42 protein-coding genes and 2 riboswitches (1 of these 44 only partly in view) are annotated in these 56,825 nt (G+C 38.8%); of the genes, 36 read left to right on the top strand and 6 right to left on the bottom strand.

Annotated features, from left to right (window positions below; genetic code table 11):
- Positions 1–296 precede the first annotated feature (296 nt).
- The 3 genes from AB3M96_RS18225 (at position 297) to AB3M96_RS18215 (ending at position 5,811) form a co-directional block, all read left to right on the top strand.
- Entirely contained in the window at positions 297–2,165 is a 1,869-nt protein-coding gene (locus AB3M96_RS18225; protein WP_412969064.1) for a GAF domain-containing sensor histidine kinase, read from the top strand.
- Positions 2,140–2,805, top strand: coding sequence for a response regulator (locus tag AB3M96_RS18220; RefSeq protein WP_412969063.1), 666 nt, complete (start codon positions 2,140–2,142; stop codon positions 2,803–2,805). Before AB3M96_RS18225 ends, AB3M96_RS18220 begins: the two co-directional genes overlap by 26 nt.
- 534 nt (positions 2,806–3,339) lie before the next feature.
- Positions 3,340–5,811: a S8 family serine peptidase gene (locus AB3M96_RS18215; RefSeq protein WP_412969062.1), complete on the top strand. Its 2,472-nt coding sequence runs from the start codon at positions 3,340–3,342 to the stop codon at positions 5,809–5,811.
- 208 nt (positions 5,812–6,019) lie between these two features.
- Here AB3M96_RS18215 and AB3M96_RS18210 read toward each other — a convergent pair whose 3' ends face one another.
- A complete protein-coding gene (locus AB3M96_RS18210; protein WP_412969061.1) occupies positions 6,020–6,493 on the bottom strand; it encodes a hypothetical protein in 474 nt (157 codons plus the stop codon).
- 392 nt (positions 6,494–6,885) lie between these two features.
- A riboswitch (cyclic di-GMP riboswitch) is annotated at positions 6,886–6,969 on the bottom strand.
- 505 nt (positions 6,970–7,474) lie between these two features.
- On the opposite strand from AB3M96_RS18210, the gene AB3M96_RS18205 reads away from it, so the two are divergent.
- Both AB3M96_RS18205 and AB3M96_RS18200 read left to right on the top strand, forming a co-directional pair.
- Positions 7,475–7,624 (top strand): hypothetical protein, encoded by a 150-nt coding sequence (locus AB3M96_RS18205; protein ID WP_412969060.1) that lies wholly within the window; start codon positions 7,475–7,477, stop codon positions 7,622–7,624.
- 41 nt (positions 7,625–7,665) lie between these two features.
- Positions 7,666–8,202: a glycerol-3-phosphate responsive antiterminator gene (locus AB3M96_RS18200; protein WP_412969059.1), complete on the top strand. Its 537-nt coding sequence runs from the start codon at positions 7,666–7,668 to the stop codon at positions 8,200–8,202.
- Positions 8,203–8,829: 627 nt separating this feature from the next.
- Here the strand turns inward: AB3M96_RS18200 and AB3M96_RS18195 are convergent.
- Entirely contained in the window at positions 8,830–11,586 is a 2,757-nt protein-coding gene (locus tag AB3M96_RS18195) for an EAL domain-containing protein (protein ID WP_412969058.1), read from the bottom strand.
- Between the two features lie 532 nt (positions 11,587–12,118).
- Here AB3M96_RS18195 and AB3M96_RS18190 point away from each other — a divergent pair.
- The 3 genes from AB3M96_RS18190 to AB3M96_RS18180 all read left to right on the top strand — a co-directional run bounded on the left by AB3M96_RS18190 (position 12,119) and on the right by AB3M96_RS18180 (position 12,939).
- Entirely contained in the window at positions 12,119–12,337 is a 219-nt protein-coding gene (locus AB3M96_RS18190; protein ID WP_412969057.1) for a DUF1659 domain-containing protein, read from the top strand.
- 36 nt (positions 12,338–12,373) lie between these two features.
- A complete protein-coding gene (locus tag AB3M96_RS18185) occupies positions 12,374–12,592 on the top strand; it encodes a DUF2922 domain-containing protein (protein ID WP_412969056.1) in 219 nt (72 codons plus the stop codon).
- Between the two features lie 179 nt (positions 12,593–12,771).
- Positions 12,772–12,939, top strand: coding sequence for a YvrJ family protein (locus AB3M96_RS18180; protein WP_412969055.1), 168 nt, complete (start codon positions 12,772–12,774; stop codon positions 12,937–12,939).
- A gap of 68 nt (positions 12,940–13,007) precedes the next feature.
- Here the strand turns inward: AB3M96_RS18180 and AB3M96_RS18175 are convergent, their stop codons facing one another.
- A complete protein-coding gene (locus tag AB3M96_RS18175) occupies positions 13,008–13,400 on the bottom strand; it encodes a VOC family protein (protein ID WP_412969054.1) in 393 nt (130 codons plus the stop codon).
- Positions 13,401–13,504: 104 nt separating this feature from the next.
- Here AB3M96_RS18175 and AB3M96_RS18170 point away from each other — a divergent pair, with 104 nt between their 5' ends.
- From AB3M96_RS18170 to AB3M96_RS18080, 19 genes are all read left to right on the top strand, one after another.
- On the top strand, positions 13,505–18,844 hold the full coding sequence (locus AB3M96_RS18170) for a LysM peptidoglycan-binding domain-containing protein (protein ID WP_412969053.1): 5,340 nt from the start codon (positions 13,505–13,507) through the stop codon (positions 18,842–18,844).
- A 660-nt stretch (positions 18,845–19,504) separates the two neighbouring features.
- Positions 19,505–21,241 carry a sensor histidine kinase gene (locus AB3M96_RS18165; protein ID WP_412969052.1) on the top strand — a complete coding sequence of 579 codons (1,737 nt, stop codon included), beginning with the start codon at positions 19,505–19,507 and terminating at the stop codon, positions 21,239–21,241.
- Complete coding sequence (locus AB3M96_RS18160) at positions 21,219–21,920, top strand: response regulator transcription factor (RefSeq protein WP_412969051.1); 702 nt, start codon at positions 21,219–21,221, stop codon at positions 21,918–21,920. Before AB3M96_RS18165 ends, AB3M96_RS18160 begins: the two co-directional genes overlap by 23 nt.
- 101 nt (positions 21,921–22,021) lie before the next feature.
- The gene (locus AB3M96_RS18155; RefSeq protein WP_412969050.1) at positions 22,022–23,305 is read left to right on the top strand and encodes an ABC transporter substrate-binding protein; all 1,284 of its coding nucleotides are present in this window, start codon (positions 22,022–22,024) and stop codon (positions 23,303–23,305) included.
- 64 nt (positions 23,306–23,369) lie between these two features.
- Positions 23,370–24,062, top strand: coding sequence for a beta/alpha barrel domain-containing protein (locus AB3M96_RS18150; RefSeq protein WP_412969049.1), 693 nt, complete (start codon positions 23,370–23,372; stop codon positions 24,060–24,062).
- 13 nt (positions 24,063–24,075) lie between these two features.
- A complete protein-coding gene (locus AB3M96_RS18145; protein ID WP_412969048.1) occupies positions 24,076–25,011 on the top strand; it encodes a carbohydrate ABC transporter permease in 936 nt (311 codons plus the stop codon).
- Positions 25,001–25,837, top strand: a complete 837-nt coding sequence (locus AB3M96_RS18140) for a carbohydrate ABC transporter permease (RefSeq protein WP_412969047.1) — start codon at positions 25,001–25,003, stop codon at positions 25,835–25,837. Before AB3M96_RS18145 ends, AB3M96_RS18140 begins: the two co-directional genes overlap by 11 nt.
- A gap of 93 nt (positions 25,838–25,930) precedes the next feature.
- Positions 25,931–27,271, top strand: coding sequence for an FAD-dependent oxidoreductase (locus tag AB3M96_RS18135; RefSeq protein WP_412969046.1), 1,341 nt, complete (start codon positions 25,931–25,933; stop codon positions 27,269–27,271).
- Positions 27,272–27,295: 24 nt separating this feature from the next.
- Entirely contained in the window at positions 27,296–28,945 is a 1,650-nt protein-coding gene (locus AB3M96_RS18130; protein ID WP_412969045.1) for a DUF4127 family protein, read from the top strand.
- A gap of 1,538 nt (positions 28,946–30,483) precedes the next feature.
- Positions 30,484–32,076 carry a spore germination protein gene (locus AB3M96_RS18125; protein WP_412969044.1) on the top strand — a complete coding sequence of 531 codons (1,593 nt, stop codon included), beginning with the start codon at positions 30,484–30,486 and terminating at the stop codon, positions 32,074–32,076.
- A complete protein-coding gene (locus tag AB3M96_RS18120; protein ID WP_412969043.1) occupies positions 32,063–33,166 on the top strand; it encodes a GerAB/ArcD/ProY family transporter in 1,104 nt (367 codons plus the stop codon). The genes AB3M96_RS18125 and AB3M96_RS18120 overlap by 14 nt, the downstream gene beginning before the upstream one ends.
- Positions 33,163–34,359 carry a Ger(x)C family spore germination protein gene (locus tag AB3M96_RS18115; RefSeq protein ID WP_412969042.1) on the top strand — a complete coding sequence of 399 codons (1,197 nt, stop codon included), beginning with the start codon at positions 33,163–33,165 and terminating at the stop codon, positions 34,357–34,359. Before AB3M96_RS18120 ends, AB3M96_RS18115 begins: the two co-directional genes overlap by 4 nt.
- 422 nt (positions 34,360–34,781) lie before the next feature.
- The gene (locus AB3M96_RS18110; RefSeq protein WP_412969041.1) at positions 34,782–35,879 is read left to right on the top strand and encodes an SEC-C metal-binding domain-containing protein; all 1,098 of its coding nucleotides are present in this window, start codon (positions 34,782–34,784) and stop codon (positions 35,877–35,879) included.
- A 151-nt stretch (positions 35,880–36,030) separates the two neighbouring features.
- On the top strand, positions 36,031–36,414 hold the full coding sequence (locus tag AB3M96_RS18105; RefSeq protein WP_412969040.1) for a hypothetical protein: 384 nt from the start codon (positions 36,031–36,033) through the stop codon (positions 36,412–36,414).
- Between the two features lie 152 nt (positions 36,415–36,566).
- Positions 36,567–36,695 (top strand): YwzD family small protein, encoded by a 129-nt coding sequence (locus AB3M96_RS18100; RefSeq protein ID WP_412969039.1) that lies wholly within the window; start codon positions 36,567–36,569, stop codon positions 36,693–36,695.
- 271 nt (positions 36,696–36,966) lie between these two features.
- The gene (locus tag AB3M96_RS18095) at positions 36,967–37,935 is read left to right on the top strand and encodes a Gfo/Idh/MocA family protein (protein WP_412969038.1); all 969 of its coding nucleotides are present in this window, start codon (positions 36,967–36,969) and stop codon (positions 37,933–37,935) included.
- Complete coding sequence (gene fosM, locus AB3M96_RS18090; RefSeq protein WP_412969037.1) at positions 37,932–38,345, top strand: FosM family fosfomycin resistance protein; 414 nt, start codon at positions 37,932–37,934, stop codon at positions 38,343–38,345. Before AB3M96_RS18095 ends, fosM begins: the two co-directional genes overlap by 4 nt.
- A 282-nt stretch (positions 38,346–38,627) precedes the next feature.
- Positions 38,628–38,715: riboswitch (cyclic di-GMP riboswitch) on the top strand.
- A gap of 89 nt (positions 38,716–38,804) precedes the next feature.
- Positions 38,805–40,484, top strand: a complete 1,680-nt coding sequence (locus AB3M96_RS18085) for a methyl-accepting chemotaxis protein (protein WP_412969036.1) — start codon at positions 38,805–38,807, stop codon at positions 40,482–40,484.
- Between the two features lie 47 nt (positions 40,485–40,531).
- Entirely contained in the window at positions 40,532–41,077 is a 546-nt protein-coding gene (locus AB3M96_RS18080; RefSeq protein WP_412969035.1) for a nucleotidyltransferase family protein, read from the top strand.
- 11 nt (positions 41,078–41,088) lie between these two features.
- Here AB3M96_RS18080 and AB3M96_RS18075 read toward each other — a convergent pair whose 3' ends face one another.
- The 3 genes from AB3M96_RS18075 to AB3M96_RS18065 form a co-directional block, all read right to left on the bottom strand.
- Positions 41,089–41,556 (bottom strand): hypothetical protein, encoded by a 468-nt coding sequence (locus AB3M96_RS18075; RefSeq protein ID WP_412969034.1) that lies wholly within the window; start codon positions 41,554–41,556, stop codon positions 41,089–41,091.
- A 255-nt stretch (positions 41,557–41,811) separates the two neighbouring features.
- The gene (locus tag AB3M96_RS18070) at positions 41,812–42,681 is read right to left on the bottom strand and encodes an NERD domain-containing protein (protein WP_412969033.1); all 870 of its coding nucleotides are present in this window, start codon (positions 42,679–42,681) and stop codon (positions 41,812–41,814) included.
- A 751-nt stretch (positions 42,682–43,432) separates the two neighbouring features.
- Entirely contained in the window at positions 43,433–44,389 is a 957-nt protein-coding gene (locus AB3M96_RS18065; RefSeq protein ID WP_412969032.1) for an LCP family glycopolymer transferase, read from the bottom strand.
- A 213-nt stretch (positions 44,390–44,602) separates the two neighbouring features.
- On the opposite strand from AB3M96_RS18065, the gene AB3M96_RS18060 reads away from it, so the two are divergent.
- From AB3M96_RS18060 to AB3M96_RS18020, 9 genes are all read left to right on the top strand, one after another.
- Positions 44,603–45,790, top strand: a complete 1,188-nt coding sequence (locus AB3M96_RS18060) for a CdaR family transcriptional regulator (RefSeq protein WP_412969031.1) — start codon at positions 44,603–44,605, stop codon at positions 45,788–45,790.
- 218 nt (positions 45,791–46,008) lie between these two features.
- Positions 46,009–47,715, top strand: coding sequence for a sugar phosphorylase (locus AB3M96_RS18055; protein WP_412969030.1), 1,707 nt, complete (start codon positions 46,009–46,011; stop codon positions 47,713–47,715).
- An 18-nt stretch (positions 47,716–47,733) separates the two neighbouring features.
- A complete protein-coding gene (locus AB3M96_RS18050) occupies positions 47,734–49,086 on the top strand; it encodes a glycosyltransferase (RefSeq protein WP_412969029.1) in 1,353 nt (450 codons plus the stop codon).
- Between the two features lie 402 nt (positions 49,087–49,488).
- Complete coding sequence (locus AB3M96_RS18045; protein WP_412969028.1) at positions 49,489–50,661, top strand: glycerate kinase family protein; 1,173 nt, start codon at positions 49,489–49,491, stop codon at positions 50,659–50,661.
- A 43-nt stretch (positions 50,662–50,704) separates the two neighbouring features.
- Positions 50,705–52,168: a sugar ABC transporter substrate-binding protein gene (locus AB3M96_RS18040; protein WP_412969027.1), complete on the top strand. Its 1,464-nt coding sequence runs from the start codon at positions 50,705–50,707 to the stop codon at positions 52,166–52,168.
- A 69-nt stretch (positions 52,169–52,237) separates the two neighbouring features.
- Positions 52,238–53,158 (top strand): carbohydrate ABC transporter permease, encoded by a 921-nt coding sequence (locus tag AB3M96_RS18035; RefSeq protein WP_412969026.1) that lies wholly within the window; start codon positions 52,238–52,240, stop codon positions 53,156–53,158.
- A gap of 12 nt (positions 53,159–53,170) precedes the next feature.
- Positions 53,171–54,022: a carbohydrate ABC transporter permease gene (locus AB3M96_RS18030; RefSeq protein ID WP_412969025.1), complete on the top strand. Its 852-nt coding sequence runs from the start codon at positions 53,171–53,173 to the stop codon at positions 54,020–54,022.
- A 21-nt stretch (positions 54,023–54,043) separates the two neighbouring features.
- Complete coding sequence (locus AB3M96_RS18025) at positions 54,044–55,153, top strand: ABC transporter ATP-binding protein (RefSeq protein WP_412969024.1); 1,110 nt, start codon at positions 54,044–54,046, stop codon at positions 55,151–55,153.
- 72 nt (positions 55,154–55,225) lie between these two features.
- A protein-coding gene (locus tag AB3M96_RS18020) for a glycoside hydrolase family 125 protein (protein WP_412969023.1) crosses the window boundary here: on the top strand, positions 55,226–56,825 show its 5' portion. The gene runs 323 nt beyond the window's last position; 1,600 of the gene's 1,923 nt are visible here — the first part of the coding sequence; its start codon is at positions 55,226–55,228; its stop codon lies beyond the right edge, outside the window.

Here is a 56,825-nt window from a genome sequence, read left to right as displayed (position 1 = left end):
TCTTCATGAATATAAAATACTGAGAAAAACGAAGAAAACAAGAGAAAAACGTTACTTTAATGAGGGAGTATAAAATTCTTTCCTATCTGCATAAGTGCAACTACGGCTCTGCTGACGCCTAACGGCTCGGCAATCGCCGAGTTTTCTAATCATCATCAGGTAAATACTAACAAGACTGTAAACGTGGGTATTTTATGTTTGTTATTTTTCCACCATACATATAATATTAAGTTAAAATAGGTAGGAAAATTAGAGATTACATATAAATTACTGACCGTAGGGTGAGGAGGGAGCTAGTGAAGCTTTCGACGGTGTCCTCCCAAAAGAGAGAGGACTTTGCAAAATTTTATATGGGCTTGATTGCGATACTTGGGTGGGCGATTGTTGCCAGTTCATTTATAGGGATAGAGCCGACAGATGAAATTGTTATTTTACTTATACTTACTGTCTTTTTAGCTTTATGTGAGCACTACCCGATTCCATTATTACGTGGGCACACAACGATCTCATTCCCGTTTCTATTTGTAATGTACGCGTTCTTTGGAACGGCGTATCCAATTATAATTTATGCAGCCATTGTCTTACTTTTCAACTTTCTTCATCATAGACCACTACGAACAGTATTATTTAATCCAGCCCAACTAGTTATAAGTTTCTTTTTTGCAGAACTAATTGTTAAACACTTTGATCTTGGTTATACCATATTTACTAACTCCGATATTCTTTCAGGAATTACTAATTATCTAGTATTCTTAAGCATTTTTTATATCTTAAACAATGTAATTGTGGATATCGTTTTGTTAATACGTCCACAGCCATATACAATGGATTTCTTTAAATCAAAGACCGTTACTGAGTTTGGAAGTGCCTTAGTTTCTACATTATATGGGGTGTTAATCTTTGTTCTTAAAGCGCAAACAGAGGGCAGAGTTAATGAATTTTCATTGTTCTTCTTCTTTTCACCATTAGTAGCAGTCGCTCTTTTGTATTCAGTTATTTCAAACTTAAATAATGAAAAAAGACGATTAAATGCACTTTTTTCAATTACAACAGGGGTTAATAAAAAAATTCATACAAATGATTGGATTGAAACCTTTAAAAGCTCATTTCCACAAATCGTTGATGTACAGGCAATTATCCTGTGGATTAAGGAGAATGGGCGCTGGAAAATTCTCTATTCAGATGGAAGGGTTACTCCTAGTGAGCAATTATCAGGTGAGGCTCTGGCAAGGTTTGATGGAAAAAAGCAACCGATCGTGTATCAAGATCGTGTTAAAAAAATTGGACCGATTGATGAGTTTTTTAAAAAAGATATGAAGGCTTTCATCTATTCTCCGATGGTAGTTGAGGATGAAACTATTGGAATGTTAGTTGTAGCAAAAAGCCGTGTTAAAAGCTTTGAGGATGACGAAATTCACTCTCTCGCAACGCTGTCTAACCAGCTGGCAGTTGCTGTAAAAACTAGACTTTTAATAGAGGAACAGGAAAAACGGATTATTTTAGAAGAACGAAACCGGATTGCAAGGGGCATTCATGACGGAATTGCGCAAACTTTGGCTGGAGCAGTTATGAAACTGGAAACCGCAAGACGGAAATTCGATCGCAATCCTGATGAAACAAGAAAGCTGATTCAAGAAAGTATGGATAAGCTCCGACTGAGTCTAAAAGAAGTCAGGGAATCCATTTACGAGCTTCGACCATATGTAACGGAGCGTGTCGGGCTAACAGCCGCCATTGAAAAACGAATCGAAGTGATTAAAAATGAATATAATACCATTTCGTTCTCCTTCGATATCCGTGGTAAAGAAGAACAACTGAGTTCAATGGTTGAAAAAGAATTGTTTGATATTTTTCAAGAAAGCTTGCAAAACACCATCAAGCACGCACAAGCATCAAAAATTGAAGTGCTGCTAAGTTATCAAAAGGAGCAGGTTATTTTAAAAATCAAGGACAACGGAGTGGGATTCTCGTTATTCCAAGCAATGGTCAAAGCACAAAATAGTCCTCATTTTGGTATCCTGAATATGAATGACGCAGCTGATAAAATTAATGCAACACTTCAAATTGATACAAAAGAAGGCGAAGGTACAGATATTACATTGACTGTTCCGCGAATGGGACTAGAGGGAGGTAATTCTTTTGATCAAGCTAATGTTAGTGGATGACCATGCTGTATTACGAGATGGACTTCGTAATATTTTAGAAATGGAAGATGATATACGAGTTGTGGGCGAGGCGGTGTCTGGTGACGATGCACTTGCTAAGGTTCCGGTTTGCCAACCGGATGTAGTGTTAATGGATATTAACATGCCGGAAAAAAACGGTGTCGAGGTAACTGGAATCCTGAAAAAACAGTTTCCTTCTATGAAAATTTTAGTATTAACGATGCACAGCCATGATGAATATTTTATGTCAGCCATCCGTGAGGGAGCAGACGGATACTTACTAAAGGACGCACCGTCAGAACAAGTGGTTGAGGCGATCCGTACAGTTGCACGCGGGGAATCAGTGATACACCCATCAATGACGAAAAAGCTATTAAATTTCCACCAGCAGCAACAAGAACAAACAAAGGACAATGCATTAACAGAGCGCGAATACGAAGTGCTTCAATGCTTGGTTGAAGGTTTAAGCAACAAAGAAATCGCAGACCGACTATTTATTAGTGATAAAACCGTTAAAATTCATGTGAGTAAAATCTTTAAGAAGTTTGATGTGAAAAGTAGATCGCAGGTTGTCATTTATGCGGTGCAAAACAAACTTGTTCCGATGCAGACGAATGGTAATGGAACGTTTGGTTTGTAGGTTATAGTTATAGTGTTGAAATCCGGTGCCACGGTTTGTGGGCCGGTTTTTTTTGTGAGTGCATGTGAGAGGCTGATTTTTGCTAAAAATCGTAAATCTCTGCTAAAAACCATAAATTGCTGTTAAAAACCGTAAATTCCGATTAAAAATCGTAAATGTTAAATAAAAACCATAAATCCAAAATAAAAATCGTAAACGGTTTTAGAGAGAAGAATTACTCACATAAATCCCACTCGTGTAGCAGTTTTTAAAAATTTTCTCTAAAACCATCCAAATCTACTACCAAAACCTCACCTTCTATTACTTCCGTATAACCCATAATACTCCCTGCAGTCTCTATTTTTACAACCTTTGCGTAATAGGAAAAGTGGAATAACCACGCAATAATGATAGTAAGTGAAAAAGCCCTAGGAAAAACGTTTTATACCTTACAGGATGGAGAAACCAGGAACTACCCACCTGTAAATTTCTATCTAGTAATCTTGCAGCTCTTTCCTAGGGGAAATAGATTCCAAACACGAAGGGAGTATGAAAATGAAACAATTATTTTATGTACTTATGGCCTTATCTTTAGTTCTACCTGCATTTTTTACAGGGAGTCAGTCAGCGCAGGCTGTTGAGGCTAATTCGGTGATTATTGACCCATTACTAGAAAAGGCATGGGACACGGTTGGTTCTTTACAGGCTATTGTCACATTTGATGGCGATGGTGCACCCAAGCAGAATCAACTAGATATCCTAAACGACCTCGGAATTGACATAGGTTTGGCAATGCAATCCCTACCGATTGCCGGGATTATTGCGACAAAGGACCAGTTGCAAAAGCTTGCAGAACTGGATGAGGTTCACTCAATCTATTTAAATAGCAAGCTAGAGTTCTATAACGAAACTGCTACAGATATAACTGGTGTGGATAAGGTTCGTACGGATGACGAAATGCGCAGAGCGAACGGCGGGTTGCCTGTTACAGGAAAAGGTGTTGGTGTGGTAGTCAACGATAGTGGTGTTGATGGCACTCATAAGGATCATGAGTTTGGTAAAAACCTTGTCCAAAACGTGCTTGCATCGACAAATCTAAGTGCATTAGCACCAGGGGTACTGCCAGTTACATACTTAGAAAATGTACCAAGCACAGATACCAGTTCAGGTCATGGTACGCACGTAGCAGGAACAGTTGGCGGGACTGGAGCAAAATCTGGAGGTAAATACGAAGGAGTAGCACCTGGAGCAGATTTAATCGGTTATGGATCAGGAGCAGCTCTATTCGTACTGGATGGAATTGGCGGCTTCGACTATGCAATTACACATCAGGAAGAGTACAACATTCGAGTGATCACAAACTCATGGGGGTCTTCAGGAGAATTCGATCCGAACCATCCTATTAATCTAGCAAGCAAAAAAGCCTATGACAGAGGAATCACCGTGCTTTTTGCAGCTGGTAATGAGGGGCCAGGTGAAAATACGCATAATCCATACGCAAAGGCACCATGGGTGATATCGGTTGCGGCGGGTGAAAAGGATGGTACGCTTGCAGACTTTTCTTCACGAGGAACGAAGGGTGTTGGCGGTACATTTACATTGGACGGTAAGGAGTGGACATGGGAAGACCGTCCGACAGTAACGGCACCAGGAGTGGATATTGTTTCGACTAGAGCGGTATCTCCACTACCATTGCTCGCGGCTCAACAGGATTTAGAAGTGTTAGAACCCGCGCATGTTCCTTTCTACACGGTAATGAGTGGGACATCAATGGCAACTCCACATGTAGCGGGGATCGCAGCACTTTTACTAGAGGCAGATCCGCTGCTCTCACCTGATGACATTAAACAAATCCTTCAGGAAACAGCAACAAATATGCCAGGCTATGGGCCTTGGGAGGTTGGTGCTGGATATGTGAATGCGTATGCGGCAGTTGATTCTGTATATAATGAAAAAAGCTATGGAGAAACAGTTAACCAAAATCAAGCATTCTCAAGCAGTGTAGAGAGTTCAACAACCCGCAGTGATTTTCAAGTAACTTACAATCCTCTAACATTTTTATCGAAAAATCAGTATGAATTTACGGTTGAAGATGGGGTCTCTAGCCTTACCGCAAAAATTAATACGTACGGGCTGCTAGGACAAACGGGAAATCCTCTTAATCTCGTATTAATTGCTCCAGATGGTACGGAGTACAGTTCAGGTGTGAGCTTGCTGTTCACACTTTACCCTGATCGAACAGTTACGGTAAGTTCACCTGTTGCAGGAGCGTGGAAAGCGGAGCTCCGTGGGTTGAAGGGGCATGAATTAAATCCAATTGGAATCGGCTTGCCTGAAACGGTTAATGGGTCATTGGCATTCACGCAGGTGAGCGGGTTCTTGGGGTTAAATGATATAGAAGGTCATCCTGCTGCAGGTGCAATTAAGCTCGGTGTAGAAGAACGCTTATTTGATGGATATGCAAATGGAACCTTTAAGCCGGATGCGGCGTTAACAAGGAAAGACCTTGCAAAATACTTAGTTATGGGCGGAGAGGTGCGACAAGCTTTGCCTACTTCAGCTACCTTTAGTGATGTATCTGCTGTTGACCTTGCTTTTGTGGAAGCAGTTGTAGCGAAAGGGGCTGCGTTTAGAGATGGGAAACAGGTCCAAAACGGCGTGATGCTACCTCGCTCAACCGGTAAGTTTGCACCAAAAGATGCTGTAACAAGGGCAGAACTAGCCTATTCTCTTGTTCAGACGCTTGGATTGGAAAACGAAGCGAAGGAACTCGGGACAGGGGAAATTACGGTCCAGTATAAAGATGAAAGAGTGAAAATTGATGATGCCGGTACTATACCAGCAGAGTTAAAGGGATATGTTCAGTTAGCATTGGACTTAAATATTCTAAACGCAAAGTTTTCTGTGTCGCAGGGGCCGTTTGACTTAAAACCAAAAGTAACGGCAACATTCAGCCCAACGGAAAAGGTAACCCGTGGTGAATTTGCAGTAGCTATGACACGTTTTTATAACGCGTATATGCAGTGAACAATTTCGTGAATAAAAAGAGCCTGGCCCCCGTATTTTAGTGGGGACCAGGCTCTTATGTTGAGTTGCAGCTTTGCGAACGCCTCATAGGTGAATAGAGGTTTTTTCACCACTGTCCGTCTGAGGTGGACAAATGACCCTGAGTGTATTTCTATGGTGCCTGACACCATTGTGGATAGTGTGGAAACTGTGTACAGAGACATGCCTATTATTGGTACGACCAGAGCACTGTCCATTCGTCTTTTTCTTGGGTGACGAAGATGTCCTGGTGGATGGTGAAGGTGCCATAGGTACTTTTATAGGTTTGGGTGATGGGTACTTTGTAGACATTTTTTAAGGTGATAGCATTTTTAGTCATTTTCCAAGAGTCTACCTCTTCAACTTCACCTACTGTATATTGGAAAGTATCTGTTCCAAAGTGGCCAACGAAAACGTGATTTCGTTGCTGGATATAGTCACTCTTCGTAAATTTCTCCTTCATCAGTGGATGAAACAATTCCCATGAACTCCCGAAATCAGCGTCTTGTTCATATTCATAAAACTCGGCCACCAGATCCTTTGCTTCGTCCTCTGGGGAAGATCGGAATAAAGATATTGCAAATATAAATAGTACAAGAACTCCTATAAAGAGCAATATTATTGGCAGTGGCAATGGCAATGGTAGACCTCGTCTTCGTCTCATAAGCAAACAAAGCCTCCTTAAGCTTGTTTACTAATATGGATATGCCCTTGGAGAGTTGTCCTATTCCTGATAACAAACAGGTTTTGACAGAATTAATGTAGAGGCAATGTTACATACATCTTTCCGCCTAGTCTGGCATTATCTTCGCGATATTTACCCATAAAAAAAGCTGAAGCATACGCTACAGACCAATTAATTAAATCTTGTTAAAATGGGACGACGAGGCCCGTTTCCATACTTTACGAACAAAATGCGATCTTCCATACGTCGGTAAAAACGGACGCCTACTAATTTCAAAGGTGTCCAAATTTCTTTAAAGGTATAATATGGCATAAATCTAATCCCTCCATAAAAGTACTCGCAAACCTCTAGTATCAAGGTGTGGTTTTTCTGAAGGTAGCTGGCTGACATATCGTAATGACGTAGTCCCTATAGCTTTGCGTCACCTATTTTCATAGACTTTGCCTTTTCTAATATTTATAAGTGCAATAACGTAATAATGATAGGATAGCATGTCCGAAACGCAGAATATGGGGAAATTTGGTAGAAATGTAAGGGTTTTAATTGACAAATTCCGACAAAAAACCAGATGGAAGAGCTGAAAAAAAGTATAACTTTATAATATTCGACATAAATCCAAAAACTCCTGTTGGGAAAGTTACTCTAAAAACATAGCAAATATTGATACAAAATTGACCCTATTTTCCCAATATACAAATTGCTAATACCTTGGTACTATATAAATATAAGATATTTCTACTAATAAACAGTACATACTATCTTGTTAATCCAATATTTTTTTCTTATTGTTAGTTATTGTAGTAGAATATGGGGTTCTCTACAATGTACTATAAATTTTTACCTGTAGAATTTTTTCTCTCTTTACCCTACTTTTTGGTAGGGTCTTTTTTTACTAACGCACTGGTATTTTTTGTAAGTTAAACTATACAAACTATAAAGTGAATGGTAGGAGAGTGGAGTATGAATCGAGGAATGACGGTGCTGTATAGAGAAGAGATTTATGAAATCCTGCACGTTTACGAAACTGGATTTTGTGAAATTCAAAACGTTGAAACAGGAAAAGTGTCCTTGGTTCATAAGGAAGACATGGAGGAACTTGACCGAAAGTAGTGTATACTAGGCATGAGTATGCATGAAAGAGGGAAGTAAAAATGGATCAAAAGATATTGCCGGCTTCAACAACTATGAAAGAGTTTGAATCGTTTCTTACTAGTAAGTTTGAAATTGGCGTCTATTTAGAAACTCATATCTCACAAATGAAACATATAAATAAAATGGCTAACGACCATGGAAAAAAGATGATATACCATGTAGATATGATTCATGGTATTAAAAATGATGATTACGCAACTGAATTTATCTGCCAGGAATTCAAACCCTATGGATTAATCTCTACAAAGTCGAGTGTGATAAAAAAGGCCAAACAAAAAGGTGTACTGGCAATCCAACGAATATTTCTACTTGATTCCCATGCCCTTGAGAAAAGTTATGCTTTAATTGAAAAAACCAAACCAGATTACATAGAAGTCCTCCCCGGCGCGATGCCATGGCTGATCAAAGAAGTAAAGGAGCACCTACAAACACCAGTCCTCGCAGGCGGCTTCATTCGCACAAAAGAAGACATCGAAAAAGCACTTAACGCCGGAGCTACCGCCATTACCACATCCCAAAGAGAACTATGGAATTAACATAGACCACATCACACAATCACAAACACTAATCAAAGGAAGCTTGCACCATATACGGTGCAAGCTTTTATTTAGCAGTTAGAAAAGCATTACTGTATTAAAGTATAAAATTCTTTCCTATCTGAATAAGTGCAACTACGGCTCTCCTGTCGCCTAAAGGCTCAGCAATCGCCGAGTTTTCTAATATCAAAGTATCCACCTGAGGTGGACAAAATGGTGAAAGTGTATTTCTGTGGTGCCTGACACCACAGAAATACAAAACGACACCACAGAAATACATTCCAATCACAAAATTTGAAAATCCCCTTACAAATACCGGTTAAATGTTACAAATCTCGGCAATACCAATAGAGGAGTTTGCCTTAATTTGTCTTGCTGTTTGTACTAACCTGTGTTTACTTATCCTTTATAATGGAGGAAAGGCTAACGCAGGAAGAAGGGATTTGTCCATGATGGAGGAAAAAACAAATCGGTTAGCAATTGGAATAGTCTGGGGTACCACACTAAGCATACCCCTGTGGATATCTTTTTTCGGTTGGCTAAAGCTTCTGTCTAAGTTGTTCCATTAAAACCTCAGTACCGCCTTCCATCTATGTTTTTCTGCTAGAATTAAGTACAGCCTTCTATCTAAGCTGTTCCACTAGAACTCTGCTTCAACCATTTCTCTTCAAATTCTCTCTTAGGAAGCGGCATGCTGTAATAGTAGCCTTGTCCGAAATCGCAGCCTTCTTTAATGAGGAAATCAATTTGCTCTTTCTTTTCTATTCCTTCTGCGATTACCTTTACGTGCAAGTTCTTGGCCAGATTAAGTATCATTTGAATCACAACCTTCGAATCCTTATCAAAATTCTTAATAAAAGAACGATCGATTTTTACACAATCAATGGGCAAGCGGTGGAGTACACTGAGTGAACTATAGCCTGTACCAAAGTCGTCCAAGCTAATCGAAACTCCGATTTCTTTCAGCTTTTGCAACGTATCAATGGATTTCTCCAGGTCGATCATAGCACTCTCTGTAATTTCAACATCGAGCTTTTTCAAGCAGCTTTGGTGCTCCTTATTGGTATCTTGTATGGCCTGATATAAATTATGTTTATCGAAATGTTTTGCAGAGATATTAACAGACACTCCGGGGATATATAAACCCTCGTCCTCCCACTGCCGGATCGCTTTAAAAACCTCGGCAATAACCCACTCACCAACATCAATAATTAACCCGGTCTCTTCTAAAACGTGAATAAATTGTGCAGGAGGCAATAACCCTTTTGTCGGATGGTTCCATCGTACCAATGCTTCGGCACCACTCAATTTTCCTGTATGAATATCTACTTGTGGCTGATAAAACAGCTCAAATTGCTTTTTTTCGAGTGCTTCTTTTAAGTCTTGCTCCAGCAAAAATCGTTCTTCAACTGCAGCCAAGAGATTTTCTTGATAAAATACAAGCTCACTACCTTGTTTCTCTTTTGATGCATACATTGCAAGGTCTGCTCTTCTAAGTAAATCTTTAATCGTTTTCGCATCGTGAGGATAATTTGCAACACCGAGACTAGCGTACACCTGTAGTTCATAGTTTTCATACAAAATGGGTTGGCGAATACGTTGAGCAATCTGATTTGCAGCTTCTTTGACTGTTTCATTCTCTATAGTAGGATAATAAATTACGAATTCATCGCCGCCGATATGGTAAGCCTTTTTACCATGGTTCGTATCAGTAATTCGTTTCGCAACCACACGTAGAACTTCATCTCCAGCTAGATGACCATACCGATCATTAGTCTTCTTGAACTCATTTAGATCTAGAAAAATGAGACTAAAAGGTATACTGTTTTCAACAAGTTCAGTAAGGTCCGCTACTAATTTTCGTTGATTTGGTAAATTTGTTAGTGGGTCATGGTAGGCCATGAATTCAACCTTTTCCATAGATGTAACCTGTTCGGTTACATCGACAACACTACACATAATTGCTGGTTCAGTGTTGTAGCTTGTTTCTGACGAATGCGCTTTTATATAAAAATAGTCGCCATTTTTCTGTTTTCCTCTTAACTCGTAATGCTCAAACTTACGATTATCCTTGATTCGATTTGAAATACGGTGTCTCAAATAATCATGATCTTCCTCTGCAATAATATCCCAATACGTAAGCTTTAAAAGCTCATCGACATGGTAACCAAACATCGTACCCATCATGGCATTCGCAAAGATAATTCGTTCATTTTGAATAACAAAGACACCTACAAAAGACTCCTCAACAATAGACCGATAACGACTTTCCGCATCCTGTAGTGCTGCCAAATTTTTATTGAAATCGGTTATATCTCTTATGACGCCATACACTCCAACGACCTTCGACTCGACTTCAATGGGAATAGTCTTCACAAAAATGTCCCGAAGTTCTCCTTTACGGGTATACATTTTAACTTCACTTTCAACAACTTTTCCGTCTAGAGCCCTTTGAAACTGTCGATTCAGGTATCCCATATCTTTATCATAAATAAATCTGTGGAAAGAGGTTCCCAGTACCTCACTTATCTTATACCCGGATAAAATTTCTGCTGCCTCATTCAATTTGTTAATGACCCCGTTTGTATCCATCATTATGATTGCATCAGGGTTTAAATCATAAAGTGATTTATAGTAAAGTTCCTGATTTCGCAGTTTATCATTTTGGCTAAATAGCTTTTGTTGATAGTAGGTAGTTAGAATTCCAATGACCATCAGAAGTAAAACACTAAGGATGACGAAGGAAACGATCTCATTGATGTTAATTACATGAGCACTATCATTAGTAATCACATATTCATTACCGTTCATTGAAATATAATGAATGGCCGCAATCGAAAAACCAATCCAGACACCAATGGTAATTGCCGTATTATACTCAAACTCTTGTCTATTGGCTCTGGAAAAAAGATAACAGCCTATACAAGATAAAAGAGTACCAAGCAGAACTCCGGTAAGAAACCACTTGTCAGTTATTGAAATGAACAGAGTATGGTATGCATACATACCTAAATAATGCATAGCGCTTATCCCAATCGCGAATGTAATACCGGCCGTAATATAGGAATGTGAACTTCGGTGAAGAATAATAATGCCGATAAAACTAGTAATGATAATGACTACTAGTGAAGCAACTAATATAGGTATATTAAAGGCCATAATAGACAAATGCTTCATCGCTCTAATACCTATAAAATGAGTAGTCCATGTTCCTAAGCCCAGCGTAAAGGAAGCGAGTAAAAGCCAGAGAAATCGTGTCAGTTTAGTAGTCCTAGGTAAAATATTTATGACCATTCCAAAACAAACAATCGAAGATGAAAATGCAATAAATAATGAAAATATAAAATAGGCAAGATTGTATTTTACAGCTAAAAGCGGAATCATCCTTACACCTCAATCATTACGGACATACAATTTACCTAATTAGTATGTTCCACTTTTATGAAAATATTGTAGGAGTTGGTTGGGGGAACTTGTGCAATTTTGGGGAGTTGGTGTAATAGCGTTAATGCTCAATTATTTAGATTATTGTTCAATTAATTGATTTATTGTTCAATTCCTAGTGTTATTGTTCAATCGAAAAAAATATTGCTCAATTACGAGGTGTTTCCTGGCTATACTGCGAGATTACATATCCTGTGGATAACTTTTTTTCAAATAGATGTATAGAATTTAATAAAAAAGGCAAGATTAATAGTGTATTCCCCCTTTGTTATATATTTGAATCCTCCCTAGTGGAGGTATTTTTTTTTGTCTTTTTTAATTTTTTAAAATTACCCACAGTATTTCCGGTAGATTCTCCTTTTTTAGCTTCAATAAAATTCCTACTATAAAAAATTTTTTTAAAAAAATTTAAAACCGATGCCCCTTTTTACCCCCTAACTCACTATAACAATAGTGAAAGGAGGTGGGAGACATGGCAACATCGTTAATTAAGGATTCACAATTACGTTTGATTTTTGAAAACGGGTTAGACGAGTTCGGAGAGATGAAGTATCAAAACAAAAACTATAACAACATCAAAGTAACTGCAACAGCTGACCAGCTTTATGCAGTGGCTGGAGCAATAACAGATCTTCAAAGTCGTGAACTAGTTGATATCGAACGTAACGACAAACATTATTTAGGAGAGTAATACGTATCAAAAACTTAAGAAAGGAGGACCTAACTAATGGCGAAAACATTAGAAATGCAATTTACGAATGAAGCTGGTAAAGTAGCTACGATTTCAATCGAAAGCCCGATTGAGCCAGTTGATCCAGTAGCGTTATCCGCTGCAATGGACACTATCCTAACTGCAAACGTATTTGTAACGGCAGGCGGTGATCTCGTATCAAAACGTGGAGCTCGTGTAGTCGAGCGCAACGTACAACCAGTTGAACTTGCATAATGAACATAAGGAGCCAACTCTATAAAAGGAGTTGGCTCTGGTAATTTACTAAGGTTATAGATAGAGTGTCCACCTCAGGAGGACAAAATGGCTGTTTTGTATTTTTGTGGTGCCTGACACCATTGTGGATAAGTGGGATATGTGGACAAAAACATGCTCATAGGGAGGAGGATTAAAAAATGGAGGGTTGGTTGCCTTTTATTCAGGAGGTTGGGTTTCCGGTTGTGGTTACATTTTATTTGCTTCATCGTATTGAGACGAAGCTTGATAGTGTGATTGATTCGATTCAGATGCTGCCGACACAAATGAATGGAGAGCCGCAATATCATTCTAAGAAGACGGTATAAAAGTAAGAAACACCTGTGCTCTCGTTGAACACAGGTGTTTCTGAGTTTATCAAATACCAGCTACTAAGTTAATTTTCCTTAGGAGCCACAAGCTCCACCTTAATCCGGTCAGGGTCTTCAAAGTAAACAGCATAGTAATCCGGACCACCCGCATACGGTGTCTTATCTGCATATAGAATGGTTATTCCTTTTTTCTGAAGTTGCTGAGTAATCTCATCGACCTGCTTTCGTGATGTCGCATGAAAGGCTAAATGATTAAGCCCGACTCGACAGCGGTGGTATGGAATATCCAAGAAACGCTCCTCCGCTTGTACAAATACAAGATACGTATCTCCTTGTTTCCAACTGATTCCCGAATCCCAATTCTGATACTCAACATATCCTAATTCCCCTAATAACCATCCCCAAAACTTCTTCGATTCCTCCAAATTCGAAACATATATTTCAACGTGATGTAACATCCGTATTCCTCCTATTTACGTCTAATATCTCTATTATAAGATAGTTTTTCTAAGAAAAGGAATGATTGGTAAGGTTCTTGAGAAACTAAGACGAGATAAAGAGAATGGTAAAAGTTGAGGTGTTTCGCTTGGAAATAAGAAGGTATGAACTTCAAAAAAATGAAAATGGCCTAACATTGGTTGTATATGTAGACGAACAATTGACAGAGTTTGCGTCAGAGCTAGGGCGCTTTCCTAAGCAAAAAAAGGACCTGAATGTGCAGGTGAGGGAACTGATTAAGCAACGATTTCCGAATGTACCAATTAAAGCAGCAAAAGTTATTGCTGGTTCAATGCTTGTGACAACTTTATATTTAGGCGCAACTGCACCGATAGCTGGCGCTCAAACAACGAGTGGAGAAACGCAACCAGCATATAAATATGATACGTATACCGTAAAAGCGGGTGATACTTTATTAGCAATCTCAAAACGCTATAACATAACAGTAGAATCACTAAAGCTGGTAAACGGACTTAAATCAGATATGATTTTCGTTGGTCAACAGCTGAAACTACCATTTTTCACTTACACAGTTAGTGCCGGAGATACTTTGTATAATATCGCAAAGCGCTATAACATAACAGTTGATCAAATAAGAACGACTAATCAACTAACAACTGATGTCCTTAACATTGGACAAACCTTACGCATTCCGCAGGTCCAACCAGATGCTCAACAACCAGTTACGGAAACTATTCAACAACCTGTAGAAGAAACAGCTACTCAGCCTGCGCCGACAACAAACTACACAGTTGCCGCAGGGGATACACTTTACAATATTTCTATTAAATTCAACACCACTGTTGATCAAATTAAAACACTTAATAATTTAACAACGAACACGTTAAATATAGGCCAGGTGTTGAAGATTCCAGGAACTGCGTCGACTACGGCACCAGAAACAACAGCACCAGTGCCAGTAGAAAAGACAACCTATACCGTCGTCCCTGGCGACACACTGTATGCAATTGCAAGGAATTTTAACACGACCGTAACTGCAATCCAATCAGCAAACAATTTAACAACAACAAACCTGGTGGTCGGCCAGACACTTATCATTCCAGCAACACAGCAAACGTCGACCCAACCAACGCCACCTGCTGACACAGTTGCACCGGTTATTCCGACTCTTGCACCAATCCAAACGGTTACAACAGCGAATCAAACCGGCCTACCTGTAAAAGGGACAACCGAACCGAATGCACTTGTGACGTTAACATTATCGGACACTACCAATACGCCACTCTCCATACAAGTGAAGGCAAACGAAAGCGGGGCATTCCAGGCAACCATTGACGCTTCAAAGCTTAACGATGGAACATTAACGTTAAAAGCAACAGCAACCGATCAAGCAGGAAACAAGAGTAACGAGAGCACAGCCACCTTAAAAAAAGACACAAAAACAGATGCGCCGACCATCATCAATACAAAGGTGATCAACAAAGAATCTACTCTTGCTTACCCGATAAAAGGAACCGCCGAACCTGGGTCTAGAGTTCAATTCACTTTTTCAGATGGAGTCAGCACTCCGGTTACTACAGAGGCAATTGCGAATGAAAGAGGAGAGTTCAGTACATTTGTTAACCTACAAGCACTTCGGGACGGTACTATTTCGGTTACCACAAAAGCTACGGATCCTTTTGGAAATGAGAGTGGAATAACAAAGCTGTCTCTAACGAAAGACACAACAATTGCAACTCCGGCACTAGTAGAACAACAAGTAATTACTAGTCAAACTGCGGCTGCATACCCGGTTACGGGATCTGCTGAACCTGGTGCAACTATCACAATCAGGGCTACTGACGGAGTGAACCCGGCGATTGAAAAAACAATACCAACTGACAACACTGGTGCATTCCGTACAAACATTGACATCACGGGCCTAAACGACGGTTCGATTACAATAACCGCAATTAGTACAGACATTGCAAAAAATAGTTCAGACCCTTTTACAGCAACCATCATTAAAGACACATTTGCAGCGGAACCTGTTTTCAATCCAATACAGGAAGTGACAAATAAGAACGCAAGCAATTATACAATGGTGGGAATCGCTGATCCGAATTCAACGGTTCAGCTAGTACTATCAGATGGCGTGAATCCTGAGGTGACGGTTGGAGCAGTAGCGAATGAAGCTGGAGAATTCCGCTCAACTATCGACTTGAGAACTTTAAATGATGGCGAGATTAAAATCACCGCCAATGCCATTGACCAATATGGAAACAGAAGCACAACCGAGGAAACAACGATTATAAAAGAAACTACGTTGGCACCACCTGTTATAAGTAATAGCGAAATCATAAATAGTCAGAGCGCTGCACAGTACAGCATTTTTGGTAACGCGCAACCAGGAACAACGGTGGATATAACGATATCTGATGGAGTGAATCCAGATATTATTACATCTACAACCACGAATGAAAACGGTGAATACCATGTAAATGTGGATGTGAGTCCGCTCATTGATACAACATTAACGATATCGGCGTTTCAAACGAGTGCTGCTGGCATCTCGAGTCAAGAAGCAACAATCTCTGTTGAAAAAGATACAGAAAGCCCAACTGCACCCATTTTTCATAATGACGATTTTATCAACCAAAGCAATCAAACGGCTTACAATCTCATTGGAAAAGCAGAAAATAACACAGAAGTGCAGGTTCGTATTTTTAACCCGGATGGACAAGAGCTCAAAGCCACTGGTACAGCTGATGAAAATGGAGAGTACAGTATTCCAGTTGATCTATCATCTTTTGCAGATGGAGACATTTCTTTTGAATTCACTCAGATTGATCAGGCTGGAAACGTGAGCCCGTCGGTTACAAAAACATTGATAAAAGATACCGTTGGACCAACAACTGTGAACCTTGAAACAAAGATTCCAATCTATAACGGCAATGTATTCACATATCCACTTAAGGGTACAACCGAGCCTCATACTAGATTAGAAATAGTAGTTAGTGACGGTGTCCGAACAGTAACGAAAACAATGGAAACCGATGAAAAAGGAAGCTTTGAAGAAATCCTTGATTTTAGCACATTAAATGACGGTGAGCTTACCGTGTCATTCCGGGCAACAGATAACGCAGGAAATGTCGGTGAACCAGCGGGACTCACTATTGAAAAGGATACAAAAGCACCAGCCGGAGTTGTTACAACTGCACCGCAATTCGTGAATACTTTGAATCAAAGCAACTATGTCATTACCGGGTCAAGCGTGGAAGAAGGAGCAACCGTTGAAATGGTTATTACCGATGGTACGAAAACCATTACGCAAACAACTCAAGTAGTAAATGGTGCGTTCACCGGAGCATTTGACCTCTCGGGACTTGCGGACGGAACACTTTCCTTTGAAGCAAGACAAATTGATCGAGCGGGCAACCGAAGTATTGCACAGGCTTCTACGATTGAAAAAGATACTGTAGTCGAAAATGCAGTTGCCACAAAAAACGGGTTCAGGTATGAAAACCTGCAGTATATCTATACGGTGATTGGAACTGCGGAGGCAAATGCTCAAATTGAAGTTACCCTCAATGACCCTGCTGAAAATGTACTGGTAACTCGAATCGCTAAGGCAAATGAGTTTGGCTTTTATTCGGTGGACGTGTTTGTTGATCGAGTATCAAACGTCGACTCGGCATCTGTAAGACAAACCGACCGTGCAGGAAATACAAGTGAATTGACTAGTGTCAGCTTGAGTACTTATACGGTAACAGCCGGCGACTCCCTATACGCAATTGCAAAACGCTATAACACAACAGTCGATTCGTTAATGACACTTAATAATCTTTCGTCCGATGTTATTCAGGCCAACCAGACACTACGGTTACCTATAACAGCAAGTGAAGTGGTCAATCTAGGTTATATGTACTTTGGAAATACAAAGGAATACGTCAATACAGTGAGTGGAACGGGCCACGCCGTCAACATCGTGTCACCAAGTTATTTTGATATTAATGCAGACGGAACGTTAAAACTCACCTATCAAGTTGACCGGAATTTTATCGAATCGATGCACCGACAAGGAATTAGAGTCGTTCCATTTTTAAGCAACCACTGGAATCGTGAAGTAGGACGTGCCATGCTTCAAAATAAAGAGCTCGCTGCACAACAGATTGCAGACGCAATTGCTCGCTACAATCTGGATGGGGTAAACGTTGATATTGAAAATGTCACTGATGCCGACCGTGAAAACTATACAGAATTTGTACGGTTGCTCCGGACATTAATCCCGTCTACTAAAGAAGTGTCAGTTGCGGTCGCAGCAAACCCGAACGGCTGGGATGCAGGATGGCATGGTTCGTATGACTACACAGAGCTTGCCAAATACGCAGACTATCTAATGATTATGGCTTATGATGAAAGTTACCAAGGAGGCGACCCGGGCTCAGTTGCGAGCCATTCTTGGGTTGAAAAATCAGTTCAATATGCGCTTGCTCAAAACGTAGCGCCCGATAAAGTTGTGCTTGGTATCGCTCACTTTGGACGCTATTGGATAGAAGGGCAAAGCTATGGTGGATTTGGAATCTCGAATTCGCAGGTAGAAACACTTATCCACAGATATAATGGAACCGTTGTTTTTGATGAAATTAGTAAGACACCAAAAGCATCAATTACGATTAAGGCAGGCGACCCTGTCACTTATGTTGGAGGACAAGCGCTGGCACCTGGCACGTACACGATTTGGTTTGAAAATGAAGAATCAATCCGTCATAAGCTGGAGCTTGTGAGTAAATACAATATCCGGGGAGTTGGAAACTGGAGCCTCGGACAGGAAAATAAGAATGTCTGGAGCAGTTATACAACTACGCTGCCGAACACGGTTCCGGTGGTATCACCTGTGTACACTGCTCCGGAGTACAAAACCTATACAGTTGTAGCTGGGGATAGTCTGTGGGCAATTGCAAATAGGAATAACACAACAGTTGATTCTGTGAAAAAAGTGAACGGGTTAACGTCGGAATCGCTATATGTGGGGCAGGTTTTAAGGTTACCTGTGGATAACTTGGTGAGTGGTGATGTGAAGGTAACTACTACTGAAACAGGCGGTCAGACTGGTAATGCGACGCCGACCACTGAAACGACCCCAACTACCGGCGCCACTGCACCAACCTACACAACAAGTTACACAGTTGTTGCTGGCGATTCACTCTCAGCAATCGCCCAGCGAAATAACACAACTGTAACAGCAATCAAAACAGCAAACAATCTAACAACGGATACAATCTATGTTGGCCAAGTTTTAAAAATACCTACGAACGTTGTGACGTATACAGTTGTAGCGGGTGATAGCTTGTGGGGCATTGCGTCTCGTTACAATACAACAGTTACAAGCATTAAAACAGCAAATAACCTGACAAGCGATGCGCTCTCTATTGGGCAGACGTTGAAAATACCGGTTTCGTAGGGGGATCCCGGGTGCAGTTTGTACCCGGGGTTTTAAAATTCTTTCCTATCTGCATAAGTGCAACTATGGCTCTGCTGTCGCCTGGAGGCTAGGCAATCGCCGAGTTTTCTAAAAAAGTGCTAAAAACCGTAAATCCCATTTAAAAACCGTAAATCCAAATTAAAAATCGTAAATCTCGATTAAAAACCGTAAATCCGAAATAAAAACCATAAATGCAAATTAAAAACCATAAATCCAAATTGCCAGCAATAATCTTCCCACTAAATCTCTCAAACTACCACTTATGACTCAAAATTAATGCCGGAATCCACAACAACCAACTAAAATCCAACTAAACCACCCACGTTTTTTACCGTAAACCGTCCCAGATCAAACAAACCGCAACCCACTCCAGGTAAATCAGACTCAATCGATACAACTGAACCAAACGAACCAGCAACGAAAAAAGCCTTTTATACCACTGATGTTCTCGGGATGTTATATGTATGTGGTCACTTGTATATTTATAAAGGAAAATAAATAGAAATGTCGAAAGCATGTAAGGAACTATTCTTTTAGTAGGAAGTGGAACGATTGAATCTTAAAAAAATTAAAAACACCTCAAGCAATTTTTTGCTGTCACTCCCTTATCGAGTCAAGTTAATGCTTGTTTTTTCGCTTTTGACGTTAATTACTGCTGCTATATTGGGCTCGATTACGTATTATCAATTTGCAAAGTCAAGTCAAGAACGAACAGAGGAATACCAAATCCAGTTGGCGAGTCAGATAAACCAGAATATTAATCGTTACTTAAAGGAGATGCAAATCATTTCGTTATCTCCGTTATACGATCAACAAGTATTAGATATATTAGAGAATCATCTGACTCCAAGTGAACATACCTCATTTCCACCTGCATCTGAAAGATTACCGATGTGGAGATATATTTCAAGCTTGATTCATATGCGGACTGAAATAAAAGGAATTCATATAATGGCGAATGACGGTACTATTTTTAGCAACCTGGATTCGAATACAGTTATGTTAAAAGTGTTTGAGAGGAACAATGAGTGGATTCAAAATATTGAGAAGGCTGATGGAGAGTGGATTCTACTGCCATTACATCAACCTAATTACTATTTAAAGAAAGAAACGGTAGTTTTTTCAGTGGCAAGACTTATTCGAGATCCTTCTACATATGATCCCTTAGGCATTATAAAAATCGATTTAAAACAAGAGTTGATTGAAGACATTGTAAGTAGTACCAATAGTAAGAGCAAGATTTTTATAGTTGACAAAAACAATGAATTTATTTATCCAAATAATAAAGAAAAAATCATAGAAGAACGTTTTATAAAGGAAATAGATGATAGTAGTAATTTTACAAACATCGAAATAGATGGAACCGATTATTTGATGGTTTTCAACGAATCTGATTATTCAGGTGTAAAAACGATAATGCTAACGCCACATAAAACGGTCTTCAGTGAAGTGAATCACTTGAGAAAGGTAATACTGGTTGTGGTTTTACTGGGGATAGTCGTTTCATTCGTGTTAGGAATATTCCTGTCCAAACCACTTGTTGGTTCAATACTTTCATTACGAAAGGCAATGGATAATGTTCAGAAAGGGAACTTTAAACAAAGAGTAGACATCATCTCGAATGATGAAATCGGCCAACTAGGTAAGGGATTTAATCATATGATTAGTGAGATAGATCGGCTTGTTTCAGAGGTATATAAGACAAGCTTACGTCAGAAAGAGGCTGAGGTAAGGGCTTTACAAAGCCAAATGAATCCACACTTTTTGTACAATACATTGGAATCGATCAATATGTTGGCAATTACAAAAGGTAATTTTGAAGTGTCAGACATGGTATCGTCTCTTGGAAAGCTTCTAAGGTATACGATCGACAATACGTCTAAAATTGTCACGTTGAAAGAAGAATTAGATTTTATAGATTCATATATTGCGATTCAAAAAGTGAGGCTGGGAGAAAAGCTGCAATACTATGTGGAGGTGGACCAATCACTTTATCATGTATTACTTCCAAAATTAATGCTGCAGCCATTAGTTGAAAATGCGATTATTCATGGAATCAAGGGTAGAGGCGGCTCTATTTGGATTAACGTGTATTTAGAAAAAGAAACAGTGATTATCAAGATAATGGATAATGGACAAGGCATTTCTGAAGAAGAGCTAAAAAAACTTAGGAGAATCATAGATAGCTACGAAAGTAGTTCCTCGCAAGAACATAATGGCATTGCATTATCAAATGTTCACGAAAGAATTCAGTTGTTATATGGACTGCAGTATGGATTAGAGATTAGTGGAGAAGGACAAGGTGGTTTTACAGTTACCTTAACAATTCCGATTCGTAAGGAGGAGATGAACAGTGAAGGAAATATTGGTGGTTGAGGATGAAGGGATTATTAGGGAAGGTCTAAGGGTTTTACTAGAAAAAGTGATTGGCGGTTATACAGTCACAGAGGCTAAAAGTGGAGAAGAAGGGCTTTTAGTCTTTCAGCAAAAATTGCCGCATTTAGTTATCACGGATATTCGAATGGGAGGGATGGATGGCTTAACCTTTATTTCGAAGGTTAGGCAGATTTCACAGGAAGTACCCATTCTCATATTGAGTGGTCATAGTGACTTTGAATATGCTCGGACGGCAATGCGCCATGGAATTACAGATTATCTGTTAAAGCCAATCAACCGTGTAGAACTCTCTGAAACTCTTTCAAAAATATTTAAAGACACAAATGAACCAGTATCAGATACTTCCACTAATTTTAAAAGAATCATTCAATATATTGATGACCATCTTAGCCAGGAGATCACGTTAAAACATATTGCAGATTATGTTTTTTTAAACCCTCAATATGTAGGGCAGTTAATTAAAGCAGAGCTTAACCAAACATTTACGGAATACATCACAGAAGCAAGAATAAAACGTGCAAAAAAGCTGCTAAAGGAAACAAATTTAAAAGTGTACGAGGTTGCACAATTAGCAGGCTATAAAAGTCCAAAGCACTTTATGACCATCTTTAAGCAAGAGGTTGGAGTGACACCTGTCCAGTATCGTAAATATTCATAAAATTAAAAATCTACGATATGCGAACTTTTTCTATGATTGAGAGGATATTTTTATATAGGCGCGTCTCCTAAAATAAAGAGCAAAGGGAGGGATTACAAATAATGAAAAAGCTAGGAATTATTTTCTTAACTCTATTTTTGATAGCGTTTTCAGTTGCGTGCAGTAATGATGCTGGTACGGAAAAATCTGAAGATGGCGGCAAAAAGACAGATGAAGAAGTAGAGTTAACCTTTATGATGTGGGGAAGCGAAGCCCACCAGGAAGTGTATAACGAGTTAATCAAAAAGTTTAATGAAAAACATCCGAATATTAAAGTGAAAATGGAAAGTGTACCATTCCCAGACTACCAGCAGAAGATTACTGTATTAGCTGCAGGTAGAGAATTGCCTGATGTGGGATGGGTTGCGGAACGTATGGTTCCACAATTTATGGAGAATGACCTGTTAGATGATGTAACTTCTTTTAAAGATGATGCAGAGTATAACATGGATGACTTTTTCCCATCAACTCTTGAATTATTTGAGAAGGATGACAAATTATTAGGAATTCCATTCTCGACACCTCCAATGGTTATGTTCTATAACAAAGACTTATTTGCAAATGCTGGTGAAAAAACGCCAAATGAACATGTAGAAGCAGGAACATGGACATGGGAACAATTTGAAAAATCAGCAGAAGCAATTTCTTCAGATGGAGTATACGGTGCAAACTTCTTCCGCGACTGGAATACATGGATTGCATTATTGTCACATACGTGGGCAAACGGTGGAGACCTGTTTAATAAAGACCAAACCGACTTCACTTGGAACAGCAAGCAAGGTGTAGAAACTTTATCAATGCTGCAACGCATGATGTTTAAAGCTGGTTCACATCCAAAAGCAGGTGAACAAGTAAGCTTTGATTCAGGAAAAATTGGTATGTTCTTTGATGTGTATAGCTATGTATCTGCTGCACGTGCAGTAACTGATTTTGAGTGGGATATCGCGCCACTTCCAGAAGGACCAGAAGGTAGATTCCCAATGCTAGGTCAAGCTGGATACGGTTTATTCAAAGGATCTAAGCACCCGGAGGAAGCGAAAGAGCTTCTTAAATTCTTTACAAGTCAAGAGGGTATCACAGCAACATCTACGTTCTTTGTACCTCCACGCGAATCTGTACTTAGCTCTGACGAGTTTGTAAATCAACCAAATAACCCGCCTGTTGAAAGTATTCAACGAGCAGTTATTGATGAAATGGATAATGCAAGACTTCAAGCAGGACATATGGAGTGGCAAAAAATTGACAATGCAATACAGTTTGGTTTTGATGAACTCTTTGGGCAGTTAAAAGAACCTGAAGACATTCTAAAAGGCATGGAAGAAAAGATCGATCCATTGCTTAAATAAGCGTAACGCCTGCGGTTAACCTGTTATGGGATTAACCGCTTACCTTTTACTAGGGGTGAAATAAATGACTACATCATTGCAACAGATACTGGAAGAGAAAAAGCTGACGTTAGTTGTGAGTTTACCAGAAAACCGGGTGGACTTAGCCCGTGCAGCAATTGAAGCAGGTGCAGATGCAATTAAAATGCATGTAAATGTAGAGCATCGTGCTTCAGGAAACCATTTTTCCTCAGTTGAGGACTATATTGACGTTTTTCGAACAATTAAAAATGAATTTTCTGGACCGCTTGGAATTGTACCCGGTGGTTCATTTGAAGATATAACTCGCAGTGAGATGGATAAAATCACTCAGCTGGGCTTTTCCTTTTATTCTATATACGCACATCATAAACCGGGTTGGATGCTTGGATTAAACGGGATTGAAAAGACATTTGCAATAAACAGCGAGTATGATGTAAGCCGAATTGGAAATGTAAAGCACTTTGGAATTTCCGCGTTAGAAGCTTCTATTATACCCGGGGATGAGTATGGAAATCCTCTTACATTTAAAGATGTGTTAGCGTATCAATCCTTAGTCAAAAACACAGATGTTCCAATACTAGTTCCTTCACAAAGAAAGTTGACTCCTACTGATATACCAGTTTTATATCAAGCGGGTGTAAAAGCAGTGATGCTTGGCGCCGTTGTAGTCGGTCATACGGAGGACAGTATTCGTGGGGCAGTATCATCATTCCGAAATGCAATCGATGCTTTATAAGGAGGTAAATCAGTTGGAATCAAATATGCAAGTTGAAAAAGCAATACCTCCTAAACCGGTTAATAGGCGTAAGAAATTCGTAGGAAGCGAAGCATTTTACGGGTACTTATTTGTAAGTCCGATGGTAGTAGGATTTTTGCTTGTCATGCTGTTTCCGTTAGTGTATTCAATTTATATTAGTTTCACAGACTGGCAGCTATTAGGAGATCCGAATTTTATTGGAACAGAAAACTACGAAAGAATGGTAAATGACCCTGAATTTTGGGTTGTATTAAAAAACACCCTCATTTTTTCAGCGGGGTTAGTTCCTATCAATATAGTACTAGCGTTATTTTTAGCGCTTTTATTACAACGTAATCTACCAGGTATCGGTCTTTTCCGTACAGCCATTTTCATTCCTGTTATGACTTCAATTGTTGTATGGTCAATTATTTGGAAATACATGTTTGGAACGGAAGAAGGATTTATTAACCAGGCACTAGGATTCTTCGGAATTGATGGACCAGCCTGGTTGTATGATCCTAATTTATCAATGGGTGCAGTAATTGTTGTTAGTGCTTTAAAAAATGTAGGCTTAAACATGGTGCTGTTCTTGGCAGCGCTGCAACAGGTGGATAAAAATCTATATGAAGCTTCGTTATTAGATGGTGCAAACAAGTTTAAGCAATTTAGGCATATTACACTTCCGATGATTACGCCAACAGTCTTTTTAACATTAATTTTAACCATTATCGGTTCAATGAAGGTATTTGGCCAGATTTATGTGATGACCGGTGGAGGACCAGGAAACCATACAAAGGTGCTAGTTTACTATATTTGGGAAAGTGCCTTTAAACTTTATGAGTTCGGCTATGCATCAGCCATTGCGCTCGTACTATTCCTAATCATTATGATATTTACCCTCATACAGTGGATTGGTAGAAGAAGGTGGGTATTCCATGAGCAATAAAAAGAAGAACGGAATTATATCAAAGGTTTTATTTTACGGCGTGCTTTCATTAGTTTCTCTTGTGATGATCATTCCGCTTTTGTGGATGATTAATACCTCTTTTAAGGATTCAACCAAGGTTTTCATTTTTCAATTGATTCCAGATCCTTTTAGATGGGAGAACTATTTAAAAGTACTAGACTCCACGCCATTCCATCTGTTTTATTTTAATAGCTTATATATTGCTATTTTAGTAACAGCTGGAACGATATTTTTTGGATCGTTAGCGGGCTATGCGTTTGCGAAGCTTTCTTTTAAGGGAAGCTCCTTCTTATTCCTTTGTTTATTAAGCACGATGATGATTCCAGTCGAAGTGATAACCATCCCACTCTTTTTGTTTATGAGAGACCTGGGCTTAATTAATACTCATGTACCATTAATTGCGATTCCTATTTTAGGACCAGCGGGGGTATTTGGAGTGTTTGTGATGAGGCAGTTCTTTCTACTAGTTCCTAAGGAATTGGAGGAAGCTGCTAAATTAGATGGTTGTTCATACTTCAGAATTTATTGGAACATCATGCTTCCATTAGCAAAGCCGGCAATTGCTACACTTACTATTTTTACATTCCTAACAAGCTGGAATGAATTTTATGAACCACTTATTTATATCAATTCAAAAGAATTAATGACCTTGCCGTTAGCCTTGGCTTTGTTCACTGATGAAGTAGGAACAAAATGGGAGCTATTAATGAGTGCTTCCGTAATGGCAACCGTTCCATTACTAATTGTCTTCTTCTTTGCACAAAAACAGTTTATTGAAGGTGTTGCAATGACTGGAGGAAAGTAATTGTTAAAATTGCCTATTTGAAAACAGCAAACAACATAAAAGTTGATCTGTCTAAAATAGGCTTTTAGTATTTTAAAAAAGGATGTGTCTATTTTGAATAGAGAACTAGATTATGATGTTGTTGTAGCAGGAGGCGGACCTGCTGGTATAAATGCAGCAATTGCAGCTGGTAGATTAGGAGCAAAAACACTTCTTGTCGAGAGGTATGGATTTTTAGGCGGGATGTCAACAGTGGCACTTGTATACCCATGGATGACCTTCCATACATCATCAGGAAAACAGGTAATCAAAGGAATTGCTCAAGAAATCATTGATCGATTAATGGAACAAGGGGGATCACCCGGACATTTACGGGATACTGTAGGATTTACAAATACATTAACACCATATCATCCGGAAAAATATAAGCTCCTTGCCTTAGAAATGTTGGAAGAAGCCGGAGTAGAAGTGCTTGTACATAGCTTTGTAGATAAGGTTGAAGTAGAAGACAACGTAATTCAATCGATTAACCTAACAACTAAATCTGGCCCAATTACAGTAGCGGCCAAACGATTTGTTGATACAACCGGGGATGCAGACATTGCCTATTTATCAGGAGCGCCATGCCTAAAAGGAAGGGACACCGATAACAAAACACAGCCGATGACAATGAAGTTTCGCATGAGAGGCGTTGATCTTTCAAAAGTAAAAGAAGCAATGAAAGCAAATCCTAGTAATTTTTATAAAAAAACACCGATTGATGAATTGGATGAAATACCTCTAACAGGAGTACAAGGGTTTTATAAAGAATGGAACGAGTCAGGTGTACCTATAAACCGGGATCAAGTGTTGTTTTTTGCCGGTCCAGAAGAAGATGAAGTACTTGTAAACTGTACACGAGTACAGGGGCTGGATGGTACAAATGTGTTTGATTTATCGGAAGGTGAAAAAGAAGGACGAAAACAAGTTCTAATGATGGCTGAATTTTTACAAAAGAAAATTCCTGGATTTGAAAAAGCTTCAATATCAGCTGTCGGAACACAAATTGGTATCCGCGAAACCCGCCGAATCGATGGGCAATATGCTCTTACAATCGATGATGTAGTGGTTGGAAAGAAGTTTGAGGATACTATTGCTCTTAGTGGCTACCCAATTGACATACATGACCCAACTGGCAGAGGCGTTCAAGCAAACGACATCGAAGGAGACGGCAGTTATGGAATTCCATACAGAAGTCTAGTGCCGAAAAAAATTGAAAATCTACTAGTAGCAGGGAGGTGTATTTCAACTACACACGAGGCACTTGCTACAACAAGACTAACTCCTAGCGCAATGGCAACTGGGCAAGCCGCTGGAACCGCTGCCGCGCTATCCATTAAAGAAAACGTTACACCAAAAGACCTTGATATTACCAAACTAAAAGCTGTTTTAGTAGAAAACGGGGTAGTTTTATAAAGTAATAATCTAAGGAGGAAACGAATGAAACGTTGGAGAAAAGTAATTTCTGTTTGTCTTGCTGTCCTTTTGTTATTTAGCTTTACAGGAACAATTAGTGCAAAAGAGAAAAAGGAACCTCTCGCTACCGTTCTAATGGTTCCATTAGATGACCGACCTGCAAATTTATATTTTCCTAAGCAGGTAGGGCTATCTGCTGGAATTGAAGTAGTTTCTCCACCTCAAGAGATGATAGGAAAGTTTACAACTCCGGGGAATGGTGAAGAAATTAGTAAATGGCTTTTAGAAAATGGCAAAGATGCGGATGGATTTGTTATTTCAACAAGTATGCTTGCGTATGGGGGACTTGTTGCTTCCCGCACAGGTACAAAATCGTTAGAGGATGCAACAGCTGATATCCAAGTGATTAAACAATTAAAAGAGTTGTTTCCGAATAAGCCTGTGTACGTATATGATACGATTCAACGGTTAGCGGTAACGGCAATCAGTGATGAGTATTTAAAGTATTATAATCAAATTAGTGAATGGGCAATTCTATATGATAAAGTTGTGAATCTCGGAATGCCGGGTAGAGAGAGACTGGACGAATTAGAGTCTATTATTCCAGAAGCTGTTCTTGAAGATTATAAAAAGGCAAGAGCGAGAAATCACACAGTTAATAATATGATGATTGATTGGGTGAACGAAGGCTATGTTGACTACTTAATTTTGGCTCAAGATGATGCAGCGCCATATGGTCTACATAGAGCAGAACGTGAACTTTTACTTGAGAAAGTTAATGAACTTAATGTAGAAGATCAGGTTGCTGTTTTCCCTGGTGCAGATGAAGTGGATGCTGTGTTAGTATCTAGATTTGTGAATCATTTCTTTAATACTTCGCCTGCGTTTTATGTAGAGTATGGCGGCATCCACGGGGAAGATTGGATTGCTCCATTTGAAGATACGACGTTTGATTATAATGTTCAGAAGCATATTGTAGCAGCGGGCGGAACGGTTGTTGAGGATGAGAGTGAAGCGGATATTCATCTACTGTTAAATACTCCATCGGGCGCAGACTCAACAAGGGAAGCAGATATTGCAGGGCTTGTTTCTCGTACTGGTGAGTTAATTGATGAAGGAAAACAAGTTGCAATTGGCGACGTTTTGATTGTTAACAAAGCGGAAGAAGCCTTTGTTACGAGCCTTGCGGAGAATGTAGATTTAACAAAGATTCTATCATATAGCGGCTGGAACACAGCTGGTAATGCATTGGGTATCACAGTTGGTCACGCAGCATCACGATATGCATTTTTACAACAAACGAATGGGTTCGGTGTGCCACTATATGAACAAACAGCACAGGCACATTACGAGTTTTTGCTGCACCGATTTGCAAAGGATCAGGGCTATAAAAATGTAGTTCATCCAGCTGCAAGGACTTATATTGGTCAAATAGGTGCCAGTGAGTGGGACCTAGGAGATAAATATGACCTGGTGAATGACTTTGTAAAAGAAAACCTCACTGTTGAAACAGAAAAGTGGTACCAGTATTTTGACGGTAAAAAAGTATACATTGGTTCAAGAGGTAATAAAGACTTTTATAAGACAATAACTGATTTGGAAAGTGTCCATGTGAAATTGCCTTGGCCGCGTATTTTTGAAGCAGAGTTGGAACCGGAGTTGAAACTTAAGTAATGTAGGGAGAAGGCAGAGTTGATCTGTCTTCTTTTTTGTGTGGGATGAGTTGGTTCATGTTTTGGGTGGTAGTGCACTCAGGATTTATCTTAAAAAATGCTAAAAACCGTAAATCTCATTTAATAACCGTAAATTCAGATTAAAAACCGTATTTCCCTGCTAAAAACCGTATTTCCGAAATAAAAACCGTAAATGCCAATTAAAAATCGTAATCCCGTCTTGAAGACTCTCGTACTATAAAAATTGACCTAATACCTGTATGTAATGAGACAAATTTGCAGTTAAACTAGTCATTTTTCACCTTTAATCAAATTTTAACTACCATTTTTAGGGGATCTCACTGTGGCAGTAACGGTGTCTGAGCTAACTTGCATATGTGCGAATTTCACACTCTGATAGCAAGTTTTGTAGGTAATCTCGGGTACTGCATACTCAGGATTTTACTCGAAAAATGCTAAAAACCGTAAATCTCATTTAAAAACCGTAAATTCAGATTAAAAACCGTAAATTCCTGCTAAAAACCGTATTTCCGAAATAAAAACCGTAATTGCCAATTAAAAATCGTAATCCCGTCTTGAAGACTCTTGTACTATAAAAATTGACCTAATACCTGTTTGTAATGAGACAAATTTGCAGTAAAACTAGTCATTTTTCATCTTTAATCAAATTTTACCTACCATTTTTAGGGGATCTCACTGTGGCAGTAACGGTGTCTGAGCTAACTTGCATATGTGCGAATTTCACACTCTGATAGCAAGTTTTGTAGGTAATCTCGGGTACTGCATACTCAGGATTTTACTCGAAAAATGCTAAAAACCGTAAATCTCATTTAAAAACCGTAAATCCAGATTAAAAACCGTAAATCCCTGCTAAAAACCGTATTTCCGAAATAAAAACCGTAATTGCCAATTAAAAATCGTAAGCCCGTCTTGAAGACTCTTTTACTATAAAAATTGACCTAATACCTGTTTGTAATGAGACAAATTTGCAGTAAAACTAGTTATTTTTCACCTTTAATCAAATTTTAACTACCATTTTTAGGGGATCTCACTGTGGCAGTAACGGTGTCTGAGCTAACCTGCATATGTGCGAATTTCACACTCTGATAGCAAGTTTTGTAGCTAATTTCGTGTACTTCATACTCAGGATTTTACTCGAAAAATGCTAAAAACCGTAAATCTCATTTAAAAACCGTAAATTCAGATTAAAAACCGTAAATCCCTGCTAAAAACCGTATTTCCGAAATAAAAACCGTAAATGAAAATTAAAAACCATAAATCTAATTTGCCATCGATAATTCCTCTGATAAATCTCTCAAACTATCATTTTGAACTCGAATCTGCTTAATTTTTACCACTATAAATTAAAATAAGTCCTACAATTAGTTAAAACACAACAAATCCACCCCAGTTTTCCACCTCAATCACTTGTCCCCCGCCAAAAAACATCCAAAACCTACTACCAAAGCACTAATCCTTCCGAAAAATGCATACAAACTATTTCGTTAAACAAAATAACAAACTGTAGGAGGGAGAATGATGGCCAATTTTTTCAAAAAGGAACACTCCTTGCCTGAAAGTCCGGCACTGCAAGACAAAAAGAAAATTACAGACAACCTCGACCAAACAATCTCGGAGTTTCAAGATGTTTTTCAAAAAAACATGGATTACTCAACGAGAAAGTTTCATCTGTTTGGTGATACAACTGCTGTTGCAATTTACATAAGTAGTTTGGTGGATCAGGAGAAAATTGATCGTGATATCATAAAACTGCTGCAAGAAAAGGAACGCCCAACGACAACAACCGAAAATCGTCTGTTTACAGATATGCTTTTAGAAGACATTCTGTATCACTGTTCAGGGGAAGCTGAATCTGAGCTTTCTAGCTTGTTCACTGGGTTACTTCGAGGGAAAACAGTAATCCTTTTTGAAAAATCAGATCAAGCATTACTACTTGATACATATAAGCCAGAAAAACGAGGGATTGCCCAACCCGAAACGGAGCGCGTGGTACGTGGACCACGGGATGGGTTCATTGAACAGATTGTAACGAATGTGTCCCTGCTGCGGTACCGTCTTCCGATACCAGAGTTTCGAGTGGAGCAGTTTGAGGTGGGCGAGCGAACAAAAACGAGGGTTGGGGTTTGCTATATTGATGGAATTGTAAACCCGGATTTATTAAACGAAGTGAAGAAACGCATCGATAAAATTAAAATTGACCGTATTTTAGATGCGGGTTACATAGAGCAGCTGATTCAGGATAATCCGAGGTCACCGTTTCCGCAGGTGCAGAACACGGAACGTCCTGATAAAGCAGTTGGGAATTTAGTAGAAGGACGAGTTGTCCTTTTAATAGACGGTTCACCTTTTGCTTTAATTGTGCCTGCTGTTTTTAACCAGTTTTATCAGACGAGTGAGGATTACAATGAGAGGTTCATGATTACATCCTCGGTCCGTTTTATCCGGTACGTGTCACTCATTTTTTCGCTGACGTTTTCGTCGTTCTATGTGACGGTTTTATCGTATCATCCAGAACTAATTCCGGCGAAGTTCGTGGTTGCTGCTTCAAGTGGACGTTCTGGTGTACCATTTCCAGTGTTTGTTGAGGTTTTACTGATGGAGTTCGCGATGGAAATCCTTCGTGAAGCGACCGTCAGAATGCCACAGCAGGTTGGTGGTGCTTTATCCATCGTCGGAGTTCTAGTAATCGGACAAGCTGCGGTCATGGCTGGGTTTGTGAGCCCGATTACCGTTGTCATTATCGCATTGTCTACCATCGGTTCGTTTGTGACGCCATCCTATAATGCTGCCACAGCGTTTCGGCTACTGCGGTTTCCATTAATTATTCTGGCGGGAACGTTTGGGCTGCTTGGTCTCGCGTTTGGACTTATGCTAGTTATCAACCACATGCTTTCGCTTCGGTCGTTTGGTGTTCCTTATATGGCGCCTGTTGCACCGCTAAACCTAGAAGGTATCAAGGATTCATTTATTCGTGCACCTTTTCGTTGGATGAAAAATCGTCCAGCTCAAATAAAGCCGCTTGATGTAAAACGGGTAGATCCTGGTGAGAGAACGGTGCCAAAATCAAACCTTAAGGGTAAAAATGGAGGGGACACCAATGGACAAACATAGAGAGCGTATTACTCCTTGGCAGCTAACATTCATTATTATAAGCTCGATCCTAGGTGTCTCAATGCTAGCTTTTCCAAGGTTCGTTGTAAAAGGAGCGGGCCTTGGTGCACCATTGGCCAGCTTGTTCGGGATATCTGTTGCGTTCATTGGTCTACTTGCAATTGTCTTGTTAGGGAAACGATTTCCGAAACATACACTTGTGAAATACAACGAAATTATTTTAGGAAAAGCAATTGGACGTATTTTTACAGGTGTCATCATTTTATTCTTTGTACTCATAATGGGCCTTGAAACGAGGCAGTTTGCAGAGGTAATCGCTGGTGGAATCCTTCCGAGTACGCCCATCCATATCGCAATTTTTATGATGATCTTTCTTTGTGCGACAACAAGTTTTCGAAACGTATCAACGTTTGCATACATCCACTTTTTTTACATGCCGCTGATTATTTTTCCGTTGTTACTTGTGATTCTTCCTATCTATAAAGACATTGAAGTCTATCATTTAACGCCAATTGTAGGTAACAACTTGGTTTGGAAGGAGTTTATTCAGGGTGGTCTTGTTGTTACACAGGCGATGCTCAGTTTCTTTATTATCACGATGGTGATTCCATATATGAAGGAACCGAAAAAATGTGTAAAAAGTGGAATGGTGGGGTTTATCATTGCCAGCCTGTTTGTCATGTTTATTGTCATTATGGTGGTGGGAGTGTTTGGTGAGGAAGAGGTACATCAAATGATTTGGCCAACCTTAATCCTTGGCCGAATGATCTCGATACCAGGTGATATTTTAGCAAGAGTGGATGCAATCCTCATTATTTCATGGATTTACGGAGTTTTTACAACACAGCTTTCATACTATTTTTTAATCGTAAGAGGGATTGGAGAATTATTTCGATATTATAACTATCGAGTGATTGCATTACTCGGTACGCCAGTTATATTCGTGATTGCACTATTACCACGAAATATCTATGAAATGTATGACTATATATTGGTTGCGACCTTTTTCGGTTTACCGTTAACAATCATTTATCCGGTTTTTCTATTGATACTTGCAAAGCTTCGAAAAAAAGGAGAGGTTTCTGCATGAAAAATGTTAGAAGTTTAGTCTGCATACTTGCGGCGACTTTCCTTTTATCAGGCTGTTGGGACCGATATGAGCTGGAGGAGAGAGCGAACGTTTTAGGGCTTGCAGTTGATCTTGCGGAAAATGAAAGTGAAAATGAGGTGACACATCAATCAGGAGAATTTCCGGATGAAGAAAAAAATCCATCGTATAAAGTGACTGCGCAAATTGCTCTTCCTGGTAAAATAAAACTTGGCCCTGAAGGTGGTGGCGGTGAGGGTTCCGAGAAAACAGCTTGGATCCTGGAAACCTACGGCCATACATTACGTGACGCAATGGCCAATCTTCAACAGCAGCTTGCAGAAAAACTTTACTTGGGTCATTTGCAAATCATTGTTTTGTCAGATGAAGTTGCAAAGACTGGTATTGGTGATATCAATGAATATCTCAGGCGTAACTATGAAGTAAGAAGAACTGCCTGGATGATAGTCAACAAAAAGGATGCAGCGAAAGTTTTAAGAGCAGCGCCTCCGCTTGAAACGGTGCCGGCATTGTATCTGTCGGATACTCTTGATAATGCAGTGAGATTCGGAAAACTCCCACGTGAATATTTGGGGAAGTTTTGGATTGATGTCTCGGATATGGGGGTTGATCCCGTTCTTCCTGGGGTCAAGGTTATCAACAATGACCGGATTTTGGTTGACGGACTTGCGTATTTTCGTGGGGAGAAAATGGTTGGTCTGACAAACCCGATGGAGATTGGCACGTTTATGGATATGAAGGAAAAAAGCTCCGGCGGATATCCGATCAGTCTGTCCCTGGATGACCATGATGGAGTCTTTATTGTTGAAACCCAAGAGAGAAAGTCGGATATCAAAGTTGATATTAAAGATGGAAAACCAACTGCCACGATTAAGGTGGAAGTTGACGCAAATATAGATGAAGCAATCGGCGCAACCTTGAATGGTCCACTCGTAGAAAAAATCGAAAAAAAGGCAAATGAAATTACAGAAGAAAATTGCATGAAATTATTAAAACAACTACAAGAGAAAGGCTCTGATGTACTTGGATTAGGTGCCCGCATCAGAGCGAAACACAGTGCCTACTGGAAAACCGAAGTGAAAACAGAGGACAAATGGGCTGAGGTGTTTAAGGATATGGAAATTAAGGTGAGTTTTGACTATACGATAAGAAGGACGGGGATGGATTGGGAGTAGGGAGTATTTTTATGGCCAGTGACTTTTGTTGCTGGCTTGGTGTTTTTATGAATTGCCTTACCAAAATTGCTAAAAACCGTAAATCTCAATTAAAAACCGTAAATCCTGATTAAAAACCATAAATCCCCGCTAAAAACCGTAAATCCGATATAAAAACCATAAATGAAAATTAAAAATCGTAAATGCTTTTATACCAGCTTAAATCCCCTGAATTACCGCAAAGCCACATGATATTTTTCCACCATGCATTAAAAAAGTTCTCGAATCGATCAAAAACAGACTCGTTTTCCACCTTTTATCACAAATCCCCCACAAAACCTAGCCACTAGCAACTCTTACCACTTCAAACAACATCAAATGAACCAGAAAAAGTATGATATGATAGAGTCAAAGAATTGAAAGCAGGGTGAGTACATTCCATGATGACAATTGGACGCAACGAGCTTTGTACGTGTGGCAGCGGAAAGAAGTATAAGAAGTGCTGTGGTAAAAACGATATTGTATCCATAAATCAGCTGCTTGAGAATGAACTGAATGAGATTCAAACGGATGTTTTCCAATTCTCTGTGGATATGTATACTGACGTAATCGAGGAGTATCTCCAACAATATGGAGATAGCTTCGAAGATCTTCCTGACGATGCATATGATCTTTTTGATTTTTTTGCTCGAGTTTGGGTGGTTACGTCCGTAGAATTTGAGGGCAAAACAATTTTGCAACAATACATTGATACGTTCTCTAAAAAACATAGCAGACCAAGAACGAGAGAGATTTTACAAAGTTGGAAAAAGGCAAGACCGTCTGCGTATACCATTACACAAATCGAAAACTCATATATAACCGTTCAAGATATTTTTACAAAAGCCGAGCACCGAGTTAGAATCTATGAAACTGAAACAGAGATCGATGTTGGATATTTCTTATTTGGCACGCTACTGCCTGCTGGTGCGAGTTCCATCTTCTTCACAACATTTCTTGAATTACCGACTAATGTTGCGGAAGGGATGTCGGGGTCACTACTTGAACTCTATCAGGCGAGCGGTGAAGCGAGTCCAGTAGACTTCATGTCGAAGCACTACATCAACGTGTTTACTGTCTTTATGTTTGGGAAGCCGGGAACCAGTACGGCAGACTTCATCTGGGACACGCCTCTACAAAAATTGGTATCGCTCGAGTTCGAGAACCGGATGCTTCGCTATGGGTATGATGAAGTGATCGTTGGAATGGGGATTACACTTTGGTCTCTCTACTGCCAACGCAAAAATCCAACCATTAAAAAGACAGAATTATACGCAGCTTCTTTGATAAGTTTAGTGGAGGATATTTATCCATATGGCGGCTATTCGACCTACAAAGAGCTGGCGGAAGAATTCGAAGTTTCAGCTACAAGTATCTCAACAAGACGTAAGGATTTTGAAGAAGTTCTAGCTGAAGAAATTCAACATTATACGAATCTCGTTAACGAACTAGATTTTGAGCTAGATGAGTATATGGATGAACTTTTAAATGAGGATGAGTAAAAAGCTTAGGTTCTTTGGAGCCTAAGCTTTTGTTTTGGGAAAATAGACCTATCATTTATAGTTCTTATGCCTTATTTTATCGGAAAATGAAGGAAATTGTCGGATGCTCGTATAATCTTTATGTGAAAGCTACTAAAAGGAGTGAAGTAGAATGAAAGGCTTCGTAAAGTTTTTATGTAGTGGATTGCTAGTTTTACTCGTGTTAATTGGTACGGGAAATGCGGTGTTTGCGCATGAAGGTGGAGAGAACGAAGAAGACTGTGGTTGTCCATTTATTTACCTTGATGGTGCAGAACGCAATAAACTTGTAGCGAATATTTTAAAATCAACAGATTTTCACAATTTGAAAAAAGCACAGGAAGCTGAAGGATATAGCTTTGCAGGTGCGGACCTTATTCAAGTGGTTAAGCCAAATACTGGTGAAGACTTTAGACTAGGCGCTGTTCCGTTTGTTAATGAAAAAGGGGAAATTAAGTATGCTGCCTTCTATAATAATAGCTTTGCAGGTTTTCCACCTGGACCTACTCCGTTTTAAATAAATTATGATGCAATACCCCCATTCTTTGGGGGTATTTTTGTTTTCTAGTATAAAAGTCACGAATTCTACAAAATTTTTCCTTTGCTAAATTTCTAGAATAGTGTAAAATGGATTTTAATTGGAAAAAATGATAATGGCAGGTAATTAAAATGAGTTCAGAACAACTATTAAATATAATGTTAGAGATTCAGAAAAAGGTAGAAGAAACGGCTTCTATTACAACAGAGGAAGTAATGCGCGACCTTGTTGGTAAACTAAAAGAATGTACAAGTATGTGATCTAGAGGAGATTCCTCTGGATTTTTTTGTGGATTAATAGTTAATCGCAGGAATATTAATTTTTTTCGGATTATATCCCATTATTGCCGGATTAACAAAATTATTGCCGAATTATGCGCAAGTTTTCCCGGAATATTGTAATTATTGCCGAATTCCGTCCAAGTTTTGTCGGATTAACAAACTAACATTAAGTTTACCTCCACAAAACCTTCCACATTCACCCAAAATATGAGAATATAGCCTTGTTATCTACTAAAAAGGAGGCATCACAATGGCGAAAGTTCGATTTGGTATTTTAAGTACGGCAAATATAGCGAGAAAGTCACTGATTCCGGCTATGAAGCGAGCTGAAAACGCAGAGGTTGTTGCGGTTGCGAGCGAAAGCGGGAAGGCCGAGGCGTTTGCTGCAGAATTAGATATTCCGAAATTCTACAACTCATATAAAGACTTACTAAATGACCCTGATATTGACGCGGTTTACATTCCACTGCCAAACCAATTACATAAAGAGTGGGCGATTGAAGCAGCGAAGGCTGGTAAGCATGTGCTGTGTGAAAAGCCTGCTGCATTAACTTCTCAAGAGGTTGAGGATATTGCCGAAGTATTCAATCAGCATAATGTGCTTTTCATGGAAGCTTTCATGTATCAGTTCCATCCGCAGCATGATCGCGTGAAAGAGATAATCGCTTCCGGCGAAATTGGAGACCTTAAACTAATCCGTTCAACATTTTCATTTGCACATGATGGTGATCCGACGAACATTCGCTTAAACCGTGAACTTGGTGGAGGCGCAATATATGATATTGGCTGTTACACCATTCATGCGAGCCGCCTTCTAGCTGGTGAAGAGCCTACCGATGTAAAAGCATCTGCAACCATGCACCCTGAATACGGTGTTGATATGACTGCTGCCGGTACGCTCACATTTCCAAGTGGAGTTCTAGCGAGCTTTGATTGCAGCTTCGAACAACAGTATAAAGCACAATACGAAGCGGTAGGCACAAACGGCTCTATTTTTGTAAAATATGCATTTCGCCCGGATATTGAGGATGGAAATGGTACTATCGAAGTTAGTACAACTTCTGAAAAAAGAGTCGAAACTGTTCAAGGAGATCAATACAAGCTTCAGGTTGAGCATTTTGCTGAAGCAGTGTTAACCGGAAAACAACTTAAATATTCTATTGAAGAAACAATCAAAAACATGCGTGTAATTGAGAGAGCACTTAAACAAGTGAGATGAACATAAACCATCTGTTATTCTCGGTGTCTGATCTCGAAACTTCGATAAAATTTTACCAGGAAGTTTTCGGTGCAAAGTTTCTTGTAAAAGGGAGAACCACCGCATACTTTGACCTGAATGGATTATGGCTAGCGTTAAATGAAGAACAGAACATACCAAGAAATGAAATTCATCAATCATATACACATATTGCTTTTACAATAGATGAAGCAGATTATGAAAAAATGCACCAAAAACTCGTAGCGCTGAACGTCACGATTTTACCCGGCCGCACCCGAGACGAAAAAGACAAACAATCAATCTACTTCACAGACCCAGACGGTCACAAATTTGAGTTCCACACCGGAACCCTTCAAGACCGCATTCAATACTACAAACAAGAAAAACACCATATGGAATTTTTCGAATAAAGTCAGCGTTATGCTGGCTTTTTTTCTTCCTCTTTTATGTATATCTATCAAATTCCTGGTAATACTAGATTACTAGAGAAGGTAGGAAAACTAGAGTAGGAGGGAAGAAGATGAGAGCAAATATAGAGTTACCAGAAGTTTTGCCAGCGAGTGCGGATGAGTTTTTAAAAATGCTGCTAGATTTGGTTGTGAAAAAGTAGTTCACAAATTTAGATAATTCCTTTGTCGTGTATTGTTGAATCCTGTAGTTGCCTGTATACTAGGAGTATAGTCTACTAGTTACATAGGAAAAGGCAAACTTTCCGAAAGGACAGGACGCAAAACCATAGGGTCTACAGTACAAAAGTACCATGACAGCCTGGTTACCAATAAATGATTGCATTCGTTGGCCATTCTATGTTGAGAATGGTCTTATTTTTTTATAAAAGCGTTATCAAACTGTGAAAGAGGTAAAAATACATGAAAAGTATCCGAATACGATTAATCGTGAGTTTTCTAGCTATTATTATTTTTTGCGTGGGACTAGCCGTCTTTAACTACTTCGCGGTTTCCACGATGAATGACCAGACTCAGGAAATGGTGTCTGAAGAGTTGCCGGTCCTTATCCAGCTTGAGAATCTAAAATACAATATTGCGCAGAGCGCTGGATTAACAAGAGGATACGTACTTTTTGGGGAAATTTCCTATAAAAATGATTTTGATGTTTACACGGTGAATTTTGATGTCATTAACAAAGAGTTAAGTGAACTGAAGATTAAAGAAATAGACACTCTGTTGAAAAATACAGCTGAATGGCGAGAAGCGATTAAATCGGGTGTCATTACTCCTTATGAGAGTGGCGATGACAAGTTAGCTAGACACAATCTCGGTACTTTTGTTCAACCTACGGCCAGAGGGTTAATGGAGTCGATTGAAAAGTTATCGAATGACCAACAAAGACACATAGTTTCAAGCGGGAACGCAGTTGTAAATTACGGTCAACAGATCAACCTTGCAGGAATTATTGTTGGGGCTGTGGTTATTATTCTCGGAATGGCAATTGCATTTTACACTTCTGAAGTAATTGCAAGACCAGTGAAAAAAATTGCAGCTAGAATGAATCAGATTGCAAAAGGTGAGCTCCCTGTTGAGCCAATCGCCACAAAGTCTAAGGACGAAATTGGCCAGCTTGTAAATTCAGTTAATGAGATGAATGAAAACTTACGTAGTATGATTGGACAAATGGCCGTGGTGTCAGATAATTTAACCGGTCAAAGTGAAGAATTTGCGCAATATGCTGATGAAGTGATGGCGGGAAGTCAGCAAATCGCAACAACCATGCATGAAATTTCAAATGGTGCTGAAGAACAAGCATCTTCGTCAACCGCACTAATCGAGCAAATGTCACACTTCTCACAAGAAATTATGCAGGTTGCCGTTAAAGGCGACGATATTAAAGACCAATCGCAAGGTATGTTACAAATGACAAACGATGGAAGCTCTTATATGGAAATGTCCATCCAACAAATGAACAAAATTAATGAGAAAATGAAGATCTCACACGAGAAGGTAGTGGGGCTTGATCAAAAAACAAATGAAATTACTCAGCTTGTAAAAGTAATTAAAGAAATTGCGGGGCAAACAAATCTACTTGCACTGAATGCAGCAATTGAAGCAGCCCGTGCTGGTGAACATGGTCGTGGCTTTGCAGTTGTAGCAGATGAAGTTCGTAAGCTTGCCGAACAAGTTAGCAAATCCGTAACCGAAATTACTGACATCGTAGGGGAAATCCAAAATGAATCGAAACAAGTGGTAGAGTCATTGGATGACGGCTACCAATCGGTTACAGAAGGCACGGAGCAAATCCAAACAACCGGTGAAACCTTCAACGCACTGAAAAAGACGATCGACCAAATCGGCACACAAATCGAAGCAATGTCAGCGTCACTTTACAATGTGTTAGATGACTCACAACAAATCAACGCTTCGATTGAAAGCATTGCATCTGTAGCAGAAGAATCAGCTGCAGGAGTTGAGCAAGTATCTGCAACTGCACAACAATCAAGCAGCTCAATGGATGAAGTTGCGAAGAGTGCAAAAGCACTTGAAGAAAATGCTGGAGAGCTGAATACACTAATTCAGCAGTTTAAGATAAAGTAATTTTTGGAGGTCTGGGTTCCAGGCCTTTTTTGATGGGGGAACATTGAATGTTAGATACATTAGCTATGATTGGCGACGAACTCAATAGCCGGAATATTAAGTGGGGAGTCGGTGGATCGCTGCTGCTTCATTTTCATGGGTTGGTGGATGATCCGAATGATGTTGATATTTTAGTAAGTGTTGAGGATGTTGAACAGGTACGTGAGGTTTTTTCGAGTCTTGCTGTAGCGAAGGAAGTTGTGAGCAAGGAGCCTTTTCGGACAAGACATTTTTCGAAATACACAGCCAACCAAGTTGATTTCGATGTGATGGGCGGGTTTGCGATTGAGCATAGTGAAGGGGTATACGAGCTGGATTTTGGCGAGTGTTCTGTGGCTGATACTCGTGAAATAAGTGGAGTTGAGATTCCGTTGTGTTCGTTAGAGGATTGGTTTGTGCTGTATTGGCTTATTCCGGGGAAACAGGAGAAAGTGGAGTTGCTTGAGGCTTATTTTCATTTAAATGGTTTGACCAACTCATCAATTTTTGAAAAAGCATTGAAACAACCACTATCATTTGAGTTAAAAGAACGAATCATAAACCTACTAAAATAAGACAGACACGCTCACTCGGGCGCGTCTGTTTCTTCTTTTTTCGTTACTTTTACATTGCGGAATTTAAACTCAGTTGCTTCTTGTTTATTGGTTAGTACCATGGCATCAATTTGCGAAGTGCTATCCTGCAGTTCAACCTCAAGTTGGACAGTTCTCCATACATCATGGATTGAGATAACCGGTGATACTGTTTCAGCTAAAAATGTACCTCTCGGGTCTGTTTCATCTACGTTTAGATATATAGCTGTTGCACCTTGGAGTTCAACAGAGAAAATATATGTTTCTCCACCTTTAATATCTTTTGGCGTGAACACAAAACCCTCGTTTTCCTTGTTACCTTCTGTTTTTACCGAGTAGATTCCGTCTTTTAATTTTGTAACCGTGGCGCCAACACCGAAATATTGAGGTTCCTCTGCAGCTTGGACAGCAGAAGCGGCAAAAAGTAGTAAAAACAACATAAATAGTAGAACCTTTTTCATGTAAACCTCCTAAAACAACTATATCTTTTCCTAGTATGTGAAAATGGAGGTAAAAACATGTAATCAGGTTCTATAGGAAAACTCAGGGTCAGGCTCATTGCACAATAATCTTTATAATTGCAGGATAGCATGTGGTAATTGCATAATAAGTTAATTTATTTGAAGGATAACCATGTTAATTGCATACCAAATAAAATAATTGCATATTAGCTATATCTCTCATCACGAACTATTCAATCAACCTGCAAGCAACGGCTACTCATCTTCCTGTTCCAAAATACTACCTAACAAATACTCCCTTCCTTTTGTATTCCCGGTACATTCTAGTCTCAATGTTTTAAAGATATGAGTTGCAGCCATTCGGGATGGTAGCAACAGGAAATCACGAAGCTCTTTGTTTGTGATCTTGCTATCAATTAACAAACCGTAGTCAACGATAGCCTGAAGATGAGCGGTCTTAGAGACATGGCCGCAGTTTGTACAACGCCACTGCCTTGGAGTTCGATCCATTGGTAAAAAGCCACATTTTGGACAGAAAACTCCTTTTAGAAGTTCGCCTTTTTCTATGCTAAACCGTTTGAGAATATTCTTATCGTATGGTGTATGCAGTTTCTTGAAAAGTCTAGATAGTTTTTGAATTTGTTTATGTTCTAATACTACTTTTTTATGTTTCTTTTCAAGTAACTCTTTTTTTGGTAAAAGGGTTGGGCTGTTGATTATTTTGTGAATGCCTGGGTGATTTGAAGTAGCAGTTAAACGGGTGGAAGGGTTAGTAATAACAACAAGCGATTCAATGGGCGGCACAGGAATTTTGTTTGTTTCAAGAAACCTTCTAAGTTGAACCTCATGTCTGCGTAATTGTAACAAAGGACAAGCATACGTTATTTTATTATCGTCATAAGTTTGGTGCATTTGGTCAAAGTGATGGTCGAAATGAAGTTCTCCTTTATGACTTTTGGCATCTAGTTCAAGTATAAGGGTATTGGATACTAGCAAGGTATCAATTTCAAAGAAGGTATTTGTAAGTGGATCTAAAAGGCGGAGATTTTTAAAAATGTGGTATTGTTTATCGGGAAAGAACTTTAAATAGTACTCAAGCGACTTCTCACCGTTATAACCACTCATTTTCTTTCTGAAGGATTCATTTACATTCTCATATTTGGGATTGTCTGTACTGATTCTCGGTCGAAGTGCTTCCAGTTTTCTAATTTCAATTGGTTTTTTCCTAATTTGTATCAACTCCTTTATTTGTTAACACATAATTTCTATAAATAACTCGTAAAATCCTGCTGATTCCAGAAAAAAAACACGAGTTTTTTGGGGGATTGCATAATAATATCTATAATTGCATAATAATTGTACACAATTGCATACTAACCCCGATATTTGAGCAGTACCGCAGATAATTGCATAAAAAATATAATAATTGCATATTACTGCATTTACCCTAGTAGCTCAGAAGAATAAATAGAATAAATGCATACTACCACATTCACCATATCCCCCAGATCCAGCTCCACCCCAGTTAAATGATAAATTTGTCTTTTTTAGAAAAAACAATCAAGCAGCCAACATACCTAAGCTGGCTGTATCGCTTTTCTTATATTACAACCCTCCGATTGCATACTAACACCCTCTAATTGCATACTAACACCCACTAATTGCATACTAGCGATACGCAATTGCATACTAACAGCAGAGATTTGAACAGTACTGCAGATAATTGCATATTACGGCATTTACCATAGTAGCTCAGAAGAATAAAAAGAATAATTGCACATCACCACAATCACGATATCCCCCTCAGCATACAAACCAACGGATACCCCAAAATAAAAACAACCGGCTCAAAAGCCGGTTGCAACTAACTCATCTATTATTCAATCTCCAAATGCTGCTTCACTCTCGAAGACACAGCCTGACGCTCTTCCTCAGGCACAATAAAGTACCATACGCCTCCAATGGTTTGCCCAGTTCCTTGCATAGTAAATGTTTCAACATTTTTTCGAGCATCTTTATATTTAGCTTGCACAATTTTCATTTCATCAAAGCTCATATTAGTTGTCATATTGCCGCCCATTGTTTCAAAAATATCATCCATCTTCGTTAGGATTGCCGGGCTAACGGCTTCGTCAATAATACCACTAATCACCTGTCTCTGACGATCCTGTCGACCAAAGTCACCCTTTGGATCCTCATATCTCATGCGCGCATAACTAAGTGCCTCTTGCCCATTCAGATTTAATGTACCAACTGGGAAATCGAAACCATCGTATGAAAACGCCAAGGTATTTTCAACTTGAATGCCACCAAGTGAATCAACGATTTGTTGCAATCCCTCCATGTTCATCTCAACAAAAAAGTCTACCGGAACATCTAAGAATTTTTCAACAGTGTTTATCGTCATGTCCGCACCGCCAAATGCGAAGGAATGGTTAATTTTATCCTGTCCTTTGTTAACAAGTTTACCGTTTTCATCACGAGAGACAAGTTCAACACGTGTATCACGAGGGATGCTCGTCATTTGCATTGAGTTACTATTAGGATTGACCGTAAGTAATATTAATGTGTCAGCGCGACCTTTGTCACCCTCACGCTGGTCAACTCCCATCACTAAAACCGAGATGGGTTCCCCATTCTTTAGGTTAATTGATTTTGTACGCAATCCAGAAGGTCCACGTTCATCATGCATTTTTCCAACTGTAGTAGCTAATGATTGATATAGGTAGAAGGCATATCCACCAATTGCCAATAATAAAACTAAAAATGTAATTCCCACATATTTAGGCCACTTTTTCTTTTTCTTATTTGCATTTCTCTCTGCTCTTCCCATATAAAATCAACTTCCTTTGTTATTACCTCGTAATAAAAGTATATATAAATTAGACGAAAGAAGAATAGAAAAGTTACACTCGTTTTCAAACTTGTCTTATTTTAAATGATATACTTAAACAAATTGATTATTCTATGTTATTTTATACCTAAATTTATCATATATTCGAGTTTCGATAAGTATCGGAAAGACAGCGTGTGAGGTGACGAAGAGATGCATATAACGTCTGAGTTTGCGCAATCAATCGTGGAAGAAATGGAAAAAATTATTCAGCGAAATATAAATTTTATGAATGAGTCTGGGGTAATTATTGCAAGTATTGATCAATCACGTATTGGTAGTATACATGAAGGAGCCCTTGAGGCGGTACAAACCAAGAAAAGAGTTGTAATTGAAAACACTGATATAGAGAGAGGCGTTAAACCGGGAATCAACCTTCCTGTCTTTTTAAATCAACAGGTGGTTGGGGTAATTGGAATTACGGGTCCGGTCGAAGAGATTGATCCATTTGGAAAAGTTATTAAGAAAATGACTGAGATTTTATTAAAGGAAGCTTATTTGGATGAGCAATCTGATTTAGAGGAAAGAGCAAAAGAGTTTTATATAGAAGAATGGATAACGGAAAACTGGGACAACGATAAGTTATTTGCAGCAAGGGGTTGGATTTTAGGAATTAATGTTCACCTGCCTAGGGTTGCAATATTAATCAATTTAAATGACTTTAACGATTTTATTTACAATAAATTAAAAAGTACACAGGCTAATGTAGAAGGTGAGCTTGAAATCCAAAAATATCGAAGAACCATTCAAAAAACGATTGAAGGGCAATTCAAATACGAAAAACAAGACATCATAATACCCTCTGGAAGTTCACGGTATGTGCTGTTACTCACCATAGACCCGAACATTGACAGTAAGGCTCAAAAGGAATCGATTACTTCTAGATTAGAACAAATACGAACAACAATAAAAGCGAAATATCAAATTGATACTTCAATTGGAATAGGAAGATTTCACTCTGAAATGTCAGGGGTTCCAAAATCATATAAAGAAGCGAAACGTGCAGCAGCTATTGCAAGCAAGAACAACCGAATTGAATTTTATGACCAGCTTGGGCTTGAATCCTTCATAGAGGAAATTTCAACAGAGTCACGACAAGACTTTATCCAGAGAATTTTGCGGATTAAGGAGTTTCCGGAGATGAAAGAATTGGTTGAAACGGTTGAGGTATTCTTTCAATCCAATCAATCTATAAATGAAACGGCGGATAAATTATTTGTCCACAAGAATACCGTGCAATATCGTTTAAAGAAGATAAAGGATCTCACCGGCTATGACCCAAGAAAGTTCCAAGACGGTGTGCTTCTGACAGTGGCGTTATCATTTTATAACATTGAGTAATCGCAAAGAAAAGACAATAACTTGTTACAAAACACAAAAAACCTTGCATATGACAAGGTTTTTTTGTTTTGGGTAACATAGTAACCGCTTTATTAATTGTGTAAAATGAAGGAAATACAAGATGGAAAGGCATAAGAAACTTTCCTAGTAGAATGTTTTTTGCACCTAGCATTCGTCAAAATATGGGGAAACCTATCCCAACAAAAAGGATGATTGAAATGAATAAGCACAGCCAGTTACTAGAAAAGCTTGCATTTGTCTATGGAGAACAAAAGGCAAATTTGATACTTGACCAGATTGGAAATTTAAAAGATAAATACGCAAATGAGGATGCACCTAAGAAAACATGGGTTGATGAAACTGATGTTATGCTCATCACATATGGAGACTCAATAAAAGAGGAAGGGAAGGCTCCTCTACAATCATTGGATGATTTTCTGGTTACTCATGCGAAAGAAGAAATCAGTGCCGTTCATATTTTACCTTTCTATCCATATTCGTCTGATGACGGTTTCTCAGTTATTGATTACAAAGAAGTAAACCCTGAATTAGGGAATTGGGAAGATGTGAAAAACCTTTCAAATCATTTTGATTTAATGTTTGATGGGGTTATTAATCATATTTCACAACATAGCGAATGGTTTCAACAATATCTAAAAGGGAACCCGGATTACGAGAATTATTTTATTGAAGCCGATCCAAATGCGGATTACAGCAAAGTGACAAGACCACGGGCATTACCACTGCTTACTAAATTTGAAACAAGCAAGGGTACGAAGTATATTTGGACAACCTTTAGTGAGGACCAAATTGACCTTAACTTTGAAAATGAAAAAGTGTTCCTGGAAATTTTAGAACTACTTATGATGTATGCAAAAACAGGGGCTCGTTTTATACGTTTAGATGCGATTGGATTTATGTGGAAGAAACTTGGAACTTCATGTATTCATCTGGAAGAAACTCATACTATCATTCAAATTTATCGTGAAGTGCTTGATGAAGTAGTACCAGGTACCATTTTAATTACTGAAACGAACGTTCCGCATAAGGACAATATCAGCTATTTTGGAAATGGTTATAATGAAGCGCAAATGGTGTATCAGTTCCCATTGCCACCATTAACACTATTTACATTTCATAATGCGAACTCGACAGAATTATCAAAATGGGCTGACTCGCTAGAACCAACATCAGAACAAACAACATTTTTTAACTTTTTAGCTTCTCATGATGGAATTGGGGTTCGTCCTGTTGAAGGTATATTAACAACTGAAGAAGTTCAAGCAATGGCTGATAAGGTTATTGAAAACGGAGGCTTTGTTTCATACAAGGATAACGGAGACGGAACAAAGAGCCCATATGAACTAAATATTAATTATCTAGAAGCTATTTCAAATTCAAATGATACACAGAACACCAAAGTTGCTCGTTTTATTGCTGCGCAATCCATTCTGCTATCAGTGATAGGTGTACCAGGGATTTATGTTCATAGCTTGTTAGGTTCAGGGAATGATTTGAAGGGTGTAGAAGAAACTGGACGCTATCGCTCTATTAACCGTGAAAAATTAAACAAGAATGTTCTTGAAGATGAGTTGAAAAATCCTAACTCACTCCGCTCACTCATTTTTAACAATTACAAAGAGATGATATCCATTCGTAAGTCACAAAAAGCATTTCATCCAAATGCACCTCAAGAGGTCTTATTCTTAGATGAGAGAATATTTGCGGTTAAAAGAACGGCTCTTGATCAACAAGAGGAAATTTACGTTTTAATCAATGTTTCAAATGATACAGTAACACAAAAGCTGGAGGTTCAAAATGCTACCAGTGTAACAGACCTTGTTTCAAATCAGACTTTGGAAGTTAGTAACGGTAATACTTCCATTGAACTTGCACCATATCAAGTAATGTGGATAAAAGCTTAGACACTGGGGGATGGAATGATGAAAATAGCGTTAGCGCACTTTCGGGTTGGTGAAACGGATGGCGTTTCTTTAGAGATGGAGAAATGGAAGCTTGCTTTCGAAAAAATGGGGCATGAAGTAGTGTTCTTAGCAGGTAGTGAAGGACAGACTGAAGCGTATGTAATTGATGAGCTGCATTACATGCATCCTTTAAATAATAAGTTTGTTTATAATGCGTATGAAAGACTAATGGATTACGATGACGAACAGGCTTTTGAAGCAGATATGCTTCAGTTTGCTGCAAGTATTGAACAAAAATTGGTGACATTTATAACAAACGAAAAAATAGATGTATTAATTCCAAATAATATTCTTTCATTAGGTTGGGGGTTACCTGCATCAATTGCTTTTTATAATGCGGCAAAGAAAACCAATGTAAAGTATTTGTGCCACCATCATGATTTTTTCTGGGAGAGAGATAAATATAGCAATCCAACCTGTGCATTTATTGAAGAATGGTTAAAAACATATTTTCCACCTTTACTCGGTAATGTAAATCATGTGGTTATTAATAAAATTGCCCAGAATGAATTAGAGAGTCGTCGTGGGATATCATCAACTGTAGTTCCAAATGTATTTGATTTTGATGGAAACCAATGGCAGGCTGATGAGTATAACAAAGATATGAGAGAAGCAATCGGTCTTCAAGAAGATGATATTGTCATTTTACAAGCAACTCGCATCACCGAAAGAAAAGCAATTGAGCTTGGTGTGGATGTTGTATCAGATATTCAAAAGCAAATAAAAGCTATGAGTGGAAAAACACTTTATAATGGAAAAATCATTACCCCAGATACGAAAATTGTATATGTATTACCAGGTCTACCGGAATCATCACCTAGATATCTAGAGTTATTGAATAAGAAGGCGAAGGAACTGGGTGTTGATATTCGATACGTGAATGACAGAGTGGATCATTCAAGATACCTAAACAATCAGCAAAAAGTCTACTCGTTATGGGATGCGTATGTGATCGCAGACCTAATCACGTATCCAAGTATACTTGAAGGCTGGGGAAATCAGCTTTTAGAAGGTGTGTTTGCAAAGAAGCCGGTAGTGATCTATGAATATCCTGTTTATCAAACAGATATAGCAGATATAGGATTTACGTTTACTAGTCTAGGAGGCAATTATACTCTCTCACCAGAGGGACTTGTAGAAGTACCGGTACACTTAGTTGACCAGGCTGGTAAAGAAGCTGCAAATGTATTAACAGATGCATCGTTATATAAGCAAATAACGGAGCATAACTTTGCGTTAGGGAAAAAACATTATTCATATGAAGCACTTGAAGAATATTTAGCAAATGTACTAAAACCTCTTTACGCATAAAGCGTAGGGGGTTTTTTCTTTGGATAGTAAATCTTGAAAAAGTGGCTGATAAACCTCGTTATAGATCTTCTATACTCATGGCGCAATATGAAGGATCTGGGGATCTATTTTATATAAAAATAACTATTTTTCGTATACTAGCAAAACATTATTTTTGTTCTCTGTAACAAAAAATCCCTGAATAACTTTGTTATGAGTAACATAGAAAACGCTTTAGTAGTTTTATATGATAATAACAAGCCAGTCAAAAAAGAAATTAGTATACTTATCTTTTTGTGTACACATAACAAACAAGTAAGAAAAGTAGCATGATAAATAAAACACTTTATCATCCATAAAAAAACGTTTTCTAGTATCGAGCTAGAAAGCCGCCCTCTACTATCGACAGAAGGAGAGAACAAAATGAAAATTGTGATTGCACCTGATTCCTTTAAAGGGTCGGTATCAAGTACGAGTGCAGCGGCCAGAATCAAAGACGGCATTATCCAAGAGAATAAAAACATAGAAACAATCAAGATACCAGTAGCTGATGGTGGAGAGGGAACAGTTGATGCTTTTTTAACATTTATGGATGGTGTTAAGGTAATCGAAAGTGTTGAAGATCCAATTGGCAGAATCATTGAAGCAGGGTATGGCTGGATTGAAGAATCCAAAACAGCCATTATTGAAACCGCTTCAGCGTCTGGGCTTCCGTTACTTTCTGAAACTGAGAAGAATCCTTCTAAAGCCTCAACATACGGGACTGGCGAACTAGTAAAAAGCGCACTGGACCGAGGTGCTAAGAAACTAATAATCGGACTGGGCGGTAGTGCAACTGTAGATGCCGGAACTGGTTTTTTACAAGCACTTGGAGTGGAATTTCTAGACGAAAATCAGATGCCGCTTAAGGGCTCAGGTGAATGTCTTGGCAATGTTCAATCAATTGATATTACCCGATTAGACCAAAGGCTTAGTGAGGTAGAAATTACGATTGCATCTGATGTTACAAATCCGTTATTAGGGAAAAACGGTGCTGTCTATGTTTTTGGTCCACAAAAGGGCATTCAAAGAAAAGATTTGGAAGAGTTTGAGAGTAAAATGAAGCATTATGCTTCAGTAGTTAATAAGACTGTATTAAAAAATGAAATCGATTCTCCTGGTAGCGGCGCTGCAGGCGGGTTTGGATTTTCATTACTATCCTTCTTACAGGTAAAGATGAGAAGCGGGTTCGAACTAATAGCAGAAGCAAGTAATCTCGAAATCCATATTAAGTCGGCTGATCTTGTCATCACAGGTGAAGGGAAATTTGATACACAATCGCTAAACGGTAAGGTACCAATTGGTATCGCCAGAATCGCCAAAAAATACAATGTTCCAGTTGTTGTTTTTACAGGGCAATTCGAAGGTGACTTAGCGGCACTTACAGAAGAAGGGATTTATCTTGTAGTACCAATTGTTGACCAAGTCATGACACTCCCGGTTGCAATGGAAACAGGGGAAGAGTTACTAGAAAAAGCGGCAAGAAGATTAATAAGAACTATTGATTTGGGCAGACATACTACTAAAGAATCAATCTTAAAAAAGGTTTTGAAGTAACTACTACTTAAAACATATAAAAATATTTAGGGGGAAATCCTTCATGAAAAAGTTCTTTTCAATCGTAATGATTGCAATGCTATCTGTAGGCATTTTAGCAGGCTGCGCAAGCGGAGGTTCTGATTCAAACGCTTCAAAAGGATCAGGAAAAGAGTTCAAGACGGATGAAATTACATTATACATTCGTATGATGGAAGCACAAGATAAGTGGTTTAGAGAAAACATTATTAAGTCATTTGAAAAAGAATACGGAGTAAAAGTTAACGTTCGTACGTATGAGTCAGGTGTTGACCTTGAAAACGTACTAAAGCTTGATAAAGACAAGAACACAGTGGGTCTTGTAAAGACATTACACTCTGACTTAGTACCATATGTAGAAAAAGGACTAATCATGGACCTTGAAACTGCAGCAGGTGAAAAAGTACATGAAGATTTAAAAGAGTATACTGATATCTCTGTAGAAATGGGAACGATTAATGGGAAGCCATATTACATCCCAAGAAAAATCGAAACAAACACATTATTATATGTAAAATCTAAAGTTCAAGATGCAGTAGATAACTGGACAAAGTTTGAAAAAGACATCCAGGACATGTTTAAGGCTGAAAACGGTGCAGGTCTACCAACTGACTATGCATTAGAAGCAGATCCAAACGAGTGGGATTGGTATGACCTTGCTGTTGTAGGTTACTACTGGTCAAACACAGAGTATGACGGTTCAAAAGAACCAAGAATTGCTCACCGTGCACAAAAGTATGAAGGAACAACAACTGAGTTAGTAACAAAAGTATACCAAGCTGGTGGAACTCCTGAAGACATTCTTGATATGAATTCTCAACCTGTTCAAGATATGTTCAAGTGGGAAGTATTCTTCAAAGAAAATGGTATTTATAACCCAGGTATGTGGGAAGAAGGCTGGTCAGGCGGCGGTATCTGGCAAGCAATGGCAAACGGTAAAGTATATCTAGCATTCATGCACCAAATCGATGCATTCTTTATCCACGGTGGTTCTGACCCAAGCATGACTGGTTACTTAGCTGATCCAGATGATATGGGATTAGCAATTATGCCAAAAGGTGTATCAATGGACCTTGAAAATGGACAACCTGTTCGCGAAGGTACACACGGTTCACAATTAGCTGGATTCTGGTGGGGTATCCCAACTTCAACTCCAGATGCAGAATTATCTTATGAATTAGCTCGTTGGATTACAAATGCTGAAAACCATAAAGCAGAAGCTCAACAATTTGGTATGATGCCTGTTCGTAAGGATATCGTAGAAGACCTTGGTGGAACTTTCGCTGATGAATGGATGCAAGAGGTATTTGATGTAGCAAATCGTCAAGTAGAAGAAGGCGTTCAAAAAATGCCACAAGTACCAACATGGCCAGAATATGTACAAACATATTTAGATGCATGGTACGACATTGTAGTTGATGGAAAATACACAGTGGAACAAGGACTTTCTGAAGTATACGGTCCTAAATCACAAGAATTAAACAAGTAATAGATTGATTAATTCGAAAGAGGGGTTGTCCCCCTCTTTCAGTTAATCTTTTGGAATGGGGGATCGTTTATGGATCTATCAGTTAGAGAAGAAAAACGAAGCTTCGTAGAAACGATCAAAAAGAACTCCTTTTTGATATTCACGTTAATACCGGGCTTTCTCTATATACTAGCGTTTTTCCTAATTATTGTTTTCTTTATCATACAAATGTCTTTAACAACTTATGTAGGTGGGATGGCAGAAGCAAGCCCAACTATTCAAAACTTTGTAGACTTAACAAGCAGTGAAGAATTTAAAGATGCATTTTCTAGAACATTTATGTTTGTTATCATTTCTACCCCTCTTCAACTTATAACTGGTCTAGTGACAGCGATGATTGTCAACAAGAGTTTTAAAGGAAGAGGAATTGTACGAAGTATTTTTCTATTACCCCTTGCAATTCCAACTATTGTAACGACATCAACGCTATTATTACTATTCTCAAAGGGTGGACATATAACAAGCCTGTTAATGGGTGATTATAGCTGGTTTCCTGCAATTGTAGATCATGAAATCTCTTTCTTAAGTAATGAAACACTTGCGATGGGATTATCCATCCTTGGTAAAGTATGGCGTGACACGCCGATTTCAATGCTAATTTTATTAGCGGGTCTACAATCTATCGATGAATCTCAATATGAAGCAGCTAAGACAATGGGTGCAAATAGTGTAAGACAATTCATGTATATAACTGTTCCACTATTAATCCCGGCGATTTCTTCGGTATTAGTTCTACGTTCTATCGAAGCATGGAAAGAATTCATATTCCCGTATATCTTAGCACCGTCATATCCGATTTTGGGCGTATTGATCGAGAAATATTTCGTACAATTGAACAATCCGGGAATGGCAGCAGCAATCGGTATAATCTTAATTATCTTGATCGTTATCTTTACATTATTCTTGAACTGGCTATTGAAAAAAGTAAACGACCTCTTAGTAAGAGTGTAAGGAGGGGACAAAATGAAGAAAAAATGGAGCATAGAAAAGATATTTTGGCTATTTTTAATGGTCTTCTCGATTTTAATCGTGTTGTTTCCTATATATATCATGTTTAAGTATTCAATCAGTGACCGAGCAAGCTGGATCACAGGTGGGAAATATCCGATCCCTTGGTGGCCGTTTGATCCAAACTTTGAAATGTACAACTACTACTTGTCCGATGGACGATTCTGGTCAAGTGCTTGGTTTAGTGTAAAAATCGCATTTTTAACAATCATTATTTCAATGGGATTAGGTGCACCGGCAGCGTATGCATTGGCACGTTTTAAATTCTGGGGAATTGGAATTGTATTATTCTTAATATTATCTGTTCGTATGTTCCCTGATGTATCATCAGTGCTACCAGTTGCTCAATTCTTTAATTTAGATTTCGTCTATCACCTTCCAATCACGTTAAAGGTAGCAATGGGACACACATTGCTTGGACTTCCGTACATCATACTTATCGCAATTGGGGTATTCCAAACGATTCCAATTGATTTAGAGGAACAAGCTCAAGTAATGGGAGCAACAAAGTTTTACGCGTTTACACGAATTATTTTACCGGTTGCACTACCTGGTTTAGCAGCAGGGGCAATCTATGTATTCTTACTATCTTGGAATGAATTTGTATTCTCGTACTTTATTACAGCAACATCTACAGCAGATGTCATTCCATTACCTGTATACTTGAAAACACTATTAGGTGCATTCTCACCAAACCCTGTATCAATTGCAACATTATCGCTATTAGTATCAATGCCAGTTATCATCTTTACATTTATTGTGCAGAAATACATGATTGCAGGGGCTACAGCTGGTGCTGTTAAATAATTGCTTTTAGGAGGATGAAAAATGGCAGGGCTACGTCTTGAACATATTCAGAAGAAATATCCAAATGGCTTTGAAGCTGTTAAGGATTTAAGTATTGATATAAAAGATGGAGAATTCGTTTCACTAGTTGGTCCATCTGGTTGTGGTAAATCTACAACTCTACGTATGATCGCAGGTCTTGAGGACATCTCCGGTGGTAAACTATTAATCGGAGATAAACTTGCAAACAATGTAGCTTCTAAGGACAGAGGCATTGCGATGGTGTTCCAAAGCTATGCATTATTCCCTCATATGACGGTGGCTGCAAACATTGGTTTTGGGTTAAAAATCAATAAAGTAGACAAAAAGATTCGTAACGATAAAATCGAATGGGCATTAGACTTATTAGATTTAAATGGTTTAGGTGATCGTAAGCCGTCTGAACTATCTGGTGGACAAAGACAACGTGTTGCATTAGGACGTGCATTAGTGCTTGATCCAGAAGTACTTCTTTTAGATGAGCCACTAAGTAACCTTGATGCAAAGCTCCGTGTAAAAATGAGAACAGAGCTTAAGAGAATTCATAAACAATTAAAATCAACAATAATCTATGTTACACATGACCAGGCGGAAGCAATGACATTAAGTGACCGTATTGCCATCATGAAAAATGGTGACCTTATGCAAATCGGTTCACCAACAGAAATCTATACTCGCCCAGCTAATCGCTTCGTAGCAGGCTTTATTGGAAGTCCTCCAATGAACTTCTTAGAAGGTGAATTAGTACAAGAGAATGGATTTTACACATTCGTTAACAATGAAGCGAAGTATACATTACCAGCAAGTATGAAATCTTATATCGAAAAAAACATTACACAAAAAGAAGTAGTCTTAGGTATGCGACCTGAAGATTTAGCGATTAGCTTAACACCTGAGACAAATGGAATCGAAGGCGTCTCAATCATAACAGAAACATTAGGGTCAGATGATTTCGTAGCAGTAGAAGTTGGCAAGAAGCTATTCAGCGTACGTACAGAGCCAGGAAGCAACTTCCCAACTGATAAAAAAGTGTATCTAACTCCTGCAGAGGATAAGCTACATCTATTTAATAATGACAATGCAACTGATGATGCAAAGGTTCGTTTTGCATAATTGAGCATTCGCCTATAGCTCGCCGATTGGCGGGCTTTTCTTTTTACACCCACTATATGGAGGTTTACTAACATGAAGATATACGAACAAAAAGAAAGACTAGTTCCACTTCTCGATAGCATTTTACAGAAACCGGTTGATCTCGGTATTGGTTCTCTTGCAGTAAGTATCAACCCTGACGGTCGAATTTGTACCATTAATCGTCCACATCATAAGCATGGATACATTACATTGTCTTCAGTCGAACAGTTTCCAAACGATAAATGGTATGATACACCATTTGTAAGAAACTATCGTAGACAGCTAGCGGTAAATTCAACTGGTTTCGGTGTAACACCTTTAGGGTTTACTACACAACCTGAGGTGTTTTTGGGTGAAGGTGACCATCCGGTTTTCAAATGGGAGGAAGGTGAATTAGAAATCTACTCCTCCTTTGTTGCTGAAAAAAGAAGAGATGGTAACGTTCTAGTACAAACGGTAGATCTTATCAACCATACTGGTGAAAATGCAGCTGTACCTCTTGAGTTTGGTGGACAACTGAGCTTAAACCGCAGCAGCTATGGTCAATTAACTGAAGGTGGTCCTATACCAATTCCTCCAGTAGAAAATGCGTTAACGGTATTCGGTAATAAACTAGTCCTTCAAAATAAAAACTTAGGCGCTCGTGCAGAAATCGTTGTATTTGAAGATAGCCAACCGTTACTTCTTGGAGATGAACAGAAAACAGCAGATGAAGCAATTACACTAAATGAAACCTTTGAAATCGAAGTACAAGCAAATGGGAAGAAAACAATCACCCTTGTATACACGGTTGGAGAGTATGAAGACGAAGTACTTTTAGAGCCAAACTTCACTATCCAAACTGAGTCCAGAGATAAAGAAGTAATAGCACCTGTCGATTGGAAGGAATTCGTTATTAACCGTAATATCGACTATATTGTTAACTGCTGTTCTGTTCCACTTGGCGAAGAATCGGTCTGTATCATTACGGATCATCAATTGCTTCCGTTAGCGTGGAATCGTGATGCGTACTATATGGTTCATCTATTATTTGCATCCCTTTCGTACCGTGAAAACGACGCTTGGAAGCAAAAGGTACAGGATATCATCAAAGGACATCTCCTCTGGATGTTTGAAGATGCTGGACGCCCTGAAGGGTATTGGGGACGTGCATATTTAACAAACGGATATAGCAAGGACCAAATTTTCCAACTTGATCAGCAATGTTATCCGATTTTAGAACTATGTGATTATTATCAAGAATTTAAGGACATAGAGACAGTTGAAAGAATTCAACCAGTTGTGAAGGAAGTCCTAGCGATGTTAATGGAACATAAATCAGAGACTCATTGGTTATTTAAAACAGCAGAAACTCCTGCTGACGATGAAGTAGAATACCCGTACCATTTCTCAAGCCAAGTTCTGATGTGGAAAATGCTAGTTGAACTAGATAAACTAAATCATGAAACAAAACTCTTTGAAGAAAATTTCGGTGAAATGGCTGAAAAAGTTAGACGGGACTGTGTTTCCAATTTCACGTATAATAAAGACAATAAAGAGCTGTTTGCATATTTAACTGATCTGAATGGAGGCTATCAACTCTATCATGATGCGAACGACCTTCCAACTGTATTTGCACCAATATGGGGCTTCTGTGATGTGAATGACTTGG

The organism is Ferdinandcohnia jepli, assembly GCF_047246645.1.
Taxonomy (GTDB): Bacteria; Bacillota; Bacilli; order Bacillales; family Bacillaceae_L; genus Ferdinandcohnia.
The sequence above is the reverse complement of the archived record's forward strand: the minus strand, read 5'-3'. Positions and strand labels throughout refer to the sequence as shown.

Coding starts and splice junctions, on each gene's coding strand:
- AB3M96_RS18170 (WP_412969053.1), top strand. CDS start 13,505: ATGGTAAAAGTTGAGGTGTTTCGCTTGGAAATAAGAAGGTATGAACTT.
- AB3M96_RS18125 (WP_412969044.1), top strand. CDS start 30,484: ATGGCCAATTTTTTCAAAAAGGAACACTCCTTGCCTGAAAGTCCGGCA.
- AB3M96_RS18040 (WP_412969027.1), top strand. CDS start 50,705: ATGAAAAAGTTCTTTTCAATCGTAATGATTGCAATGCTATCTGTAGGC.
- AB3M96_RS18120 (WP_412969043.1), top strand. CDS start 32,063: ATGGACAAACATAGAGAGCGTATTACTCCTTGGCAGCTAACATTCATT.
- AB3M96_RS18030 (WP_412969025.1), top strand. CDS start 53,171: ATGAAGAAAAAATGGAGCATAGAAAAGATATTTTGGCTATTTTTAATG.
- AB3M96_RS18050 (WP_412969029.1), top strand. CDS start 47,734: ATGAAAATAGCGTTAGCGCACTTTCGGGTTGGTGAAACGGATGGCGTT.
- AB3M96_RS18085 (WP_412969036.1), top strand. CDS start 38,805: ATGAAAAGTATCCGAATACGATTAATCGTGAGTTTTCTAGCTATTATT.
- AB3M96_RS18215 (WP_412969062.1), top strand. CDS start 3,340: ATGAAACAATTATTTTATGTACTTATGGCCTTATCTTTAGTTCTACCT.
- AB3M96_RS18065 (WP_412969032.1), bottom strand. CDS start 44,389: ATGGGAAGAGCAGAGAGAAATGCAAATAAGAAAAAGAAAAAGTGGCCT.
- AB3M96_RS18115 (WP_412969042.1), top strand. CDS start 33,163: ATGAAAAATGTTAGAAGTTTAGTCTGCATACTTGCGGCGACTTTCCTT.
- AB3M96_RS18190 (WP_412969057.1), top strand. CDS start 12,119: ATGGCAACATCGTTAATTAAGGATTCACAATTACGTTTGATTTTTGAA.
- AB3M96_RS18210 (WP_412969061.1), bottom strand. CDS start 6,493: ATGAGACGAAGACGAGGTCTACCATTGCCATTGCCACTGCCAATAATA.
- AB3M96_RS18175 (WP_412969054.1), bottom strand. CDS start 13,400: ATGTTACATCACGTTGAAATATATGTTTCGAATTTGGAGGAATCGAAG.
- AB3M96_RS18180 (WP_412969055.1), top strand. CDS start 12,772: ATGGAGGGTTGGTTGCCTTTTATTCAGGAGGTTGGGTTTCCGGTTGTG.
- AB3M96_RS18095 (WP_412969038.1), top strand. CDS start 36,967: ATGGCGAAAGTTCGATTTGGTATTTTAAGTACGGCAAATATAGCGAGA.
- AB3M96_RS18155 (WP_412969050.1), top strand. CDS start 22,022: ATGAAAAAGCTAGGAATTATTTTCTTAACTCTATTTTTGATAGCGTTT.
- AB3M96_RS18075 (WP_412969034.1), bottom strand. CDS start 41,556: ATGAAAAAGGTTCTACTATTTATGTTGTTTTTACTACTTTTTGCCGCT.
- AB3M96_RS18200 (WP_412969059.1), top strand. CDS start 7,666: ATGGATCAAAAGATATTGCCGGCTTCAACAACTATGAAAGAGTTTGAA.
- AB3M96_RS18055 (WP_412969030.1), top strand. CDS start 46,009: ATGAATAAGCACAGCCAGTTACTAGAAAAGCTTGCATTTGTCTATGGA.
- AB3M96_RS18025 (WP_412969024.1), top strand. CDS start 54,044: ATGGCAGGGCTACGTCTTGAACATATTCAGAAGAAATATCCAAATGGC.
- AB3M96_RS18130 (WP_412969045.1), top strand. CDS start 27,296: ATGAAACGTTGGAGAAAAGTAATTTCTGTTTGTCTTGCTGTCCTTTTG.
- AB3M96_RS18035 (WP_412969026.1), top strand. CDS start 52,238: ATGGATCTATCAGTTAGAGAAGAAAAACGAAGCTTCGTAGAAACGATC.
- AB3M96_RS18070 (WP_412969033.1), bottom strand. CDS start 42,681: ATGAGTGGTTATAACGGTGAGAAGTCGCTTGAGTACTATTTAAAGTTC.
- AB3M96_RS18150 (WP_412969049.1), top strand. CDS start 23,370: ATGACTACATCATTGCAACAGATACTGGAAGAGAAAAAGCTGACGTTA.
- AB3M96_RS18100 (WP_412969039.1), top strand. CDS start 36,567: ATGAGTTCAGAACAACTATTAAATATAATGTTAGAGATTCAGAAAAAG.
- AB3M96_RS18110 (WP_412969041.1), top strand. CDS start 34,782: ATGACAATTGGACGCAACGAGCTTTGTACGTGTGGCAGCGGAAAGAAG.
- AB3M96_RS18205 (WP_412969060.1), top strand. CDS start 7,475: ATGAATCGAGGAATGACGGTGCTGTATAGAGAAGAGATTTATGAAATC.
- fosM (WP_412969037.1), top strand. CDS start 37,932: ATGAACATAAACCATCTGTTATTCTCGGTGTCTGATCTCGAAACTTCG.
- AB3M96_RS18140 (WP_412969047.1), top strand. CDS start 25,001: ATGAGCAATAAAAAGAAGAACGGAATTATATCAAAGGTTTTATTTTAC.
- AB3M96_RS18080 (WP_412969035.1), top strand. CDS start 40,532: ATGTTAGATACATTAGCTATGATTGGCGACGAACTCAATAGCCGGAAT.
- AB3M96_RS18045 (WP_412969028.1), top strand. CDS start 49,489: ATGAAAATTGTGATTGCACCTGATTCCTTTAAAGGGTCGGTATCAAGT.
- AB3M96_RS18105 (WP_412969040.1), top strand. CDS start 36,031: ATGAAAGGCTTCGTAAAGTTTTTATGTAGTGGATTGCTAGTTTTACTC.
- AB3M96_RS18060 (WP_412969031.1), top strand. CDS start 44,603: ATGCATATAACGTCTGAGTTTGCGCAATCAATCGTGGAAGAAATGGAA.
- AB3M96_RS18185 (WP_412969056.1), top strand. CDS start 12,374: ATGGCGAAAACATTAGAAATGCAATTTACGAATGAAGCTGGTAAAGTA.
- AB3M96_RS18195 (WP_412969058.1), bottom strand. CDS start 11,586: ATGATTCCGCTTTTAGCTGTAAAATACAATCTTGCCTATTTTATATTT.